Origin of the sequence: Streptomyces sp. NPDC007929 (genome assembly GCF_042959065.1) — a bacterium.
Lineage (GTDB): Bacteria > Actinomycetota > Actinomycetes > Streptomycetales > Streptomycetaceae > Streptomyces.
The window spans coordinates 1-55738 of sequence record NZ_JBIBKD010000020.1; the positions used below are offsets into that span (position 1 = coordinate 1).

The 55738-nt window shown below is 71.9% G+C and carries 54 protein-coding genes and 1 pseudogene (1 of these 55 cut by a window edge); 28 read left to right on the plus strand and 27 right to left on the minus strand.

Annotated elements, in window-relative coordinates:
* Window positions 1-221: pseudogene (locus ACFZDE_RS37875) on the minus strand (cytochrome ubiquinol oxidase subunit I); the annotation flags it as partial.
* Between the two features lie 48 nt (window positions 222-269).
* Between ACFZDE_RS37875 and ACFZDE_RS37880 the strand changes: the two are divergent.
* Both ACFZDE_RS37880 and ACFZDE_RS37885 read left to right on the plus strand, forming a co-directional pair.
* Entirely contained in the window at window positions 270-830 is a 561-nt protein-coding gene (locus ACFZDE_RS37880; RefSeq protein WP_391002906.1) for a sigma-70 family RNA polymerase sigma factor, read from the plus strand.
* A 532-nt stretch (window positions 831-1362) separates the two neighbouring features.
* Window positions 1363-2334 (plus strand): CU044_5270 family protein, encoded by a 972-nt coding sequence (locus ACFZDE_RS37885; RefSeq protein ID WP_391213842.1) that lies wholly within the window; start codon window positions 1363-1365, stop codon window positions 2332-2334.
* Between the two features lie 24 nt (window positions 2335-2358).
* Here the strand turns inward: ACFZDE_RS37885 and ACFZDE_RS37890 are convergent, their stop codons facing one another.
* On the minus strand, window positions 2359-2721 hold the full coding sequence (locus ACFZDE_RS37890) for a nuclear transport factor 2 family protein (RefSeq protein ID WP_391002904.1): 363 nt from the start codon (window positions 2719-2721) through the stop codon (window positions 2359-2361).
* Between the two features lie 172 nt (window positions 2722-2893).
* Between ACFZDE_RS37890 and ACFZDE_RS37895 the strand changes: the two genes are divergently transcribed.
* Entirely contained in the window at window positions 2894-3181 is a 288-nt protein-coding gene (locus ACFZDE_RS37895; RefSeq protein WP_391002902.1) for a hypothetical protein, read from the plus strand.
* A 58-nt stretch (window positions 3182-3239) separates the two neighbouring features.
* On the opposite strand, the gene ACFZDE_RS37900 is transcribed toward ACFZDE_RS37895, so the two are convergent.
* Window positions 3240-4994, minus strand: a complete 1755-nt coding sequence (locus ACFZDE_RS37900) for an ABC transporter transmembrane domain-containing protein (protein ID WP_391213472.1) — start codon at window positions 4992-4994, stop codon at window positions 3240-3242.
* 161 nt (window positions 4995-5155) lie between these two features.
* Between ACFZDE_RS37900 and ACFZDE_RS37905 the strand changes: the two genes are divergently transcribed.
* From ACFZDE_RS37905 to ACFZDE_RS37915, 3 genes are all read left to right on the plus strand, one after another.
* A complete protein-coding gene (locus ACFZDE_RS37905) occupies window positions 5156-6244 on the plus strand; it encodes an S-(hydroxymethyl)mycothiol dehydrogenase (protein WP_391213482.1) in 1089 nt (362 codons plus the stop codon).
* Window positions 6244-6873 carry an MBL fold metallo-hydrolase gene (locus tag ACFZDE_RS37910; protein WP_391213492.1) on the plus strand — a complete coding sequence of 210 codons (630 nt, stop codon included), beginning with the start codon at window positions 6244-6246 and terminating at the stop codon, window positions 6871-6873. Before ACFZDE_RS37905 ends, ACFZDE_RS37910 begins: the two co-directional genes overlap by 1 nt.
* Window positions 6874-6963: 90 nt before the next feature.
* Window positions 6964-7878, plus strand: a complete 915-nt coding sequence (locus ACFZDE_RS37915) for an SDR family oxidoreductase (RefSeq protein WP_391213498.1) — start codon at window positions 6964-6966, stop codon at window positions 7876-7878.
* Between the two features lie 21 nt (window positions 7879-7899).
* Here the strand turns inward: ACFZDE_RS37915 and ACFZDE_RS37920 are convergent, their stop codons facing one another.
* The 4 genes from ACFZDE_RS37920 to ACFZDE_RS37935 all read right to left on the minus strand — a co-directional run bounded on the left by ACFZDE_RS37920 (window position 7900) and on the right by ACFZDE_RS37935 (window position 10713).
* Window positions 7900-8619 carry a TetR/AcrR family transcriptional regulator C-terminal domain-containing protein gene (locus ACFZDE_RS37920; RefSeq protein WP_391213507.1) on the minus strand — a complete coding sequence of 240 codons (720 nt, stop codon included), beginning with the start codon at window positions 8617-8619 and terminating at the stop codon, window positions 7900-7902.
* Window positions 8620-8652: 33 nt separating this feature from the next.
* Window positions 8653-9276: a class E sortase gene (locus ACFZDE_RS37925; protein WP_391213515.1), complete on the minus strand. Its 624-nt coding sequence runs from the start codon at window positions 9274-9276 to the stop codon at window positions 8653-8655.
* Between the two features lie 56 nt (window positions 9277-9332).
* The gene (locus ACFZDE_RS37930; protein WP_190896304.1) at window positions 9333-9506 is read right to left on the minus strand and encodes a hypothetical protein; all 174 of its coding nucleotides are present in this window, start codon (window positions 9504-9506) and stop codon (window positions 9333-9335) included.
* A gap of 73 nt (window positions 9507-9579) precedes the next feature.
* Window positions 9580-10713: a glycosyltransferase gene (locus ACFZDE_RS37935; protein WP_391213523.1), complete on the minus strand. Its 1134-nt coding sequence runs from the start codon at window positions 10711-10713 to the stop codon at window positions 9580-9582.
* Between the two features lie 252 nt (window positions 10714-10965).
* Between ACFZDE_RS37935 and ACFZDE_RS37940 the strand changes: the two genes are divergently transcribed.
* Window positions 10966-11661 (plus strand): L,D-transpeptidase family protein, encoded by a 696-nt coding sequence (locus ACFZDE_RS37940; RefSeq protein ID WP_391213534.1) that lies wholly within the window; start codon window positions 10966-10968, stop codon window positions 11659-11661.
* 34 nt (window positions 11662-11695) lie between these two features.
* On the opposite strand, the gene ACFZDE_RS37945 is transcribed toward ACFZDE_RS37940, so the two are convergent.
* Genes ACFZDE_RS37945 through ACFZDE_RS37960 form a run of 4 tightly spaced genes read right to left on the minus strand, consistent with a single transcriptional unit; the run spans window position 11696 to window position 16178 of the window.
* Window positions 11696-12895 (minus strand): Gfo/Idh/MocA family oxidoreductase, encoded by a 1200-nt coding sequence (locus ACFZDE_RS37945; RefSeq protein WP_391213544.1) that lies wholly within the window; start codon window positions 12893-12895, stop codon window positions 11696-11698.
* Between the two features lie 14 nt (window positions 12896-12909).
* On the minus strand, window positions 12910-14259 hold the full coding sequence (locus tag ACFZDE_RS37950; RefSeq protein ID WP_391213554.1) for an extracellular solute-binding protein: 1350 nt from the start codon (window positions 14257-14259) through the stop codon (window positions 12910-12912).
* 10 nt (window positions 14260-14269) lie between these two features.
* A complete protein-coding gene (locus tag ACFZDE_RS37955) occupies window positions 14270-15196 on the minus strand; it encodes an ABC transporter permease subunit (RefSeq protein WP_391002879.1) in 927 nt (308 codons plus the stop codon).
* A 16-nt stretch (window positions 15197-15212) separates the two neighbouring features.
* Complete coding sequence (locus ACFZDE_RS37960; protein WP_391002876.1) at window positions 15213-16178, minus strand: ABC transporter permease subunit; 966 nt, start codon at window positions 16176-16178, stop codon at window positions 15213-15215.
* 171 nt (window positions 16179-16349) lie between these two features.
* On the opposite strand from ACFZDE_RS37960, the gene ACFZDE_RS37965 reads away from it, so the two are divergent.
* Both ACFZDE_RS37965 and ACFZDE_RS37970 read left to right on the plus strand, forming a co-directional pair.
* Window positions 16350-17510, plus strand: coding sequence for an ROK family protein (locus tag ACFZDE_RS37965; protein WP_391213570.1), 1161 nt, complete (start codon window positions 16350-16352; stop codon window positions 17508-17510).
* A gap of 148 nt (window positions 17511-17658) precedes the next feature.
* Window positions 17659-17844, plus strand: a complete 186-nt coding sequence (locus ACFZDE_RS37970; RefSeq protein WP_031105578.1) for a hypothetical protein — start codon at window positions 17659-17661, stop codon at window positions 17842-17844.
* Between the two features lie 251 nt (window positions 17845-18095).
* Here ACFZDE_RS37970 and ACFZDE_RS37975 read toward each other — a convergent pair whose 3' ends face one another.
* Together ACFZDE_RS37975 and ACFZDE_RS37980 are read right to left on the minus strand one after the other, a co-directional pair.
* Window positions 18096-19442: a trypsin-like serine protease gene (locus ACFZDE_RS37975; protein WP_391213585.1), complete on the minus strand. Its 1347-nt coding sequence runs from the start codon at window positions 19440-19442 to the stop codon at window positions 18096-18098.
* 122 nt (window positions 19443-19564) lie between these two features.
* Window positions 19565-20572 carry a hypothetical protein gene (locus ACFZDE_RS37980; RefSeq protein ID WP_391213590.1) on the minus strand — a complete coding sequence of 336 codons (1008 nt, stop codon included), beginning with the start codon at window positions 20570-20572 and terminating at the stop codon, window positions 19565-19567.
* 24 nt (window positions 20573-20596) lie between these two features.
* Between ACFZDE_RS37980 and ACFZDE_RS37985 the strand changes: the two genes are divergently transcribed.
* The 3 genes from ACFZDE_RS37985 (at window position 20597) to ACFZDE_RS37995 (ending at window position 23606) form a co-directional block, all read left to right on the plus strand.
* Window positions 20597-21775, plus strand: a complete 1179-nt coding sequence (locus ACFZDE_RS37985; RefSeq protein WP_391213601.1) for an aminotransferase class I/II-fold pyridoxal phosphate-dependent enzyme — start codon at window positions 20597-20599, stop codon at window positions 21773-21775.
* A gap of 30 nt (window positions 21776-21805) precedes the next feature.
* Entirely contained in the window at window positions 21806-22186 is a 381-nt protein-coding gene (locus ACFZDE_RS37990; RefSeq protein ID WP_391213609.1) for a PPOX class F420-dependent oxidoreductase, read from the plus strand.
* Window positions 22187-22268: 82 nt separating this feature from the next.
* Window positions 22269-23606: a Gfo/Idh/MocA family oxidoreductase gene (locus ACFZDE_RS37995; protein ID WP_391213616.1), complete on the plus strand. Its 1338-nt coding sequence runs from the start codon at window positions 22269-22271 to the stop codon at window positions 23604-23606.
* Window positions 23607-23613: 7 nt separating this feature from the next.
* Here ACFZDE_RS37995 and ACFZDE_RS38000 read toward each other — a convergent pair whose 3' ends face one another.
* The gene (locus ACFZDE_RS38000) at window positions 23614-24024 is read right to left on the minus strand and encodes a zinc ribbon domain-containing protein (RefSeq protein WP_391213623.1); all 411 of its coding nucleotides are present in this window, start codon (window positions 24022-24024) and stop codon (window positions 23614-23616) included.
* A gap of 151 nt (window positions 24025-24175) precedes the next feature.
* The gene (locus ACFZDE_RS38005) at window positions 24176-24886 is read right to left on the minus strand and encodes a TetR family transcriptional regulator (RefSeq protein WP_391213634.1); all 711 of its coding nucleotides are present in this window, start codon (window positions 24884-24886) and stop codon (window positions 24176-24178) included.
* Window positions 24887-25067: 181 nt separating this feature from the next.
* On the opposite strand from ACFZDE_RS38005, the gene ACFZDE_RS38010 reads away from it, so the two are divergent.
* Window positions 25068-26114 carry a peptidoglycan-binding protein gene (locus ACFZDE_RS38010; RefSeq protein WP_391213641.1) on the plus strand — a complete coding sequence of 349 codons (1047 nt, stop codon included), beginning with the start codon at window positions 25068-25070 and terminating at the stop codon, window positions 26112-26114.
* A 9-nt stretch (window positions 26115-26123) separates the two neighbouring features.
* The gene (locus tag ACFZDE_RS38015; RefSeq protein WP_391213648.1) at window positions 26124-26615 is read left to right on the plus strand and encodes a flavin reductase; all 492 of its coding nucleotides are present in this window, start codon (window positions 26124-26126) and stop codon (window positions 26613-26615) included.
* 246 nt (window positions 26616-26861) lie between these two features.
* Here the strand turns inward: ACFZDE_RS38015 and ACFZDE_RS38020 are convergent, their stop codons facing one another.
* From ACFZDE_RS38020 to ACFZDE_RS38035, 4 genes are all read right to left on the minus strand, one after another.
* Entirely contained in the window at window positions 26862-29261 is a 2400-nt protein-coding gene (locus ACFZDE_RS38020) for a SpoIIE family protein phosphatase (protein ID WP_391213659.1), read from the minus strand.
* 82 nt (window positions 29262-29343) lie between these two features.
* Window positions 29344-29910 carry an antibiotic biosynthesis monooxygenase gene (locus tag ACFZDE_RS38025; protein ID WP_391213664.1) on the minus strand — a complete coding sequence of 189 codons (567 nt, stop codon included), beginning with the start codon at window positions 29908-29910 and terminating at the stop codon, window positions 29344-29346.
* A 43-nt stretch (window positions 29911-29953) separates the two neighbouring features.
* Complete coding sequence (locus ACFZDE_RS38030; RefSeq protein ID WP_391002852.1) at window positions 29954-30328, minus strand: hypothetical protein; 375 nt, start codon at window positions 30326-30328, stop codon at window positions 29954-29956.
* 331 nt (window positions 30329-30659) lie between these two features.
* On the minus strand, window positions 30660-31577 hold the full coding sequence (locus ACFZDE_RS38035; protein ID WP_391002850.1) for an SIS domain-containing protein: 918 nt from the start codon (window positions 31575-31577) through the stop codon (window positions 30660-30662).
* Window positions 31578-31732: 155 nt separating this feature from the next.
* Between ACFZDE_RS38035 and ACFZDE_RS38040 the strand changes: the two genes are divergently transcribed.
* Complete coding sequence (locus tag ACFZDE_RS38040) at window positions 31733-31894, plus strand: hypothetical protein (protein ID WP_391213678.1); 162 nt, start codon at window positions 31733-31735, stop codon at window positions 31892-31894.
* A gap of 61 nt (window positions 31895-31955) precedes the next feature.
* On the plus strand, window positions 31956-32357 hold the full coding sequence (locus ACFZDE_RS38045; protein ID WP_391002846.1) for an FhaA domain-containing protein: 402 nt from the start codon (window positions 31956-31958) through the stop codon (window positions 32355-32357).
* Between the two features lie 49 nt (window positions 32358-32406).
* On the opposite strand, the gene ACFZDE_RS38050 is transcribed toward ACFZDE_RS38045, so the two are convergent.
* From ACFZDE_RS38050 to ACFZDE_RS38060, 3 genes are all read right to left on the minus strand, one after another.
* Entirely contained in the window at window positions 32407-34086 is a 1680-nt protein-coding gene (locus ACFZDE_RS38050) for a phospholipid carrier-dependent glycosyltransferase (protein ID WP_391213692.1), read from the minus strand.
* 36 nt (window positions 34087-34122) lie between these two features.
* The gene (locus ACFZDE_RS38055; protein WP_391213704.1) at window positions 34123-36039 is read right to left on the minus strand and encodes a phosphatase PAP2 family protein; all 1917 of its coding nucleotides are present in this window, start codon (window positions 36037-36039) and stop codon (window positions 34123-34125) included.
* A gap of 231 nt (window positions 36040-36270) precedes the next feature.
* Window positions 36271-37170, minus strand: a complete 900-nt coding sequence (locus ACFZDE_RS38060; RefSeq protein ID WP_391002842.1) for a BadF/BadG/BcrA/BcrD ATPase family protein — start codon at window positions 37168-37170, stop codon at window positions 36271-36273.
* Window positions 37171-37411: 241 nt separating this feature from the next.
* Here ACFZDE_RS38060 and ACFZDE_RS38065 point away from each other — a divergent pair, with 241 nt between their 5' ends.
* The 5 genes from ACFZDE_RS38065 to ACFZDE_RS38085 all read left to right on the plus strand — a co-directional run bounded on the left by ACFZDE_RS38065 (window position 37412) and on the right by ACFZDE_RS38085 (window position 43786).
* A complete protein-coding gene (locus tag ACFZDE_RS38065; protein WP_391213713.1) occupies window positions 37412-38533 on the plus strand; it encodes an ROK family protein in 1122 nt (373 codons plus the stop codon).
* Window positions 38534-38807: 274 nt separating this feature from the next.
* The gene (locus tag ACFZDE_RS38070) at window positions 38808-40130 is read left to right on the plus strand and encodes an extracellular solute-binding protein (RefSeq protein WP_391002838.1); all 1323 of its coding nucleotides are present in this window, start codon (window positions 38808-38810) and stop codon (window positions 40128-40130) included.
* 124 nt (window positions 40131-40254) lie between these two features.
* Entirely contained in the window at window positions 40255-41166 is a 912-nt protein-coding gene (locus ACFZDE_RS38075; RefSeq protein WP_391213734.1) for an ABC transporter permease subunit, read from the plus strand.
* Entirely contained in the window at window positions 41163-42065 is a 903-nt protein-coding gene (locus tag ACFZDE_RS38080) for an ABC transporter permease subunit (protein ID WP_391002834.1), read from the plus strand. Before ACFZDE_RS38075 ends, ACFZDE_RS38080 begins: the two co-directional genes overlap by 4 nt.
* Window positions 42066-42067: 2 nt before the next feature.
* Window positions 42068-43786, plus strand: a complete 1719-nt coding sequence (locus ACFZDE_RS38085; protein ID WP_391213751.1) for a hypothetical protein — start codon at window positions 42068-42070, stop codon at window positions 43784-43786.
* Here ACFZDE_RS38085 and ACFZDE_RS38090 read toward each other — a convergent pair.
* Window positions 43773-44447: a nucleoside/nucleotide kinase family protein gene (locus ACFZDE_RS38090; RefSeq protein WP_391213760.1), complete on the minus strand. Its 675-nt coding sequence runs from the start codon at window positions 44445-44447 to the stop codon at window positions 43773-43775. The genes ACFZDE_RS38085 and ACFZDE_RS38090 overlap by 14 nt on opposite strands.
* Window positions 44448-44549: 102 nt before the next feature.
* Here ACFZDE_RS38090 and ACFZDE_RS38095 point away from each other — a divergent pair, with 102 nt between their 5' ends.
* The 5 genes from ACFZDE_RS38095 to ACFZDE_RS38115 all read left to right on the plus strand — a co-directional run bounded on the left by ACFZDE_RS38095 (window position 44550) and on the right by ACFZDE_RS38115 (window position 51439).
* The gene (locus tag ACFZDE_RS38095; RefSeq protein WP_391213767.1) at window positions 44550-45287 is read left to right on the plus strand and encodes a beta-phosphoglucomutase family hydrolase; all 738 of its coding nucleotides are present in this window, start codon (window positions 44550-44552) and stop codon (window positions 45285-45287) included.
* Complete coding sequence (locus ACFZDE_RS38100; protein ID WP_391213777.1) at window positions 45284-47638, plus strand: glycosyl hydrolase family 65 protein; 2355 nt, start codon at window positions 45284-45286, stop codon at window positions 47636-47638. The genes ACFZDE_RS38095 and ACFZDE_RS38100 overlap by 4 nt, the downstream gene beginning before the upstream one ends.
* A gap of 99 nt (window positions 47639-47737) precedes the next feature.
* The gene (locus tag ACFZDE_RS38105) at window positions 47738-49216 is read left to right on the plus strand and encodes a hypothetical protein (RefSeq protein WP_391213783.1); all 1479 of its coding nucleotides are present in this window, start codon (window positions 47738-47740) and stop codon (window positions 49214-49216) included.
* A gap of 75 nt (window positions 49217-49291) precedes the next feature.
* Window positions 49292-50140, plus strand: coding sequence for a proteasome subunit beta (gene prcB / locus ACFZDE_RS38110; RefSeq protein WP_391002821.1), 849 nt, complete (start codon window positions 49292-49294; stop codon window positions 50138-50140).
* Between the two features lie 150 nt (window positions 50141-50290).
* Window positions 50291-51439, plus strand: coding sequence for a HoxN/HupN/NixA family nickel/cobalt transporter (locus ACFZDE_RS38115; RefSeq protein ID WP_391213795.1), 1149 nt, complete (start codon window positions 50291-50293; stop codon window positions 51437-51439).
* Here ACFZDE_RS38115 and ACFZDE_RS38120 read toward each other — a convergent pair.
* From ACFZDE_RS38120 to ACFZDE_RS38130, 3 genes are read right to left on the minus strand one after another with little or no spacing between them, the layout of a single operon-like run.
* The gene (locus ACFZDE_RS38120) at window positions 51429-51611 is read right to left on the minus strand and encodes a hypothetical protein (RefSeq protein WP_391213802.1); all 183 of its coding nucleotides are present in this window, start codon (window positions 51609-51611) and stop codon (window positions 51429-51431) included. The genes ACFZDE_RS38115 and ACFZDE_RS38120 overlap by 11 nt on opposite strands.
* A gap of 35 nt (window positions 51612-51646) precedes the next feature.
* Window positions 51647-52618, minus strand: a complete 972-nt coding sequence (locus ACFZDE_RS38125; protein WP_391213811.1) for a hypothetical protein — start codon at window positions 52616-52618, stop codon at window positions 51647-51649.
* Between the two features lie 12 nt (window positions 52619-52630).
* On the minus strand, window positions 52631-54100 hold the full coding sequence (locus tag ACFZDE_RS38130) for an amino acid permease (RefSeq protein ID WP_391213822.1): 1470 nt from the start codon (window positions 54098-54100) through the stop codon (window positions 52631-52633).
* Window positions 54101-54510: 410 nt separating this feature from the next.
* Here ACFZDE_RS38130 and ACFZDE_RS38135 point away from each other — a divergent pair, with 410 nt between their 5' ends.
* Window positions 54511-55002 carry a DUF5709 domain-containing protein gene (locus ACFZDE_RS38135; RefSeq protein WP_391213850.1) on the plus strand — a complete coding sequence of 164 codons (492 nt, stop codon included), beginning with the start codon at window positions 54511-54513 and terminating at the stop codon, window positions 55000-55002.
* 81 nt (window positions 55003-55083) lie between these two features.
* On the opposite strand, the gene ACFZDE_RS38140 is transcribed toward ACFZDE_RS38135, so the two are convergent.
* Window positions 55084-55290, minus strand: coding sequence for a hypothetical protein (locus ACFZDE_RS38140; protein WP_391002811.1), 207 nt, complete (start codon window positions 55288-55290; stop codon window positions 55084-55086).
* Between the two features lie 219 nt (window positions 55291-55509).
* Here ACFZDE_RS38140 and ACFZDE_RS38145 point away from each other — a divergent pair, with 219 nt between their 5' ends.
* Window positions 55510-55738, plus strand: partial view of a chaplin family protein gene (locus tag ACFZDE_RS38145; protein ID WP_391002809.1) — the 5' portion only. Its footprint extends 5 nt past the window's final position; 229 of the gene's 234 nt are visible here — the first part of the coding sequence; the start codon lies at window positions 55510-55512; its stop codon lies beyond the right edge, outside the window.

A 55738-nucleotide genomic window follows, 5' to 3' on the forward strand; every position in this document is an offset into this window, starting at 1 on the left:
TTGAACTGCTCGTTCGACATGATCTGCAGACCCGGACGGGCCAGCTCGGCGCGCATGAACAGCGCCATCACGCCACCGATGACGAAGAACGCGAACGCTGTCACCAGGTACAGCGTGCCGATCGTCTTGTGATCCGTGGTCGTCAGCCACTTGAGGTGCCTCATGCCCCGCCTGTGTCCGTGCCCGGCCCGGACGTCACACTTCACCGACGCGACGAGCATCACGAAAACGGCTGTGACGATCGAGAAGGTGCCGGACAAGAACGGAACATGAGCAACGACGAGATCTTCGCCGCTGCCTACCGCGAGCACTACTGGGCGGTCAGCCGTTATGTCGCCCGGCGACTGGACGGGCGGGCCGACGACGTGGAGGAAGTGGTGGCGGAGGTGTTCACGGTCGCCTGGCGGCGCCGGGCCGACCTCCCGCCCGCCGCGCTGCCCTGGCTGTACGGCGTGGCGCGCAACTGCCTGGCCAACGCGGTACGCGGCCACGGCCGCCGCCGTCGTCTCGTCCACCGGCTCGGCAACGACGACACCGCGCACGGACGGCACATCGCGGCGGGCCCCGACGCCGACACGCCCGGCGGCTGGGTGCACGAGGCACTGGCCCGGCTCTCCGCAGCCGACCAGGAGGTGCTCCGGCTGACGGCCTGGGAGCAACTCGGCATCGACGAGGTCGCCGTCGCCCTCGGCTGCGGCCACCGGGCCGCGTCCATGCGGCTGCACCGGGCCCGGCGCCGACTCAGAGCCGAGATCGACCGCATGCGCCCCGAGCCCCCGATCACCGAGCACTCCCGCATGACCGCCCCGAAGGAACACGGCCATGGCTGACGAACTCGAACTGCTGCGCAGCGCCGATCCCGTGCCTCCCAACGGCCCCCACTTCGGCGACGGCCCCCTGGACCACAACGCCGAGCGCCGACTCGCCCGACTGCTGCGCGACCCGGGGGACGGGCAGCCCGGCCACCTGGTGAGCCGGCCGGGCCGCTCACGGCTCCGATGGGGCCTGCTCCCGACTCGTCAACGCCACCGCCGAAACGGCCGTCCGGACCCCGAGGGCCAACTCCCCGGCCGTCCGGACCCCGAGGACCAGCTCCCTGGCCGTCCGGGCCCCGGGGACCGGCTTCCCGGTCGTCCGGACCCGGAGGGTCAGCTCCCTGGCCGTCCGGACCTCGGGGACCGGCTTCCCGGCCGTCCGGGTCCCGAGGGGCGGTTGCCTGGCCGTCCGGACCCGCAGGGCCAGCTCCCTGGCCGTCCGGGCCCCGGCGACCGGTTGCCTGGCCGTCCGGACCTGGAGGGTCAGCTTCCCGGCCGTCCGGACCCTGGGGACCGGCTTCCCGGCCGCCCGACTCCCGAGGGGCGGCTGCCCGGCCGTCCGGGTCCCGGGGACCGGCTCTCCGACCGTCCGACCCCCGAGGGCCGGCTTCCCGGCCGTCCGTGGGGCCGACGGGATCTGCTGCCCGGTCATCCACGCGGCCTGGTGCGCCCGGGGCCTGGTCGGCTCCGGCTGGCCTGGGGGCTGGTCGGCACCGCCGTCGTCGGCGCCCTGACCCTCACCCTCGTGCTGAGCGGCCCGAGCACCCCGCCCGCGGTCGCCGCGCCCCGCCCCCTGGCGGTCGAGACCGACTCCACCCCCGTCCCCCTGCACCGCATGGCCGAGCTGGCGACCGCCCTGGCCGGGGCCGACGACGCGCCCCGTCTGCGCAAGGGCACGCACGTGCGGTCATGGAGTCTTGGCATGTCCGACGACAAGCCTCCGATCACCCTGCCCGAAGAGCGCATCGTGCGCTGGCGGGCCGACGACAGTCACACCGAACTCGTCGTGGCCACCGATCCCAGGTACCCGGGCCGCCCGGTCCTCTCGGACGAGGGCGGCGATCCGCACCTCGTCGACGACGGCCACGTCCTCCTCGACCGGATCTATCCGCCCAGCTGGAGCGACGCCCCGCCCATGTCGCCCCCGCCCCGCGACCCCGCCCGGCTGCGCGCCTACCTGACGGAGGCTCAGTACACCGACACCCCGCTGACCACGCCCGAGCTGCTCGACGCCACGGCGACACTGCTCGACAACTGGACCCTCGGCGCACGCGAGAGCGCGGCGCTCGCCCGGCTCCTGGCCGGCGCCGAGGACCTGCGGCCGGTCGGCCGGGTGACCGACCGGCTGGGCCGGAGCGGCCAGGCCTATGTGAACGACAGCCGCGGCGTCCGCCGCATGCTGATCATGGACCCGGCCACCGGCGCCGTACTCGGACTGGAGAGCACCCTCACGCGCCCGGAGCCCGAGTTCGGCGTCGAGAAGGGCGACGTCATGTCGTACAGCGCCTGGATGCGCTGAGCATCCCGAGCCCCGACGCTCCCGCTACTCGTCCCAGGCCTGGACCAGGGTCTGCTCGGCGATCTTCCCGTCGCGCAACCCGATCATGGACTCGGACAGCACGCGCACCCCGTCCGCGTACTGGCAGCTCTCGCTGAAGGCGGCCTCGTCGCCCTGGATGACACAGTGCTCCAGCTTGTGCGACATGTCGCGGCTGTAGACGTCCTCCAGCATCCGGCCGATCTCCTCCCGGCCGTGCAGGACCTTGGGATGGCTGGGCTGTGTCGTGCGGTCGACGATGCGCAGCTCCGCATCCTCGGTGTACAGGGAGAGCAGGATGTCCGGATCCCCTTCCACGCCTTGGCGCAGGATGTCCCGGTCGAAGGCGGGGTCTGCCGCGGTTCCCATGATGACCTCCTTCGAAGGGCCGCGGCCGGCGGACGCGGGCCGCGAAAGGCCTCTCCTGTCGAGCGTCCTCCCGCCGGGCGGGCTCGGCAAGCGCAACCGCGACACTGGGCCTGACGGGTGAGCGGCGCCGCCCGCCCGTGTCCGCCGGGGACCCGTGCGCGTTGCGCCAGGCATGATCTCAACACGACGTATCGTCGCCGCCGTTGGTCTCGCCGCTGGGGTCACCGGCCTCGCCGCGCCGATGGCGAACGCGGCCGACGCGGAAGCGAAGAGCCCGCTCAGCCCGATGGCCACGCTCGACTCGCTGGCCGTGAGCGACATCCCCGCCGCGCACAAGGACGCGATGCCGCGGCCCTCCTCGCAGCTGGCCGGGCTAAACCGCCTCAACGACCTCGACCAGCTGAACCAGGTCGTCGGTCTGGTCTCCCCGCTCTTCGGCTTCGTTCCGAACGTCCGCTGACCGCGGCGCACGTGTGAGGGCCGCCCGGAGCCGGGCGGCCCTCACACGTGCGCGCACGTCAGTCCGCGGTGGCCAGGAACTGCGTCGCCGCCAGCTCCGCGTAGAGCGGATCGGCCGTCACGAGCTCACGGTGCGTGCCGACCGCCCGGACCCGGCCCGCGTCCATCACCACGATCCGGTCGGCCATCGTCACCGTCGACAGTCGGTGCGCCACGACCAGGACCGTGGTCGTGCGGGCCACGTCCGCGACGGTGTCGCGCAGCGCCGCCTCGTTCACCGCGTCCAGCTGCGAGGTCGCCTCGTCGAGCAGCAGCAGCCGGGGGCGGCGCAGCAGCGCGCGGGCGATGGCGACGCGCTGGCGCTCACCGCCGGACAGCTTGGTGCCGCGGTGCCCCACGAGGGTGTCCAGGCCGCCGGGCAGCCGGGAGACCAGACCGTCGAGCCGGGTCGTCTTGAGCACCCGCGCGAGGGCGTCCTCGTCCGCCTCCGGATTGCCCAGCAGCAGGTTGTCCCGCAGGGAGCCCGACAGGACCGGCGCGTCCTGCTCCACATAGCCGATCGCGGCGCGCAGCCTGGGCAGCTCCCAGTCGTTCAGGTCCCGCCCGTCCAGGGTGATCACTCCGGACTCGGGGTCGTAGAACCGCTCGATCAGCGAGAAGACGGTGGTCTTGCCGGCGCCGGACGGGCCGACGAACGCCGTCATGCCCCGCGCGGGCACGGTGAAGGTCACTCCGTGGTGGACGGGCGGCAGATCGTCGGCGTAGCGGAAGCGGACGTCGTCGAAGGCGAGGGCCGCGGGCTCGGCGCCCGGGGAGGGCAGCGGGGCGGCTCCGGCGGCCGGTTCGGCGGGCAGGCGCAGGGCCTCCTCGATGCGGGTGAGGGCCGCGGCGCCGGTCTGGTACTGGGTGATGGCGCCGACGACCTGCTGTATCGGCGACATCAGATAGAAGACGTACAGCAGGAACGCCACCAGTGTGCCCACGTCCACCGCGCCGGTCGCGACGCGTGCGCCGCCCACGGCGAGCACCGTGATGAAGGCGATCTGCATGGCGAGCCCCGCCGTGTTGCCCGCGGCGGCCGACCACTTGGCGGCCCGCACGCTCTGCCGCCACGACTCCTGCGCCGCCTCGTGCAGCGTCCGCTCCTCCCGGTGCTCCGCGCCGGACGCCTTCACCGTGCGCAGGGCGCCGAGGATCCGCTCCAGCGAGGCCCCCATGACCCCGACCGCGTCCTGCGCCTGCCGGCTCGCCTGGTTGATGCGCGGCACGATCACCCCGAGGACCACGCCCGCGCCCAGGATCACGGCCAGGGTGACGCCCAGCAGCACGGCGTCCACCAGGCCCATCATCGCCACCGTCGCCAGGAGCGTGAGCCCGCCCGTGCCCAGCCCCACCAGAGAATCGGTGGTGACCGCGCGCAGCAGGGTGGTGTCGGAGGTGATGCGGGCCATCAGATCCCCCGGTTCACTGCGGTCCACCGCCGTGATCCGCAGCCGCAGCAGATACGACGACAGGGCCCGCCGCGCGCCGAGCACCACCGACTCGGCGGTGCGGGTCAGCACGTACGAACCCAGCGCGCCCACCGCCGCGTTGGCCACGACCAGGGCCGACATCGCCAGCAGCGCGCCGGTGATGGCCCGGTCGTGCGAGAGGTCGTCGATCAGGCCCCGCGCCACCAGCGGCAGCAGCAGCCCGGTCGCCCCGGTGACCAGCGAGAGCAGCGCACCAACCAACAGGGACCAGCGGTGCGGCCGTACGTATCCGAGGAGCTGTCGCCACGCGGGTGCGGCGGTCTCGGTCTCTGCGATGCTCACGGCGCTCCCTAGGCGTCGGCGGAGCGTTCAGGCTACGTCGCCGCCGAGCCGCGCGGCCTGCCCTTTTCACACGAAACGGGACGGCCGATCCGGCCCCTTACCGATCAGTCGCGCGTAGGGTCGGAAGGGAAGAGACCCCGGCCGACGAAGGAGTCAGCAGCATGGCCCAGGAAGTACGCGGCGTGATCGCCCCCGGCAAGGACGAGCCGGTGCGGATCGAGACGGTCGTGGTGCCCGACCCCGGCCCGGGCGAGGCCGTGGTGCAGGTGCAGGCCTGCGGGGTGTGCCACACCGACCTGCACTACAAGCAGGGCGGCATCAACGACGAGTTCCCGTTCCTGCTCGGCCACGAGGCAGCCGGCGTGGTCGAGGCGGTCGGCCCCGGCGTCACCGACGTCGAGCCCGGTGACTTCGTGATCCTCAACTGGCGCGCGGTGTGCGGGAAGTGCCGGGCCTGTCTGCGCGGGCGGCCCTGGTACTGCTTCGACACCCACAACGCACAGCAGAAGATGACCCTCGCCGCCACCGGCCAGGAGCTGTCCCCGGCCCTCGGCATCGGCGCCTTCGCGGAGAAGACCCTGGTCGCGGCCGGGCAGTGCACCAAGGTCGACCCGCGCGTGGCCCCGCAGGTGGCCGGGCTGCTGGGCTGCGGTGTGATGGCCGGCATCGGCGCCGCGATCAACACCGGGCACGTCGGCCGGGGTGACTCGGTCGCGGTCATCGGCTGCGGCGGGGTCGGCGACGCGGCCATCGCCGGATCGCGGCTGGCCGGAGCGGCGACGATCATCGCCGTCGACATCGACGACCGCAAACTGGAGACCGCCCGCTCCATGGGCGCCACCCACACCGTGAATTCGCGCGAGAACGACCCGGTCGAGGCGATCCGCGAACTCACCGGCGGCTTCGGCGCCGACGTCGTCATCGAGGCCGTCGGCCGCCCCGAGACCTACCAGCAGGCCTTCTACGCCCGTGACCTCGCGGGCACGGTCGTCCTCGTCGGCGTTCCCACGCCCGAGATGAAGCTCGAACTGCCGCTGCTCGACGTCTTCGGCCGCGGCGGCTCCCTGAAGTCGTCCTGGTACGGCGACTGCCTGCCCTCCCGTGACTTCCCCATGCTGATCGACCTGCATCTGCAGGGGCGCCTGGACCTCGGCGCGTTCGTCACCGAGACGATCCAGCTGGACGAGGTGGAGAAGGCGTTCGAGCGGATGCACCACGGTGACGTGCTGCGCTCGGTGGTGGTGCTGTGATGACGACGCGCATCGAACACCTCGTCACCTCGGGGCAGTTCAGCCTCGACGGCGGCACCTGGGACGTCGACAACAACGTGTGGATCGTCGGCGACGACCACGAGGCGATCGTCATCGACGCCGCCCACGACGCCGACGCCATCGCCGAGGCCGTCGGCGACCGGCGGCTCACCGCCATCGTGTGCACGCACGCCCACAACGACCACATCGACGCCGCCCCCGCGCTCGCCGAGCGCACCGGCGCCACCATCTGGCTGCACCGTGACGACCTGCCGCTGTGGAAGCAGACCCACCCCGACCGCGAGCCGGACGCCTGGCTGGTCGACGGCCAGACGATCGAGGCCGGCGGCGCCGACCTCAGGGTCCTGCACACCCCGGGGCACGCGCCCGGCGCGGTCTGCCTCTACGACCCGGGACTTGGCACCGTCTTCACCGGCGACACCCTCTTCCAGGGCGGCCCCGGCGCCACCGGCCGGTCCTTCTCGCACTTCCCGACGATCATCGACTCGATCCGCGACCGGCTGCTGACCCTGCCGCCCGAGACGACGGTCCGCACCGGCCACGGCGACTCCACGACCATCGGCGCGGAGGCCCCGCAGCTCCAGGAATGGATCGCCCGGGGGCACTGATCGCGTGTCGCCGGTAAAAGGCGACAGAAGATGTCCGGCTTACCCGCGACGCTGGAGGCGACAAGCAGCCACGGTCACGGGAGGTCGGACATGTCAGCTCCGTTGCAGGACAAGGTCGCACTGGTCGCCGGGGCGCCCCGGGGCGCCGGGCGGGGGATCGCCGTGGAACTCGGCGCGGCCGGCGCCACCGTCTACGTCACCGGCCGCAGCACCCGCGCCCGCCGCTCGGAGTACGACCGGCCCGAGACCATCGAGGACACCGCCGACCTGGTCACCGCCGCCGGCGGCAAGGGCATCGCCGTCCCCACCGACCACCTCGACCGGGCGCAGGTCAAGGCGCTCGTGGACCGGATCGCGGACGAGCAGGGCCGCCTCGACGTCCTCGTCAACGACATCTGGGGCGGCGAGAAGCTCTTCGAGTGGGACTCCACGCTCTGGGAGCACGACCTCGACAACGGCCTGCGCCTGCTCCGGCTCGCCGTCGAGACGCACGCCGTCACCAGCCACCACGCCCTGCCCCTGTTGCTGCGCAACCCCGGCGGCCTGGTCGTCGAGGTCACCGACGGCACGGCCGACTACAACGCCGACAACTACCGCGTCAACTTCTTCTACGACCTCGCCAAGGCCTCCGTGCTGCGCATGGCCTTCGCCCTCGGCCACGAACTCGGCCCGCGCGGCGCCACCGCCGTCGCCCTCACCCCCGGCTGGCTCCGCTCGGAGCTGATGCTGGACACCTACGGAGTACGGGAGGAGAACTGGCGCGACGCCCTGGAACGCGTCCCGCACTTCGCCATCTCGGAGACCCCGCACTACGTGGGCCGGGCCGTGGCCGCACTCGCCGCCGACCCGGACGTGGCGCGCTGGAACGGACAGTCGCTGTCCAGCGGCGGACTCGCCCAGGTGTACGGCTTCACCGACCTCGACGGCAGCCGTCCCGACGCCTGGCGCTACCTCGTCGAGGTGCAGGACGCGGGGAAGCCCGCGGACGTCACCGGCTACCGGTGACGCGAACGGGCCCGGTCTGCCTCACAGACCCCTCTCGACGAAGCGGTCCAGCAGCGCGTCGAGACCCGCCGCCAGCCCTTCCGGACCGCCCCGCCCGGCCAGGGCGGGTGCGGTCGCCCGCAGCCTCGGCAGCTCCTCCGCCGGCATGCGGTACAGCCCGAGCCGGAACGCGGGGTCCGGCTCCCTGGGGTTGTCGACCACGGCCCGCAACTCCACGGACACATAGCCCAGGACCCACGCGGTGAAGGCGCGCAGCGCCGGGGCGGAACGCCGCTCGTCGAAACCGGCGTCCCACAGGACGCCGAGTACCCGCTCATGATCGCGGAGGACCGCCGGCGCCCTGCGCGCCAGCGGTACCTCGGTGAAGCGAGTGAAGATCAACGGGGCTCCCTCCGGATGGTCGAGACAGACCTGGTAGGTGATCCGGGCGATGCGGTGCAGTGCGGCCCGCCACTCGGCGCTCCCGGCGGCGGCCGCCTCCGGGGCGGGTGCCAGGGCCAGCCGCTCCTCCAGTTGCAGGAACAGGGCCTCCACCACGCCGTCCAGCAACGCGGTCTTGCCCGGCGCGTAGCGGTACAGGGACATGGCCTCCACACCGAGCTCGGCGCCCAGCCGGCGCATGGTCAGGGCGGCGAGGCCTTCGCGATCGACCAGGTCCAGGGCCGCGGCGAGGACCCGCTCGCGACTGAGCCTGCCGTGGCGTCCGTCCTCGTCGGCGCCCGGCCCCGCGCCGTTCACCATCACCCGCCTCCTCCGCGCAGATGTCCGTGGCCGTCATGGCCTGTCGAGCTCGCCCCACACCACGAACCGGTGCACGTAGGTGCCGTCCCAGCCGCGGTCCGTGCAGGTGATGAGGGTGATCCGGGCCTTGTCGGGCCGGGCCCCCGGTTTGCCGGGGACGGGAAGGAGGACACCGACGTCGGAGGGCTCCACGACCTTGCTGTGGGTGACCCGGTAGGTGTAGGTGGTCCGCTTCCACTCGATGTCGATCGTGTCGCCCTTCCTCAGCTCCGGAAGCCTGTGGAAGGGCTGTCCCCACCCCGTGCGATGACCGGCCACCGCGAAGTTGCCAGGCTCGCCCGGCAGCGCCGTCCCGGGGAAGTGCCCGGGGCCCTTCGCGAGGGCCGCCTGCGACACGCCCTCGACGATCACCGGGGCGAAGTCCCGGCCGAACCGCGGAACGCGCAGTACGGCGAAGGCGTCTTCGGTGCGTGGACCGGGCTTCTCCTGGCGCGCGTTCTGCGGTGGTGCGGCCGACTGCCGCAGCTCATCACGCAGCGACCGCTGTGACTGCGCGTAGGCGTCGTCCGCCTGCCGGTCGTTGAGGATTCTCAGGCCGCCCAGGGTCAGGCCGGTGAGGATCAGGCCGACGCCCAGAAGGATCATCACCCTGCGCATTCCGACCTCCCGCGGTGCGGTGGGGCCACGTCAGTGGCCCCGCCTCGGCGACCTCGTCAGGCGTCGTCCTCGATCTTGCGCGGGATCAGCCGCAGTGCGGCGCAGCCCGCCGAGACCAGAACGAAGACGACGATCCAGAACCAGACACTTCCCGGGCCTCCGGTGACAGGCAGCAGGCCTGCCCCGGTGGTTCCACCGGCGGTGGTGCCGGCACCTACATAGTTCGCCATGATCCATTCCTTTCTCCGCGTGAATGTCGTCGGTCGAGTTCTCGTGCGCCTCCTCGGGCGCGTCGTTCGGATGTCACCAGGTGCGATCCCTTCGCAGGGCCGTGTCCGCGAGCGCGCGGAGGTGGACGCCCTGGAGGAACAGGTCGTAGAACCACTCCGGAAGGACCAGCATCGAGGCGACCGACACACGCCAGCCACGCGCTTTCACGGTGATCGCCCGCTCGATGGCGTAGAACGCCGTGAACGCGATCCAGAACGGGGCGATCCGCAGCCCCGCGCCGACGGCGAGGAACCAGATGACGGACGCGACGTAGGCCGTCGACACGGACGCCCCGAGGAAGGCCACGAGCTGGCGGGCCCAGCCCTCCGTCGTGTAGCGGGTGAGGCCGTAGTCGATCAGGTTCTCCAGCGCTCCGCGCTTCCAGCGCAGCCGCTGCTTGGCCAGGGCGCGCCAGGTCTCCATGACCTCCGTGGTCATGGTGGCGCGGGTCGGGGCGACGATGCGGTGTCCGAGATGCTTCAGGGCGAGCGTGAGTTCGTTGTCCTCGGTCAGCGCCTTCGTGTCGTAGACGCCGTCGGCCGCGGGCAGCCGCCCCGAGGCCCGCGCCCTAAGGACGTCCCTGAGGGCTTCGGCCCGGAAGAGGCACGCGGTGCCGGTCAGGCACAGCACCTTGCCCCGCTTGCGCGCGGTGTCCCGGGCGTACCGGGCGAACTCGTTGCGCTGGAACGCCCCGCACAGTCTGCCGCCGGAGCGCCCGCGGAAGTTGCCGCCCACGGCGCCGTACCCCTGGCCCATCTTCCTGAGGGTGACCTCGATGAAGTGGGGGTCCAGATAGGTGTCGGCGTCCTGGACGAGGATCGCGTCCTGGTCGGAGACCTCCGGCAGCAGTGCGTCCAGTGCCCCGTTCAGATTGCCGGCCTTCTTGTACCGGTTGCCGACCGAGTGCCGGACCTCGGCCCCGGCCGCGTGGGCGATCCGCTCCAGCTCCGCCGTGCGGGCGCTGTCCGGGTGCGGATCGAGCGTCACGACGACCCGGTCCGCGGGACGCTTCTGCCCCCGCAGGGCTTCCAGCACGTGAGGGAGCGAGTCCACCTCCCGGTAGGCGGGCACGAGCACGATCACCCGGGGCGCCGCCGGGGCGGCCACGGCCGCCGGGTCACACAGCGGACGGAGATCCGCTGCTGTCGGTGAGAGCGTCTCGATCATCACGTGCTCCGTGCGACTGGATGAACGACTGGATGAATTGCTACCGCATGTCTGTAATCTTACGTTGTAAACCTATATGTGCAACTTACGGCATAGGTTTCACCTGTCCACTGCTTCGCACGGTCCTGCGCCGCTCCATGAGGAATGTCACTGTTCCGTCCCGGCGCGGCCGATCGCACAACCGGAACCGGTCCCCGTCCGTCTAGCTGGCAGACATCACCGAACCGCTTTCGCGAAAGGGCAGGACCAGCCATGGGGGACGTACGCAGACGGAGCGCCGTCGCACTGGGGATCACCGGTCTGGTGGCACCGCTCACGCTCGCGCTCGGGGCCGCCCCGGCCCAGGCGGCGAGCTGCAGCACGCAGGCCGGCCCGTACCAGAAGAAGGTGGAGAAGTTCCTCGGCCGTCCGGTCGACGGCAAGCAGTCCGCCGCCGACTGCAAGGCCATCAAGGCCTTCCAGACCAAGCACGGCATCTCCCCGAACATCGGCTACGCCGGACCCGTCACCTGGGGCGTGATGGATCTGATGCAGAAGCAGAAGGCCGTCGGGAAGACCCCGAACAAGGACGGCAAGTGCCCGGTGAACAAGGGCCGGATCGCCTGTGTGAACCTGACGCTCCAGCTCAGCTGGATCCAGGACGGCAAGAAGCTGGTCTACGGCCCCGTCCCGGTCCGCACCGGCCGCAACGGGTACGAGACCCGCACCGGCCTGAAGAAGATCTACTGGCGCAACATCGACCACGTCTCGTCCATCTACGACGTGCCGATGCCCTACGCCCAGTTCTTCGACGGCGGCCAGGCCTTCCACTCGGTCGGCGTCAGCATGTGGAACCCGCCGGGCTCGCACGGCTGCGTCAACATGACCAAGACCGACGCCAAGAAGTACTGGTCGCTGCTGAAGAAGAACGACGACGTCTACGTCTACGGCCGCAAGCCGGGCACCTGAGACCAGGCACCCGGCTCGCGTCCGGCGGTGACCCCTACCGGGGCGCGTCCCCGAAGTCCGGGATCTCCAGCCTGACCCCGCCCTGCCGCGCCGACTCGTGCGCGACGATGCCCGGCAGGGTGTAGCGGGCGGCCACCCACGCGTTCACCGACGGCAGTGTGCGGGAGTTGACGGCGGTCACGAAGTCGTCCACCAGGAAGTGGTGGCTGCCCTCGTGGCCGTTGTGCAGATGGTCGAACTCCCTCGGCAGTCGCGCGCGGTCGTGCACGGGCGCCGACCCGGAGGTGAAGGCGGCGCGCAGCTCCGGCGCGATGTGCTGGAGCGAGGGGTCGTCGGGCGCCATGGTGGGCTTGGGCTCCAGCAGTTCGCTGATGTCCCGCACCCCCTTCTTGTCCTGCCAGAGGGCGACCGTGGCGAGCTGCTCCATGCTCGCCTCGGTGCCGAAGAAGCGGAACCGCGACTCCCGTATGTGCGAGGGGTAGCCGACCCGCCGGAACTCGTTCGTACGGAACGAGCCGCCGCCCGCCACCTCGAACAGTGCGGTGGCGTTGGAGACGTCGTTGCCGAACTGGCTGACGTCCTGGTCGAAGACGCCGTCGCCCCGGTCGTCGACGACACCGATCGCCGACACGCTCACCGCGTGGGTCCGCCAGGCGCCCAGCACCCCGCCGATCGCGTGCGTCGGGTACAGCAGCGGGGGATAGCTGGCGGTGGCCTTCCAGTTCTCACCGCCGCTGTACTGGTAGGCCTCGTAGAACCCCAGGTCCATGTCGTGGACGTAGTCGCCCTCGGCGTAGAACAGCCGCCCGAAGGCGCCCTCGGCGATCTGGTTGCGGGCGTGGACCGTGGCCGGGTTGTACTCGCTGGTCTCGCCCATCATGTAGGTCAGTCCGGTGGCCTTGACCGCGTCGATGATCGCCGCGATCTCCTCCGTGCTGATGGCCATGGGGACGGCGGAGTACACGTGCTTGCCGGCGTTCAGGCCCTGGAGCACCAGCGGCCCGTGCGTCCAGCGCTGGGTGAAGATCGCGACGGCGTCGACCTCCTCCGACTCCAGCATGGCCTGGTAGGACGGGAAGGTGCCCGCGAGACCCTGGGTGGTGGCGAGCTGCTCGGCCCGCTCGGGCAGCAGGTCGGTGACGTAGACGTCGCCGACGCCGGGGTGGGCCTGGAACAGGGTGGCGAACTGGCCCGAGAACTGCCCGGCGCCGACGATGCCGATGGAGAAGGTCATGGAGCGCGTGTCCTTCACTGGGAGAGGATGAGGTTGATCTGGTCGTTGGTCTCGTTGAGGCTGCTCACCGGCTTGCCGTTGCCGTAGATGTCCTCCATCGCGGGCGCCATCAGGGCCGTCATGTCCGCCGAGTAGCTGGCGATCGGAAAGGAGAAGGTCCGGAAGCGCTTCTTGTCGGCCACGGGCTCGGTGAATGCCGAGACGTCGATGCCCTTCTTCCGGTACGCGGCGACGGCCGCCTCGGTCCCGGCGGGGGTGGCGGGGAAGACGACCCCGGACCGGCCGACGACGGTCTGGCAGCGGTCGGAGGCCAGGTAGGCGACCCATTTGCGGGCCCCCTCCTTGTTCTTGGAGGTCTTGGTGATGGAGTCGGCGAGGCCGTTCATCATCGTGGCGCGCCGGCCGGTCGGGCCGGTGGGCGTCACGGCGGTCCTGATGTCCCTGCCCTTGAAGCCCGCGTAGGTGGAGATCATCCAGGCCCCGTCGAAGGCGGTGGCCGCCTTGCCCGCGGCGACCTGCGTGTTCGCCTGGTTGGACTGGACGTTGTAGTCGGACAGCGGAGGCATGTAGCCCTTCTTCGCCAGGCCGAAGTACCACTGGATGACCGACTGGAAGGTCTTGCTGTCGTACTGGTACTTCGTGCCCCAGCGCGGCTTGTCGAGGTAGTTCCACCCGGCGGAGACGGCGAAGTTGCTCCACTGGGTCTGGCCGTCGCCGAACCCGCCGCCGCCCGAGGCCATGCCGTAGACCTTGACGTCGTTCTTGTCGAAGCCCGGCTCGTCGCCCCGCTTGCCGTTGCGGTCGACGGTGAGGTGGGCGATGGCCTTCTCGAAGGTGCCGCCGTCCTTCGGGTTCCAGGAGAGGTCGTTCAGCTGCTCGGCGGTGAGACCGGCGGCGTCGGTCAGCTTCCGGTTGTAGAACAGCGCGACGGTGTCCCAGTCCTTCGGGGCGCCGTAGCGGTGGCCGTCCTTGCCCACCCAGTTGGCGGCGAGGCCCGGCTGGTAGTCGGAGTCCTCGATGCCGAGGTCGTCCAGCGGTTCGAGGACCTTCAGGTCGGCGAACTGGCCGAAGTTCTGGATGTGGTCGGTGAAGACGTCGGGCGCGGTGCCCGCGATGAACCCGGCGGTGAGTTTGGTCCAGTAGTCGCTCCAGCCGAGCTGGGTGATTTTCACCTTCAGCCCCGGGTTCTCCTTCTCGAACCCCTTCGCGCAGGCCTGGTAGGCGGGCAGCTGGTTGGCGTCCCACAGCCAGTAGGTGACCGTGTTCGCGGACGATCCGGCGGCACCTGACTGCGCGCACCCGCTGACCAGGGACAGCGCCAGGGCTCCGGTCGCCGCGACGAGCGGACGAAGTCGAATTCGCATCACATGCCCCTTACTTGATGCCGGTGAAGCCGATGGAGCTGACGATGCGGCGGGCGAAGCAGGCGAACAGCACCAGCATCGGCAGCGCGGCGATCAGCGTCGCGGCCATGAGCCCGGACCAGTCGACGCCGGTCTGCGGGGTCTGCGCCCGGAAGACCGCCAGCGCCACGGTCAGCACCCGCGAGCTGTCGCTGTAGGAGACCATCAGGGGCCAGAAGTAGTCGTTCCAGGAGGTGATGTACGTCAGCACGCCGAGGGTGATGACCGGCGTGGACGCCATCGGCAGGACCACCCGGAAGAAGATCTTGATCTTCCCGGCGCCGTCGAGCAGCGCGGCCTCCTCGACCTCCTTGGGGATGTTCATGAAGAACTGGCGCAGGAAGAACACCGCGAACGGCGTCATGAACATGGTGGGCAGGGCGATGCCGAGGAGCGTGTCGATCAGGTGCAGTTGCTTGATGAGCACGAAGTTCGGCAGCAGTGTGAAGATGGCCGGCACCATCATCCCGGCCAGGAACAGTCCGAAGACCTTGTCCCGGCCCCGCCAGCGCAGCCGCGAGAAGGCGTAGGCGGCCATCGCGGAGAAGAAGATCTGACAGCCCGTGATCAGGGTGGAGACGAGCACCGAGTTCAGCAGGTAGCGCCAGAAGTCCAGTCCGCCGCCCGCGCCGCCCTGTGCGACGGCCTCCTCGGTGGACTGCAGCCCCAGGGCTCGTGCGAATCCGCTGGTGGTCAGGCCGACCGGCAGCGGATCGGCCGGGTCGGCGCTCAGACCCGCGTTGGTGGACAGCGCGGTGCGCAGGATCCAGTAGAACGGCAGCAGGGTGATGAGGACGATCAGTCCCATCACGGTCCAGGCGGCGGCTTTCCCGAAGGGGAATCCGCGCCGTACGGGTCGTACCGGTCGTACGGTCGTCGTGGTCGTCACGGCAGCCATGGCGGTGTCTCCCTTCTCAGCCGAGGTCGGTCCGGCCGGCCCGGGTGAGCCGGTACTGGAGGACGGTGATCGCGCTCAGCACGACCAGCAGGGCGACGGACATGGCCGAGGCGTAGCCGAACTGGAAGCGCCCGAAGGCGGAGCCGTAGATGTAGTACTGCAGGACGTTGGTCGCGTTCGCCGGGCCGCCCGCCGTGGTCACGGCGACGGTGTCGAAGACCTGGAACGACCCGATCACCGTCATGATCAGCACGACCGCGAGCACCGGCCGCAGCAGCGGCATGGTGATCCGCCAGAACATCCGCCACTCGCTCGCGCCGTCCACCCGGGCCGCCTCGTACATCTCGTTCGGGATGGCCTGCAGACCGGCGAAGAGCAGCAGGGCGGTGTACCCCACGTGCCGCCACACATTGATGAGCGCGATCGTGGGAATCGCCCAGGTCTCGTCGGCGAGGAACGGGATGCGGTCCACGCCGAGGCCGCTGACGATCTCGTTGCCGATGCCGAGCTGGGTGTCGAGGATCCACAGCCAGACCAGACCGGCGACGACGTTCGACATCAGATACGGCGTCAGCACGATCCCGCGCAGCAGCGCCGACTGGGTCAGCCGCTGGAGCAGGACGGCGATGGCGAGCGCCGCGACCGTCTGGACGCCGATGTTGATGAAGACGTACTCGACGGTGACCCACAGCGAGTCCCAGAAGATGGGGTCGTTGACCATGCGGACGTAGTTGTCCAGGCCCACCCACTGGGCCGGTGTCAGCAGGTTGAAGCGGGTGAAGCTGAGGTAGATGCCCCGGAGCGTCGGCCAGAGCAGGAAGACCAGGAAGCCGATCATGGCCGGCGCGATGAAGAGCGCGGCCAGCCGGCCGTCACCCCGGTCCTCGCCGGACACCCCCCGCGCGGTCCCGGTCCTGCTGCGGGCCTCCGCCGCGCCGCCCGTGGGCAGACGTGAAGGAGGACTGCTGGAGGCGATGGTCATCGGGAGACTCCCTCGCTGCGGCGGCTCGTCCTCTGGCGGGGCTTACTTTTGGGGCGAAACAATTGCCGCGTCAAGAGGGGAGCAAACATCTTTTCGCACGCACCTTCATTGACCTAGAGTGGTCGTGTTGATTTCAGAGCGAAAAAAATGGGCGAGGGGAGTCGGTCCGCCATGATCGACGGCACCGCAGGCTGGCTGCCGCTGAGCGCGGGAGAGCGCTCCGTGGCGATCGAAGTGCTCGTCCACGGCCCGCTGTCGCGCACGGAACTCGCCCGCAGGCTGGGTCTGTCGGCCGGCAGCCTCACCCGGCTGACCAAGCCCCTGATCGAGTCGGGCCTGCTGGTCGAGGTGCCCGAGGCGGGAGCGCCGGCGGAGACCCGCCAGGGCCGCCCCTCCCAGCCGCTGGACGTCGTCGCCGACTCGGGCTTCTTCCTCGGCTTCAAGATCACCGAGGACACCGTCTACGGCGTCGTCACCACCCTGCGCAGCCGTATCGTCGCCCGCCACGACCGTCCGCTCACCACCCACGACCCCGCCCAAGTCGCGGACGTACTGGCCGAGATGACCGCCGAGATGGCCGAGGGGCACCCCCGCCTCGCCGGGATCGGCATCGGGGTCGGCGGGTTCGTCCAGGACCGCGCCGTGGTCGGCGAGTCCCCCTTTCTGCTGTGGCGGGACGTCCCCCTGGCCGACCTGGTCGAGGAGCGCACCGGGCTGCCGGTGGTCGTCGAGAACGACGTCGCCGCGCTGGTGGAGGCCGAGACCTGGTTCGGGGCGGGACGGGGCCTGGACCGCTTCGTCGTCCTCACCATCGGCGCCGGCGTCGGCTACGGGCTCGTCCTCGGTGGCAAGCGGGTGCCCTTCGCGGAGGAGGACCGCGGTTTCGGCAGACACTGGATCGTCGACCCCAACGGTCCGCTCACCCCGGACGGCAGGCGGGGCAGCGCCGTCTCGCTGCTGACCATCCCCAGCATCCGCTGCCAGATCCGGGCGGCGACCGGCATCGACCGCGGTTACGAGGAGATCCTCGCCCTGGCCGCCGCGGGGGACCCGATGGCCGCCCGGGTCGTCGACGAGGCCGCGCGCGCCCTGGGGACGCTCGTCGCGCAGATCTCCAACTTCGTGATGCCGCAGAAGATCCTGCTCGCGGGGGAGGGGGTGGGGCTGATGGACGTGGCGGGCAAGACGGTCGAGGAGACGGTGCGTGAGCTGCGGCACCCACTGGCCGCCCCGGTCGGCCTGGAGACGAAGGTGTCCGACTTTCACGACTGGGCCCGCGGCGCGGCCGTGCTGGCCATCAAGGTGCTGGTGCTGGGATCGGCCGAAGCGTGATCGGCGAACTTCCGGGTGGCGAAAGGTACTCACAGGTGGCTGATGTGAACAGCCTCACGTTTACCGGGAGATGGACGTGATCAGTAACACTGTCCGAAATGACCGCTTAGGCCGTCATTACTCACATCGCCTTCACCTGCGGCGACGTATGCTTCACAGCATGTCCACCACTGTTGAATCATCATCCGAGCGATCGGCTGACGAGGTCAACGAGGAGATCCGCGCGCTGTGGCGCCGGTCGGGCGGGACACTGAGCGTCGAGCAGCGTGAGGTATACCAGCGGCTCGTGCTGGAGTGGGCCGCCGCGGCCCCGCAATCGGCGCCCGCGGCCTGACCTTCGTCCCGGCCCGTCATCGAAGGGCACCCCTGATCCCTGATCCCATGGGTGCCCTTCTCGCGCTTTCCTCGGCCGACTCGGCGGCCTGCTGCCCTGGCCTCCCTCCACCCGGCCCTGCCGGTGGTGCCGGGCCTCGCCCTGCTGGCGCGAGCGGATCAGCTGCCGCCGGGCGGTGGGACTGCTGAGGGACCGGCATCGCGACCGTGCTTCTCACCGGGGCTGACGCGAACGCCCCGCGTCGGCGCCGGTCATCCCCAAGTGGCCGAGTAGTACTGCCGGTACGCCTTGCGGTCCTGCTCCGCGCGGATCCACCGGGTCGCCACCAGCGCCACGAGGCTGCCCCCGATGACGAGCATCCCGGGGCCGACGTTGCGCGGGTCGGTGAGACGGCTCAGCAGCGTCGACACGTCCGTGCCCGTGATCGGCGCCGACGCACCCGGCGACGCCGCGCCCTGCGACGCCGACGGCGCGGGAGCGGCACCCGTGCCACCGGAGGACTTCGCCACGATCAGCTTGACCCCCAGCTCGGTCAGCGCCTTCGTCACCGGCTGGAAGAACGTCGTACCGCCCGCCGTGCAGTCCCCGCTGCCGCCCGATGTCACGCCGAGCGCGACACCGTCGGCGAACATCGGGCCTCCGCTGTCGCCCGGTTCGGCGCACACGTTCGTCTCGATGAGGCCGGTGACCGTGCCCTCGGGGTAGTTGACCGTGGCGTTGAGCGCGGTCACCTCGCCCTCGCGCAGCCCGCTGGTGCTGCCGCTGCGGAAGATCTTCTGCCCGACCTCCGCGTCGGCGACGCCCGTGATCCGCACGCCCTTGCCGTCACCGACCGCGACGACGTCCGCGCCCTTGCCGGCCCGGCCGCCGTCGTACTTCACCAGCGAGTAGTCGTCGCCGGGGAAACTCCCCCTGAGCGATGTGCCGACCTGTTGCCGGCCGCGGTCGTCGGCGAACCAGACGGAACCGTCCGGGCCGCAGTGCCCGGCCGTGAGGATGAAGTCGCTCTTGCCGTCGGTCACGTTGAACCCCGCCGAACAGCGCCCGGCGGTCGACAGGATGGGCTGCGCGCCGTTGACCCGCGTCGTGAACGTGCCCTCCATGCGCTCCATGCGCACGAATGCCCCGATGTCCTCGGCGACCTTCGTCATCCGGGACCAGTCGGAGGAGGTGACGGTGCTGTCGCCCCGCACCACCACCTGGTTGTTCCTGTAGTCCAGGGCCCACGAGGTACCGGAGACCCGGCGCGCCGAACGCAGCGTGGCGGCAGCGGACTTGAGGTCGCTCATGCTGTGCTCGACCATCCTGGCCCGCGCGCCGGCCCGCTTCACCTCGGCCGCCGCCTTGTCGTCGGTGACCGCGACGACCGGCCGCCCGGCCTTGTCGACCCAGCTCCCGGCGGTGCGGGAGTCGCCCAGCCGGGACACGAGGTCGGTGCCCTCACCGGTCGCCGGGGGCGCGGTGAACGGGACGCCGATGGACGGGGCTTGAGGCTCGCTCGCCACGGCTGTGGTGACCATCGCTCCTCCGAGGAGGAGTCCGCCGACGGCCGCCAGCCGTGTCACTCGCCGGACGACCCGTCGTCGTGCGTGCCTCATGCATGGCTCCCGAACCCGAACATCACGATGCGAACACCGCAGGGCCCTCCTTGAGTTGAGTGCCCTTCATCCATACGGAGCGGAGCCGGGCCGCGTTCAGCGCACCGGTGATCTCTTCGCCCTCACCCGGCGACCGGGGCCGCGAGCAGGGCCCCGCTGCGCGCGTCGCCCCACACCGAGCCGGGATCGACGTAGGGCCGCAGCAGGGCGGTGAGCGCCGGGTCACCGCGGCCGTTCAGCTCGTCGGAGGCGATCTTGCGGGCGATCCCGGCGAGGAAGTCCGCCACCTGCACCCGCTCGTCGTCCCGCGCGACGACGAGCCGCACCCCCACCAGGCCGGCCCCGGCCCGCCGGGCCGCCCCCTCGATCCACGCGATGCGGTCCGGCGTGAGCATGTTCTGCCGGTCGTGCACGAGGTGGACCGGCCGGCCGTCGCTGCTCCAGAGCGCCGCCGTCCGCACGATCGCCGGAAGCAGCGGATTGAGCAACGGGATCAGCGGCGGCCCGGCCAGGAGCCCGCTGCGGTAGGACTCCGCGCGGGACCGGGTCCCGGCGAGCCGTTCCAGGATCCGGGCCGCGTCCGTCGGCGGGTGCGTCCTGCGCAGGGCGTCGACCGTGGCGTAGAAGGCGTCCACGGGGTTCCCGTCGTGGCGGACCCGCAGCAGCTGGTTGGCCGCCTCCAGGAACGCCCGCCAGCCGTCCTCCCCGAACGCCGTCGGCCCCGCGCGGAACAGGGCGGCCGCCTCCGCCGCGTCGTCCAGGAGCAGGCCGAGGGTCCGGTCCACCACGAAGTACGTCTTCTCCATGAGGTGCACCCGGGCCTGCCCGTGGATCGGCCCGCGCGGCGCGAGCAGCCATTCCAGCACTGCCCGGTGCTTCTCCCGCAGCAGGTGGTTCGCCTTGTACTCCTCGGCGGGCGACCGGATCCGGTCGCGGATCTCCCGTACGGTCGCCGCGGCCGACGCCACGGACAGCGAGACACCGGCGTGCGCGAACACGTCCGTGTTGCCGCCGGTGAGGTTCTCGCCGTCCGACCCCGACTCGTCGCAGGCGATCTCCCGGCACCCGCCCGCCGCCCCGCCCCGCTCCCCGTCCCCGACCACATGCCCGTCCACAAGATTCCCGCTCACCGCGCAGCCCCCTATCGTGTGCACATGACCAGGATCCCGCACGAGACGTCCGGTGAACCGAATCCCCTGCAAGCCCTCACCCTCGACCGGCTCCGGCAGCGCACCAGCATGAAGTGGCGCACCTACCCGCAGGACGTGCTGCCGCTGTGGGTGGCCGAGATGGACGTGCCGCTCGCCGAGCCCGTCGTGCGGGCCGTCACCGACGCACTCCACCTCGGCGACACCGGCTACCCGGCCGGAACCGCCTACGCGCAGGCCCTGGCCGCCTTCGCCGGGAAGCGCTGGAACTGGGACGGGCTCGCCGTGGAGCGCACCGCGATCGTGCCCGACGTGATGCTGGGCGTCGTCGAGATGATCAAGCTGGTCACGGGCCCCGGCGACACGGTGGTCGTGAACCCGCCCGTCTACCCGCCGTTCTACATGTTCCTCGATCACATGGACCGGCGGGTCGCCGAGGCCCCACTCGGGGCGGACGGGCGCCTCGACCTCGACGTCCTGGAGGAGGCCTTCCGGCAGGCCGTGGCGGGCGGGCGGCGCGCCGCCCACCTGCTGTGCAGCCCCCACAACCCGACCGGGACCGTGCACACCGCCGAGGAGCTGTCCGCCGTCGCCGGGCTCGCCGAGCGGTACGGCGTGCGCGTCGTCGCCGACGAGATCCACGCCCCGCTGGTGCTCGGGGACGCCGCTTTTGTGCCGTATCTGAGCGTGCCGGGCGCCGAGCGCGGCCTGTCGCTGATGTCGGCCTCCAAGGGCTGGAACCTGCCCGGGCTCAAGGCCGCCCTCGCGGTCGCCGGGCCGGAGTCCGCCGCCGACCTGGAGCGGATGCCCGAGGAGGTCGGGCACGGCCCCAGCCATGTCGCCGTCATCGCCCACACCGCCGCCCTGCGCGACGGCGTCACCTGGCTCGACGCCCTGCTGACCGGCCTGGACGGCAACCGGCGGCTGCTCGCGGACCTGCTGGCCGAACACCTGCCCGCGATCCGCTACCGGTCGGGCGACGCCACCTACCTGGCCTGGCTCGACTGCCGCGCCCTCGACCTCGGTGACGACCCGGCCGAGGTCTTCTTGGAACGCGGCCGGGTCGCCCTCAGCTCCGGCCTGCCGTTCGGCACCGGCGGCACCGGCCACGTCCGCCTCAACCTGGGGACCTCGCGGGAGGTGCTCACGGAGGGCGTACGGAGGATGGCGGCCGCGCTGCGCTGAACCGCGCGGCCCGCTCGTACACTTCCCGCCATGGACGACACGACGCTGGACGAGCTCGGCGCGGGCAAGTACCTGCTGGTCACCAGCCACCGCAAGAACGGCACACCGGTCGCCACCCCGGTGTGGGTGGTACGCGACGGGGACGCCCTCGGCGTGTGGACAGCGGCCGACTCCTGGAAGGTGAAGCGGATCCGCAACCGCGCCGACGTGCTGGTCGGCCCCTGTGACCTGCGTGGCAACCCCACCGGCGACCAGGTGCCCGCGACGGCGGAGATCTGCGACCCGGCCACCACCGCCCGCTACCGGCAGCTGATCGGCCGCAAGTACGGCCTGATGGGCCGGCTGACCCTGCTCGGCAGCCGGCTGCGCCGGGGTGCGGACGGCACGGTGGGCATCCGCATCACCTTCTGAGAGCGGGAGCGACGGGGGGTGTTGGCAAGCGCTTTCGGTCGTGGGGGAGTGGGGGCCCCGGTCACGGGAAAGGGCATCTGCCATGAGCCGAACTCCCGTCCTGCGCGCAGCCGTCGTCGGCACCGGCCACCGGGCCCAGCTGTTCACCCGCGGCCTCGCCGTACGCCCCGGCCATGTCGTGGCCGCGCTGTGCGACCCGAACCCGACCCGGATGGCCTTCCACAACCGGCTGCTGGCGGAATCCGGCGCACCGCCCGCCGCCCCGTGGGAGCCCGACCGCTTCACCGACCTGCTCGCCGCGGAGGGCATCGACGAGGTCGTCGTCACCACCGTCGACGCCGAGCACGACCGCTACATCGTCCCGGCCCTGAAGGCGGGCTGCCGGGTCGTCACCGAGAAGCCCATGACGGTCGACGCCGGGCGCTGTGCCCGGATCCTCGACACCGTCCGCGAGACCGGCAACTCCCTGACCGTCGCCTTCAACTACCGCTTCAACCCCGTGCACGAGAAGGTCCGCGCCCTGCTCGCCGACGGCGCGATCGGCGAGGTGCTGTCGGTCCACTTCGAGTGGCTGCTCGACGTACGGCACGGCGCCGACTACTTCCGCCGCTGGCACCGCGAGAAGCGGCACAGCGGCGGCCTGATGGTGCACAAGTCCTCCCACCACTTCGACCTGGTGAACTGGTGGCTCGCCGACGAGCCCCGGGAGGCCTTCGGCTACGGGCGGCTCGGGTTCTACGGCCGTGAGGCGGGACAGCGGCACGGGCTGCGCCGGGAGTACGACCGCGCCCACGGCGCCGAGCGGGCCGCCGACGACCCCTTCGCCCTGGACCTCGCGGCCGACGACACCCTGCGCGCCCTCTACCTGGACGCCGAACGCGACGACGGCTACCTGCGCGACCGCAACGTCTTCGACGGGCCGGTGACGATCGAGGACGACATGTCCGTCCTGGTGCGCTACGCGCGCGGCGCGACGATGACGTACCACCTGACCGCGTACTCCCCCTGGGAGGGCTACCGGGTGATGTTCAACGGCAGCGGGGGACGGCTCGAACTGGAGGTGGAGGAGAGCCGCTGGCAGCCGCCGCTCAGCCGGATCGCCTCGGCGGTGGGCGCGGTGCACGGCGACACGGCGGCCGAGCACGCGGGCGGCGCCCGTCTCACCCTGCGCCCGCTGTGGCGGCCCCCGGTGGACGTACCGCTCGCGGTCGCCCACGAGGCCCACGGCGGCGGCGATCCCCGCATGCTCGACGTGCTGTTCGGGCCCGTCGACCCCACCGCCCCGGCGGACACCGGCGCCGCGACCCGAGCCACGGCCACCGAACGCGACGGGGCGCTCGCCCTCGTGGTGGGGCTGGCGGCGAACCGGAGCTTCGAGACCGGGCGGCCCGTGCGCACCGAGGAGCTGATCGCCGGCTGAGGGCGGGTCAGCTCCAGGCCCGGTACGGCTCGTCCACCAGCTGGAAGACCGGCTCGCCCCGTACCGGGTCCTTGGCCGTGGACAGCCGTACCCGGTCCCCGCTGTGGATGCCCATCGGCGGGCCCATCACCCGGCCGCGCACCACGAAGCCCTCGGACATCTCTATCTGCGACACGTTGCGCGCCGCGGGGGTGTTGCGGTGCACGACGGTGGAGTGGCGCACCGTGCCCGTGCCCTCGGCGCGCTCCGTGCGCAGCTCGCTGCCCCGGCAGACGGGACACAGCAGCCGGTGGTACATGGCGGTGCCGCACCACGTGCAGCGCTGGAAGAGGATGGCCTCCGAGCTCTGGCCCCTCGGGTCCAGCAGACCCGTCGCGGAGCCGGCTGCCTGCTGAGTGACGCTTCCTGAGTGGTACACGCTGGTCAACTCCCTGCACTCGGCCGGAATCCGGGCACGCGATCACCCGCGCACACGTGTGCGCGGCTCGCCGTGCCACCGTGCACGCAGCACAGCGTATGGCACTCAGTGCCACTCGTAAAGGCACTCCGTACCCTCAATGTGAGGGGTCTCAGTCCCGCCCCAGCGTCGTCTCGATCTCCTGCACGACCCGCCACAGCGGCGCTCCGCGCCGTGACACGACGACCACCACGTCCTCCGGCTGCTCCACTGCGGGCGGCACCGGCACCCCGCCGAACGCCGACTGCACGTAGTCCAGTGCGTGGCCCACCGTCGCGCTCGCATCGCCCCGTCCGTCCGAACGCAGCCAGGAGCGCAGCGCGTTGTTGTGCGCCGCGACCACCGCCGCCGCGATCACATCGGCCTGCAGCGTGCCGTCCCGGCGGGCGGCGAAGCGCCTTCGCAGGTACTCGGCCAGGGCCCGCTCGTAGCGCCACACCACCGACAGTTCATAGGCCCGCAGCCCCGGTACCCGCTTGGTGAGACGGTAGCGCTGCACCGAGAACGCCGGGTTCTCGGCGTACATGCGCAGCACGAGCCGGGCCGCGTCGCAGACCCGCCGCACGGGTTCGTCGTCGTCGGAGGCGTCCGCCAGGAAGGCGGTCATATCGGCGAGGCAGCGCTCGTGGTCCGGGAAGACCACGTCCTCCTTGGACGGGAAGTAGCGGAAGAACGAGCGTCGTCCGACACCGGCGAGCGACACGATGTCGTCGACGGTGGTCTGCTCGTACCCCCGCTCCGGGAACAGCTGGAAGGCCGCCGCGACCAGGGCGTCCCGGATGGGCGGTTTCCCGGTGCCCGCCTCGGCTTTCTCGGAGCTCATGAGCGCGAACGTAGCACCCCGTGGGTTCACCCGTGGCACTCAGTGCACTCGTCGGGAGGTACTGAGTGCTCTGTCCGCCGGACCGGCCGGGCTCTGAACCCCGGGCGCACCGGCCGCGTATCTAGCGGCAGGACGATCCTCGAAGGACGGGCGCCCCCGGGCCCGGACGAAGGAGAGCAGCGTGTCGACACCGTCCGAGCCCCGGCCGCCGCACGACGGCCAGGCCCTCGAACCCATCCGCGTCCTGCGCCCCCGCCGCACGGACGCGCTCGCGGAACTGATGCGGGAGTTCCAGGAACAGACGTCCCGCGACGCGGCGGCCCGTCAGGAAACCGCCGCCGACCTGGCCACCCACGGCCCCGACCACGAGCCGGGCAGTCAGGAACCCGACCACGGTCCCGGCGCCCACAGTCCTGACCACGAGCCGGGCAGTCAGGAGCCCGACCACGAGCCGGGCGGCCACGGGTCCGTCCGTGCCCGGGGTCGGCGGGAGTCCGGCGGTGCCTCCGGCGGGTACGGGGCCGTCCGCGAGCCCCTCGACGCCGGGGGCTACAGGTCCGGGCGTGAGCCCGGTCGGCGGTCGGCCGGTCGTGGGCTCGGCGGCTTCGGCTCCGGTCGCGGCCCCCGCGGCGACGAGGCGGGTCGCGACTCGGGAGGGCAGGCGGCCGGTCACGACCGCGGTGGCCATGGGGCCGCCCGCCTCCCCGACGGATACGAATCCGTCGCGCCGGCAGGGGCGGTGGCCCGGTCGGAGGCTGCGACGGAGGAGTTGCCTTCCGTCGGCCGTGAGAGCGGTCGCCGGGCCGTCCGGGCCGCCCCTGCGGGTGCCGGGCTGCGGCGCGCGGCCGTCGCCGTGGCCGTGCTGGCCGCCGCGGTGGTCGGCTTCGGTGGGGCGCTCCTGCTGCGCGGCGAGCACCAAGGTGACCGTGCCGCACCCGCGCCCGCCCCGCCCCGGGCCACCCCCTCCACCCCTGCCCCCACCGCACCCGAGGACCCCGACGGGGCCGGCACGCTGCGCGAAGGGGCCACCGGACCCGAGGTGACCGAGCTCCAGCAACGGCTGCTGGACATCCCGGACGTCTACCGGGACGGCTCCACCAGCGGCAGCTACGACCCCACCCTCACGGCCGCCGTCGCCCGCTTCCAGCTCTGGTACGGCATCCGCGGCGACGAGACCGGTGTCTACGGCAACGACACCCGCGCCGCCCTGGAGTCCCGCACGAGCTGATGTGTGACCATGGCCGGCATGGACGAGTTCGTGGACCGGCTGAACCCCGAGATGTACGTGGTCACGGCCGCCGCGGGCGGTGAACGGGCGGGCTGTCTGGTCGGATTCGCCTCGCAGTGCTCGCTGCGGCCCGTGCGGTTCGTGGTGTGGCTGTCCGAGCTCAACCACACCTTCCGGGTGGCCCGGAGAGCGGACGTCCTCGCCGTGCACCTGCTCGGCCGCGAACAGCACGCCCTGGCCGAGCTGTTCGGCGGGCGGACCGGTGACCGGACCGACAAGTTCAGGGACATCCGGCCACGGGAGGCGTACGGCGGGGCCCTCGTCCTGGACGACGTGCCGGCCTGGTTCGTCGGCCGGATCGTCACGCGCGTGGGCGGCGGCGACCACATCGGTTTCGTCCTCGACCCGGTCGAGTGGGGCGGCCACCGGGCGGCGCACGGCGGGCCGTTGCTGCGCAGGTCCGACACCACCGCCATCCACCCGGGCCACCCGGTCGACTGACACCCGGCCCTCCCGCGTCGAACGCCGGGCAACGGCTGGGAAAAGCGGGCTTCACGGCGGGCCCGGCCGGCGTCACCCTGGGCGTGGGCGACGTACGAGGCGCCCGAACCGCCACGAACCGAAGGCCACGCCCATGAACGGCTCCCGCATCCCCGGCCTGGTGCTGCCCACCCTGTTCCTGCTGGCCTCGCTCGTGGGCCTGTGGTGGTACTGGCGTCACCGCGGCGACTCGTGAGCGACCGCCCCCTACCGTTCCTGAACCCCGGGGACCCGGACGTCGACCACGCACACGTCGTCCCGCCGCACGTCCGGCAGCATCCGCGCGAGCAACGGCCCCAGCGACCCCGGCCCGTCGCCGTGCGGGGCGGTCACCGCCTCACCGAGCTGCTCCAGACCCCGGTCGATGCTGTCCGGGGGGTGCTCCACCAGTCCGTCGGTGTACAGGATGAGCCGGTCGCCGGGGTCCAGACGGCACTCCGCCTCCTGGTAGACCGGCGTGCCGGACGCCCCGAGCAGCATCCCCCGGGGGCGGGGCAGATACCGCACCTCACCGTCGCGCAGCAGCAACGGCGGGGGATGACCGGCCTGGGCCCAGACCAGGCGCCGGCGGCGGGGGTCGTAGCGGGCCAGCACCATCGTGGCGGTCGCATGGGAGTCGCGCGAGTGCAGCAACAGCGTGTTCAGCCGGGCGAGCGCCCCGGTCAGCGACGAGCCCGTGATGACCATGCCCTTGGCGGTGAACCGGAGCTGGGCCATCGTGGCCACCGCGTCGACCCCGTGCCCGGCGACATCGCCGACCACCAGCAGCGCGTCACCGTCGGGCAGTTCGATGGCACTGAACCAGTCGCCGCCGACGTTCACACCCGACTGGGCCGGCAGATAGGCGACCTCGACGCGCAGCCCGGCCAGGTGCACCGGCCGGTTGGCCAGCGGCAGCAGCGCGTGCTGGAGCCGGGAGGCCAGGGTCCGCTCGGCCTGGAGCACGTCGTGCTGTGTCAGGATCGCCCGCTCGCTCTCGACCAGGGCCAGCTCCGCGCGCCGCCGGGCGGTCATGTCCTGCACGAAGCCGTGCACCTCGACGGGCGTGCCGTGCCGGTCGGCCACCGCCTCGGCCACCAGCCGCAGATGCCGTGTCCCGGCGCTCGTCCGGATGCGGAACGGCATGTCGAACCGTCGCCCGTCGTGGACGAGTTCACCGATGGCGCGGGTCAGCGCGGGAGCGTCCTCGGGGAGTGCGAGCTCCGGGACCTCGGGCAGGCGCACCGGGCCGTGCGCCGGGTCCCGGCCGAGCAGGGAGAACACCTGGGTCGACCAGGAGGCCTCCTGTGTGGCCAGGTTCCAGTTGGCCCAGCCCAGACTGCCCAGCCGCTGCAGGTCGGCCAGCCGCTGCTCCTGCCGGTCGGAGGAGCCGTGCCGGATCCACGAGACGACGAGGGCGTCGCCCAGCGGAGCCACCCGTGCCGTGTAGAGGGACAGTTCGGCGACGCCCGCCACGACCTCCTCGTGCGCGAACGGTTCGCCCTCGTAGGCCTTGCCGGTGGCCAGCACCCGCAGACAGCCCTGCCACAGCGGTTCGAGGGCCAGGGCGGGGTGCAGCTCCAGCAGCCGCCGTCCGGCCGGTTCCTCACCGGTGCGGCCCAGCAGGTCGCTCACCTGCGCGGTCGCCGCCTCCACCCGGAAGTCCTCGGTCTCACCGGTCGCGGCGCGCAGCGGCGTCAGCAGCATCGCCGCTATCGGCAGTGCCTCGAACAGCGCCTGCACCGCGTCCGTGGTGGCGTCGGAGTCCCGCTCGGGCGGCGGGGCGTCGAAGGAACGCAGCCGCCCGGCGCACAGCCCGATGGCGCCCCGCAGGTGGGCGCGGTCGCGCGGGGTGAACGCACCGGCACGGCCGCGCAGCACGCCGACGCAGATGTCGGCCGAGCCCGCGGTCAGGACCGGCAGCCAGGCACGCGAGAGCCACCGCTGCGGAGGATCGCCGATGAGCAGGTACCGCAGTTCGTCCGCTGCGAAGTCCTCCAGCCAGCGCGGTTCGCCCGCCCGCAGCGCGTCCAGCGCCGCCATTCCGCTCAGCGGCGGCACCTGGGACCACTGGGCCGCCAGCCGGTCGTCGACACCAGCGTGCCCGATCAGTTCGAGGCCGCCGTCGGGCCTGCGGGCGTAGATCAGGACCGCGTCCGCCGACAGGGCGGGGCCGAGATGCTCCAGCAGACACCGGGCGAGATCGAGGGGAGTCATCACCCGAACGAGGGCCTGCCCCAGGCGGGCCAGGGCGGCCGTGACGTCGTCCGGCGCGGCCGATCCTTCAGAGGTCTGCGCCTCGGCACCGGGCGCGTCGACGCCGGGAGCCTCACTCGCCCCGCCGGGGCCGGGCGGCGTGGGCGCGAGACCGCCCAGGGTGATCCAGCACTCCTCCAGCAGGGTCCGACGTGCGGCTCTGGCCTGCCGGACCAGCCGCTCGCCCGCCGCGTCGGCGGTACATCCGCTCAGCGCCATCACCGCGCCCTTGGCCCGTTCCACGACAGCCGAGGTGGCCGCCTGGTCGCGCAGCCGGTCCAACTCGGCGCGCTGCCGGGCGACGATCTTGGCCAGTTCGACCAGGTCCGGTGCGGCACCGGGCTGCGCCGGCGTCACGGGCTCGCTCGTCACGCGTCGAGCATTGCACAAACGGACCGGTTCGAAGAGCGCCTTGTGCGCACGAACCGATCACCCAGCTCGTGTGTGGGACCGCTCAGCCGCCGTCGCGCGGATACAGCCATAGCCGTAGCAGCCGGCTCAGCCGCGGCATCACCAGATACGTCAGCACCGGCAGCAGGACCAGCGGGAAGACGGCGGCCCGCAGAGGCAGCGGCCAGCCGGTGGTGTGCGGCGTCACCAGCCACTGGATGAGCAGGGTGAAGGGGTAGGCCCCGAGGAAGGTGGTGAGGACCATCTTCCACCGGACCGGGGCCCGCACGGTGGTACCGGGCAGGCTGAACCAGGTCTCCAGGCCGGTCGTCGACTGGCGATCGCTGCTGACCTCGGCGGCGATGTCCTCGATCTGCCGGTGCCAGTGCGCGCGCTCCTCGGACTCCAGCCACGCGGCGAGCCGGTGCCGGTCGGACCAGCGCAGTACCGCGTGGTAGCGGTGGCCGTCCTCGGGCGTCAGCCAGGAGACGCCCTCGTTGCCGGGGAACTGCCGGGCGCAGCGGGTGATGCCGTGCGTCCACTCCTCGAACCGCTCCTCGCGGCCGGGGCGCACCTGCCAGGTCAGGACCGTGGTCACGGGCTCGCCGCGCCGGGCTTCGGTGGTGCTCATCGCCTCACGTGTGCCACGCGCGGCGCGAGTCATGCCCGTCGGCTCAGGGCTGCCGGTTCGACTCGACCAGGGCCTGGGTGACCGCCCGGACGCTGCGGGCGATGTGCTGGAGCTGCATGACCTCGGCGGCGTACAGCTTGATCGTGTGCTCGATGACGCCCTCGTGCAGGCCGAGTCCGGGCAGGTCGGCGCGGGCGGTCTGCAGGGCGGTGCGGGCGACCCGGATCTCGTTCTGGACCTGGATCTGGGCGTGCCGGGCGAGCAGGACGGGGTGGCGGATGAACACGGGGTATCCGGCGTAGCGCGTGGGCACCAGCTCGCGCAGCCACTTGGCCGCCGAGCGTTCCCAGTCGTAGCTCCCGGGAGTCTTGACCTGGCAGGGCCAGTCCGGGCTGAGGCGCGTGGTCGTCAGGGGCATGATCATCGCTTCCGGGTGTGCGGCGTCGCGTGGGTGGACGACGGGTCGGGGCGGCCCCGGCCTAGGGGATGGCCGGGGCCGCCACGAACACCCGGGAACCGGAGTGGGTAGGACCCGGCTCCACGGGTGCGGAACGGATCCGGAACTACCGGGTCGCGATCCGTGAGCAGTATTTATATATGCCAACCGGTTTGCAAGGAGCATGAAAACATTCATGCGTGCTTTGTTGCGGATGCTCCCCATGTGGCCCGCATGTGGCCCCCAGGTGGTCCGCATGTGGTCCTTGTGCCGGGTCCGCCCAGGTGCTCCCCAGGCCGGGAACGAACGCCGCTCAGTCCCGCAGGAAGAACTGGTGCTGGTCGGCGACCTGCTCGTACTCCTCCAGCCGCGCCTGCGTCCGCTCCGGATCCGCGTCCGTCATGGCCTGGAGCAGCGCCGAGCACATCACGCCCGGGGCCGCGTAGGAGTCGAAGACCAGGCGCGACCCGGTCCCGAGGGCGAAGACGACATCGGCCTCGTCCGCGAGCGGACCGAGGGCCAGGTCGGTGATCAGGGCGACCTTGAGCCCGGCGCCCCGCGCGACCCGCACGGCCGTCAGGGTCTCCTGGGCGTGCCGCGGCATGGAGAACGCCAGCACCCACGTACCTCCCGCCTCCCGCGACTGCAGCAGCGCGTCGTAGGCGACGCTGCCACCCCGGGTCACCAGCCGTACGTCCGGGTGGATCCGGCGAGCGGCGTAGGCGAAGTACTCGGCCAGCGACACGGAGATGCGCAGCCCGAGGACCGTCAGCGGCGCGGACGAGGAGAACTTGCGGCCGACCTCGATGACCACGTTCGGGTCGGCCAGGTCCCGCCGCAGGTTCTCCAGGTTCTCGATCTCGGCGTCGACCGCCGCCTGCAGTTCGTTGCCGTGCGTCTCCTCGGCCGGGCCGACGGCGAGGGTGCCCAGCGCGATCGACTGGAGCTTCTCCCGCAGCGCCGGGTAGCCGCTGAAGCCGACCGCCGAGGCGAACCGCGTCACCGAGGGCTGGCTCACCCCGACCCGGTCCGCGAGATCCGTGATCGACAGGAAGGCCGCCTCGGTGATGTGCTCGATCAGGTACTGCGCGATGCGCCGCTGCCCGGGGGACAGCCGGGGCCGGTCGAAGAGCGACCTGAGCTGGGCGGAGGGGGAGACCTCCGCTTCGGGGGCGGCTTTCCCCGAGGTGATCGCGGATGCCTGTGCGCGTGCCTGCTGCGGCGATGGCACCGGTGCGCCTCCTTCGTCTCCCACGGACGTTCAACATAGCTCACGCACCGTAGTGACCAGGGCTTCTTCGAGCAGCATGAGCCGCACCGCACGGGGATACCCGTACGCCGGGCGGGAACCCGCCGCCGCACACGACCCCCGAGAGGAGCCATGTCATGACCGTCCCGGAGGAGAACCGGCCCAAGACGAAGACCACCGACGACGTGCTGGAGCACCAGGACGACAACCACCCCCGCACACCGGGCGGTACCGGCCGCACCATGCGCGAGGCGCTGGAGGAGGCCGAGGTCCGCCCCGGCGACTACGACGACCGGTAGCGCACCCCGGCACCCCCCGCACCCCGAGCGAACCGACGACGCTTCCGGCAGGAGAGACGGCATGAGCGCGCTGAGTGCGCTGGAACAGACCCTGGAGAACCGATGGGACGCGCTGTGGGCGCGGTTGCGCGACAAGGAACCGGTCGAGGTCCTCGACGCCCTGCAACGCGAGTGCGACGACAACGCCGTCGTGTGCCGTGAGGGACGCGTCATGGTCCCCAACGCCTACGACGTGGAACTGCCCGACGACGTGCACGAGCATCTGACCCGCACCGGCACCGACGTGGGCCAGGCCCTCACCGACAGCCTCTCCCGCCACGCGGACCGCCGCGGCTACGAGTTCGCCGGCCCCCTGGCGGTCCATGTGGCGCGGTGCCCCGACGTGCCCAACGGCCGCTACCGGGTGGCCTCCAGGGTCATGCGGCACGTGAGCGCGGACGGGTTCTTCCACGCGACCCACTGACATCCGCGCACCGCCGGAGCCGGCGCCGGAGCGGAGTCCCCGCCCGCACTCACCGGCGGTAGACCGTGATCGAGTGCCCGATGTCATCGACGGGGCGGCTGCCGCCGATCAGTTCGGCCAGCCGCCCCGAGGCCTTCGCCGCCGCCGAGTCCGACACGACCAGCAGCCCCCGTACCGCGCGGACCGGCACACGTCGGGGATCCGAGGCCTCGATGCCGTAGAAGGCCGGCACCCCGCTGCCCTTGTACACGAGCCACACCCGCTCACCCGGGTACCGGTCGCGGAGCCGGTCCGCGAGCCGCCCGAGGTCCTGCCCCCAGTCCACGTTCGAGTCGTGCAGCCACTGCCGGGTCCTGCCCGGTCCGCCGAACACCTCGTTGGAGTAGGGCAGATAGTAGGGATGAGCCCGTACCGCACTGACAGCGGTGAGGACCACGAGCGCGGCCACCCCCACGGGTACCCACCGGCGCCGCACCAGCAGCGCGCACCCGGCCGCGACCGCGAGGAACAGCGGCAGGAACACGGCGTACCGGGTTCCGAGGTCGCGCGCCCCCTGCATGGCGGCCGCCAGCAGCACCAGCGGAGCGGCCAGCACATACGGTGCGGCGGGCCGCAGCCGCCGCACCGCGACGACGGCGCCCGCGCCCGCGGCCCACAGCGCGAGCGCCCCCAGCGGGGTCTTCACCAGCAGCGCGGCCGGCAGGTAGTACCAGAGCGATCCCTCGTACCGCCGCCCGAACAGAAAGCCCTGCCAGGGCCGGTTCTCCAGCCCGAACTGCACGCGCATCCCGTCCCGGTAGGCCTCCGGGAAGGGCAACAGCCGTACCAGCAGCCCCCGCAATCCGTGCACCACGGGCACGTGCTGTTCCGGAGTCCAGCGCAGCAGCGGATCGACCACCAGATACGTGCCCCACACGACGGCGGCCGCGGCCATGGCCACACCTCCGGCCGCCGCCCAGGCCCAGAACCGCTTGCCCCCACAGGCCTTCCACACCGACACCGCGGCCAGCGCCATCAGCACCGGCACGGCCGGCAACATGCTCATCTTCGTGGCCACCGCGGCACCCAGCGCCAGCCCCGCGAGCGGGACGTACAGCCGCGGTCCGCGGCGCGCCCGCCACACCAGCCACACCGAGGTCAGCACGAAACCGGCGGCCGGCACATCGAGCGTCGCGAGCGAGCCATGGGCGATGACGTCGGGGGAGAAGCAGTACAGCGCGAGCGCGGCCGACCCGGCGACGGGCCCGGCCAGTTCACGGGTGAAGGCGAACACCACCAGCCCGAACGACAGGGTCAGCGCGATCACCGGCAGCCGTGCCCAGAGCATCAGCCGCCAGGGGTCGTTGCCCGACTCGTACAGCAGATGCCGGCCCAACCGCCCCTGGCCACCGGCGAAGCCGGGGGCGACGTGCGGATCCGCGAGGGCGAGCCCGGCGCCGATGACCAGCTTGCCCAGCGGCGGATGCTCGGGGTTGTGCCGCAGCCGGTGCTCGTGCACGTACTCCACGGCCGCGCCCACGTACACCGGTTCGTCGATCGTCGGGGTCTGCTGCACGGCGGTCGTGACCATCGCGAAGGCCATCCGGGCGAGCAGGGCGGCCACCAGGAGCCGCACCGGCCACCGACCGCCCGGCCACCGACGGCCCGGCCGCCGTGCCGGGCCGGCCGGTGCCGGGGGCGGGAGCGGCACCGGCCGGGGCGGGGCGGGAGCCGTCCAGAGGTCCCTCATGGACCCACTCTGCATCAGCTCCCGCCGTGAAAGGCGCTACCGCCGCACGAGTCGTACCGACAGACCGTCAGCCGTGTGGACCGGCACCGCCCGCAGCGTCCCGGAGTCCAGCTCGACGCGGTCGAACCGGCCGCGCAGCTGCCCGGCGGACAGCACGGGAACCGTCGTCCCCGCGACCGGCGGCCGCTCGGCGTCCAGCCGCAGCGACAGCACACTGCCCCGGCCCAGCAGCACACGACGGCCCACCGTGAGGACCGGGCCGTGGTTCCTGCGCAGCGTCAGCTCCAGCGCCGACTCGCCCTCCTGGACGTAGGAGCCGCACACCCGCAGGACCCGGCTCGCGCGCAGCGTGCCGCCCGTGACCCGGACGTCGCCCTCGCCCAGGGCGTTCGGCGACGCGGCGACCAGCGTGCCGGCCTCCAGGACGGTTCCGCCGCGGTAGCGGTTGTGGCCCGTCAGGGTGAGTGTGCCCGAACCGCGCTTGGTGAGAGAGCCGTCGCCCTCGATGTCGTTGCGCCAGCTGTCGGCCGCGTGGAAGCCCCGGGCCGCCGCGTCCAGCGTTACGGTGACGTTCCGGTCGAAGGCGCCGTAGCCGTCCGCGGCGGCGAACAGGTTCAGCCGGCCCCACTGCTCGAAGCCGTCCAGCAGGACGTACCCGGAGGGCAGCGCGGTCGTGCGCAGCACCTCGCGGCGCTGGGCCGCGCTCAGATACGGCAGCCGCGTCTCCAGCAGCACCTCGGCGCCCTTCGGCACGGTCAGCGGGTCCTTGCGGCCGCGCCGCGGCAGGACGTACGTCAACCGGGGTCCGACCGCACGGGAGTTGGTCTCGCGGTCGGCGTAGGCGTCCCCGGCGCCCGGGTGGGCGTAGTCGTACAGGGTGTCGGCGGTCGTGCCGGTCCGCTGGGTGAAGTAGGAGAGGGCCTGGGCGCGGGCCGCTGCCTTGAGTTCGGCGTTCGCCGGGTCGGCCAGCGTCGCGGCGGTCAGGGCGGTGGCCATGATCCGGCCGCCGATGACGTCGACGGTGGAGTGCATGCCCGACATGATCCGGGTGTGGCTGAGCTCGAACGCCCGCGTCACCAGCTCCTGGAACCGCTCCGGCACCGCGTACGCGAAGGCCAGCCCGGCGAGGTGGAAGGCGTTGGTGTGGCCGCTGGGGAAGCCGCCGTCGTCCTGCGCGTTCTCGGAGCGCTGGCGCAGCAGCTGCGGGGCCACGACCACGTCGGAGTCGTAGACCGGGTAGCCGAGCGCGTCCGTCGTGCCGGTGTCGACGACCTCGCTGTCCTCGTTCATCCGCCACGGGCGCGGGTACTGGAAGGCGAACTTGCCCGGGTTGCCCGAGGCGAACGGCCCGCGCACGGTGTCGACCAGCTTGGCCACCTGGCCGAGCTCGGAGTCGTACGAGCCCGCTCCGAGGGCGGATCCGGCCGGGGCGTCGGCGGGCAGGGTGTCGCTGATCTTCCCGGGGGGCGTGCCGTCGGGGGCGGTGGTGATCGAGGTGACCGCCTTGGCGCCCGTCTTGTACAGGTCCGCGAGCGGGCCGAGCGCGGCGATCATGGCGTAGCTCTGGTGCTGGCGGTCGTAGAGGAAGGCCTCCTTCGCCTGCGCATCGGTGCGGGCCCGGGTGAGGCGGGCGCAGTAGCGCATGTTGGCGCGCAGCACCTCGCGGTCCAGAACCAGGCCGGTGTTCCAGGCGTCGCCGGTCTTCCAGACCTTGGCCATGCCGCCCAGGATCCGGACGACGGCGTTGGTCTCCGGGGTGAGGTTCGCGACGACGTTCGACTTGTAGTCGTCGACGAACGCGGCGAAGCCCGTGGCGGCCTGAGCGTCCGCGGCACCGAGCCAGGACGCGAAGGTCGGTGCGGCGAGCAGGCCCGCCGAGGCACCGAGGGAGGTCTTGAGGAAGCCCCGTCTGTCGACGGTGGCGGGGGAGCGGTGCCCGGCTGATGACGGCATGGGTGCGCCTCTCTGGAGTTCCTGCGAAGAAGGGGTCGTGGCGTTGCGCGACGGTGCGCCGGCCGAGCGGCCGGGTGATGCGGGTGATGCGGGCGGTGCGGCTTCCGGTGCCTGTGCGACTTGTGTGGCACCTGGTGCGTACAGCGAAGATCTACGGCCGTGCCGTGACCCTTCGAGGAGGGGTCGGTCACCGGCCGGTGGCCGGGGGGTGAACGGCGTCCGCCGCCCGGCTCACAGCAGCGAACGGGCCAGGGCCAGTGCGCCCTCGACCGGCGGCACCCGCAGCGGCTGCGTCCGGACCCCCGGCAGGGACTCGGCGAGCGCGGCGGTGAACGCCTCGTACAGCGCGGGCTGGGCGAGCACGGTGCCGCCCGCCACCACCACGTCGTCCACCGGGACCCCGCGTGCGGCCAGCCGTACGACGAGCCCGGCGAGCGCCCGGCCGCCCTCGGCGATCACCGCCCGGGCCAGCGGTGAGCCCGCCTCGGCGGCGGCGAACACGGCCGGGGAGTGGCGGCCCCACTGCGCCGAGACGTCCGTGGCGGACTCCAGGGCGGCGCCGAGCGCGGGCACCTCGGCCACCCCGAAGGCGGCGACGAGCCCGGCCGCCAGCGCGTCGGGTTCCTCGCCCCGGTCGTGCGCGGCCCAGACGGCCCGCGCCGCCTCCCGGACGAGACCGGCCGCGCCGCCCTCGTCGCCGAGCACCGCGCCCCAGCCGCCGACCTGGACCGCCTCGCCGCCGGGCAGCCGCCCCACCGCGACCGAACCGGTGCCGGCGACCAGACCCACCCCCTTGTCCAGCCCCGCGGCGGGAACGAGCAGCTCGGCATCGCCCACGACGAGCGCGGGCACCCCCAGCCGCTCCTGGAGGGCGGCGCGGATGCCCGCGCACTGGCGTGGCGTCTCGCAGGCGTGACCGCCCACGGCGACAGCGGACGGCCGGGGTGAGGAAGGCAGCGCGACGGCGATGAGGCCGGCCAGCCACTCGGCGGCGGCCCCGGCGTCGTGCGGGCGCCAGCCCGTACTGGTGCGGACATGATCGACGACGCTCGCGCCGTCCGCGAAAGCCCGCAGATGCGTCTTGGTGCCGCCCACGTCGATCCCGACCGCGTAAGGCGTGGAGTCCTGCACGGGTCCTCTTTCGTCGTTGCGCGGCACGGCGAGGGCAGGCGAACCACCCGTCGTACCACGGCAGTTGAAGAGGTAAGAAAGCCCCGGGACGGGCTTTATGCGGAACACGGCAGGCGAGTACCGTGCAGTTCGTTAGGAAGTTAACTAACGAAGTAGGGTGCGCGTCAAGAGGCACGGAATTCCCGATGCCGCGCGACCCTCGCGGCCGTCCTGCCCGGCCGCCGCACGACCTGGGGAGACCATGCACCTGAGTGAGAGTGCCCGTGTGGTGTTCGACGTACTGGCCGGAGCGGGAACGGCCACCCGTCCCCAGCTGGCGGCCGGTGCGGGCCTTTCCAAGCCGACCGTCTCCACCGCCGTCGCCGAACTGGAGGCCGTGGAACTGGCGGCCCACTCCGGGCGGGCCTCCGGCGGCACCGGCCGCAGCGCCGCCGTCTACCGGCTCGGCCCGGCCGCCGGTGCCGTGCTCGCCGTCGACCTGGGGCCCGCCGAGACACGGGTGCGCGCCTGCGCCCTGGACGGGACGCTGCTCGCCGAGGGCACCGGCTCCCGGCCGGAGGCCGCAGGCACCGTCCGCAAGGTGCTGGACCAGCTGCCCGCCGGAGCCCCGCTGCGGGCCGTCGTCGTCGCCGTCGGCGATGTCACCACCCGGGACGGCGAAGGCGCGGGCGAACGCCCGGCGACCGCCAAGGCCGGGCCCGTCTTCGACGCCATGGCCGTCGCACTGCCCGAGGGCGTGCCCGTCCACCTGGAGAACAACGTCAACTGCGCCGCGCTCGCGGAACTGCACGAAGGCGCCGCCGTCGGCCGCGAGACCTTCGGCTACCTGCGCATCGGCGTCGGCATCGGTCTCGCCGTCGTGATCGGCGGCCGGGTGCTGCGCGGCGCGAACGGCGCCGCCGGTGAGGTGGCCCGGCTGCCCTACCCCTGGGACGACGGCAGCGCCCCGCGGTACGAGGGACTGGAGCAGCGCATGGGCTCGCGCACGCTGCTGAGCCGGGCGGCCGAGGCCTGGCAGGAGACCGACGGCCCCCGGCCGCGCACCGCCGAGCGGCTCCTCGCCCTGGCCGGGCAGGGGCATGCCACCGCCCGGTCCGTGATCGACGCCCACGCCGCCGACGTCGGCCGGCTCGCCGCCGCCGTGGCCGCCGTGCTGGACCCCGGCCTGATCGTCCTCGGCGGCGGTACCGGCGCCGACCCGCAGCTGCTGCCCGGGGTGCGGGCCGAGCTGGACCGGCTGAGCTGGCCCACCGAGGTGGTCAGCAGCGTGGTGGGGGACACCGGCACGGTGGCGGGCGCCAGCAGACTCGCCGTGGCCCATGGAATTCAAACCGTGACCGGAGCTGTGCGGGCGAAGCATTGACGGCTGCGCCATCGGTCTGCCAATGTCCGGACAAGCGCTTTCTGAGTCGGCCGGGACGCCGACTCCGGGTGAACCTCCCGCCCGTACGCGACGTACGGGAGCCGCACGAGGGCGAGCTTGTGCGACGACGGCCGTCATGGCCGGGGACCCCACCCGTCAGGGCGACGCGGCCGGGCGAGGCCGTGCCCCCGGAAAGCGAAATCTCCTGCAAAATGCACCCGTGCCGCCTCGGCTGGCGCCGTGCTTCTTCCGCTACGACGAAAAGGGATTGAAGATGACCAGTCTGGGTGTGCGGCGCTCCCGCCGTCTCGGCCGCGGTGGCATACGCCGCGTAGTTCCCCTCGCTGCCGTGGCCACGGCAGGTGCCCTGCTGCTCTCCGCCTGCGGGTCCGACTCCGACTCCGGCGGCAACGCCAAGTCGCTGACGTTCTGGATCTCCACGGTCCCGGGTCAGGACGCGGGCTGGAAGAAGATGGTGGCGCAGTACAAGAAGGAAACCGGCGTCACGGTCAAGCTCGTCAACATCCCCTACGACGGCTACCCGGCCAAGCTGCACAACGCCGCACAGGCGAACTCCCTGCCCGACGTGGCGGCCGTGCCCGCGCTGGACCCGATCTGGGCGAACAAGCTGATCGACCTCAAGTCCATCGCCGACAAGAAGAGCAACAGGATCAACCCCAACTTCCTGGCCAAGGACTCGTCCGGGAAGGTGCTGTCCATCCCCTCGGACGTCACCGCCTCCGGGATGTTCATCAACAAGACCCTGTTCGAGAAGGCCGGCGTTTCCTTCCCGACCTCGCCCCAGAAGACCTGGACCTGGGACGACTTCATCAAGGCGGCGGACAAGGTCCGAGAGAAGACCGGCGCCAAGTACTCCCTCACCTTCGACCAGTCGCCGTCCCGGCTGCGCGCCATGGTGTACGAGAAGGGCGGCAAGTACGTCCACGCGGACTCCTCCGGCAAGTTCTCGGTCGACGCGGCGACCAAGAAGGCCGTGAAGACCTTCGTCGGATGGAACGACGACAAGACCATGCCGAAGTCGGTGTGGACCAGCGGCGCCGACCCGTCGGCCATGTTCCAGAGCGGTGACGTCGTCGCCTACTGGTCCGGCGTGTGGCAGGTGCCCGCCTTCGCGGAGAGCATCAAGAAGTTCGAGTGGGCCAGCGTCCCGACCCCCGCCCAGCCGGTGCAGGCCAGCGACGTCAACAGCGGCGGCATGACGGTGGGCTTCAACAACAACGCCGCCGCGGCCGACGCCGCGACGAAGTTCCTGACCTGGCTGTACGAGCCGGCCCACTACCAGGTGCTGTGCGAGACGTCCGGCTTCCTGCCGGTCGAGAGCGGCCTGAACCCGAAGTACCCCTTCAAGTCCGAGGCGGCGCAGGCGGCGTTCAAGCTCTACAACGAGTCGATCCCGCTCTACGCGCCCATCTCCGGCTACTTCAACACCGCGCAGACCAAGTGGGTGCTCAAGGGCAAGAGCCTCCCCGAGGACCCGACCAAGACGGAGCTCGGCAAGGCGATCAACGGACAGCAGTCGTCCGACAAGGCCCTGCAGAACATCGTGGACGTCTACAACCAGCAGGTCGGCGGCTGAGCCCAGGCCGGTCAGACCGGGCGGCGGATCGATGCGCCGCCGCCCGGCCCCGGCCCCCATGTGAACGCCGGCCCATGGGCCCAAGCCCACCGGAACCCATTTCCACCAGCACGGAGTCAGGAAGATGACCAAACGCGCCTCGGACGTGTCCGTGAGCCCGCCCAGGAGACGCAGTAAGTACACCCTTGCGCCGCTCGTCCTCATCGCGGCCAACGTCGTGCTCTTCGCGCTGTTCTTCGTCTGGCCGGCGGTGATCGGGCTCGTCTACTCCTTCACGAACTACACGGGCGTGGGAGTCTTCCAGTTCGTCGGGCTGGACAACTACCAGAACCTGTTCGGGGACTCCACCTTCTACGACGCGCTGAGCCGGACCCTGCTGTACACCGTGCTCTTCGTCCCGCTGAACTTCGTGTTCTCGCTGCTGATCGCCAACGTCGTGGTGAGCAGGCACGCCAAGGGCGCCTCGATCGCCCGCGTCATCTTCTTCATCCCGTGGCTGCTGTCGCCCATCGTGGTGGGCGTCCTGTGGCGGTGGCTGTTCGGTGAGAACTTCGGGCTCGTCAACTACATCATCCACGAGTTCGGCGGCAGCGCCGTTCCGTGGCAGTCGAACGCGGACCTGTCGCTGCTCGTGGTGGTCATGGCGGCGTCCTGGGCCTGGACGGGCTTCTCGATGCTGCTGTTCATCGCCGCGATCAAGAACGTACCGGTGTCGTACTACGAGGCGGCCTCGCTCGACGGCGCCGGCCCGTGGCGCCAGTTCTTCCACATCACACTGCCGAGCATCGCGCCCACCTCGTTCATCGTCATCCTGCTCAACACGATCAACGCGATGAAGGAGTACCCGGTGTTCGTCGCCCTCAACAACGGCGGGCCCGGAACCTCCAACAACCTGCTCGTCCAGTACATCTACGAGACCGGCTTCAAGCGGGGCCAGATCGGCTACGCCAGCGCCGCCTCGTTCGTGCTCATGCTCATCCTGATGGCCGTCGCGATCATCCAGCTGATCGTCAACCGACGGGTGGAGAACCGATGACAACCACAGACATGCCACGCCCGGTCGACGCCGGTTCCGGACGGGCCGTCTCCAAGAAGCGGCCCCGCGGAGCGGCCACCGGCGGGCTCCGGCGGGCGGTGTCCGCGACGACCCTGCTGTGGCTGCTGGCCTGCCTCTACGGGCTGCCGGTGCTGTGGTTCGTCCTCAGCTCCTTCAAGCCGGCCAGCGACCTGTTCTCCTATCCGCTGACGCTGGTCCCGCGCGACCCCACCCTGTCGGGCTTCAAGGCGGCGTGGGAGAGCGCCAACTTCTCCCAGTACTTCATCAACACGGCCATCGTGTGCGTGATCACGACGATCCTCACGGTGGGCGTCAGCTGCTGCACCGGCTACGCGCTGGCCAAGTACGACAACAAGTGGCTGAAGGTCTTCTTCGTCTGCATCCTGGCCACCACCATGCTGCCGTCCGAGGTCATGCTCGCCCCGGAGTTCCTGGTCGTCCGCGACCTCGGCCTCTACAACTCCTTCGCCGGCATCATCCTCCCGGCCGTGCTCACCGCGACCGGATGCTTCATGTTCCGCCAGTTCTTCCTGACGGTCCCCGACGAACTCGTGGAAGCCGCGCGCATCGACGGCGCCCGCGAACTGTCGATCTTCCTGCGGATCATGGTGCCGCTCTCCCGGCCCATCATGCTGACCCTCGCCATCCTGTCCTTCCAGTGGCGCTGGAACGACTACATCTGGCCGCTGCTGATGCTCAACGACCCCGACAAGTTCACCGTGCAGATCGGCATCCAGAGCATCGTCGGCGCGCAGAACATCAACTGGTCGGTCCTGCTCGGCGCGTCGGTCATCTCCATGATCCCGCTGATCGCCGTCTTCCTGGTCTTCCAGCGCTACGTCATGGGCGCCGACATCAACGCCGGACTGAAGGACTGACCGTGTCCCCTGCGCTCGACCACGAGTTCCTCCGCGCGGTGGCCGGCGCCGCCGACCGGACGGCCGCCCCGCTGGTGACCTGCCCCGGCGAGGAACCCACCGGGGTGCCCCACCGCGCGCTGGCACACCGGGTGAAGACCCTCGTCGCGGCGTACCGGTCCCCGGACTCGGCACTGCACGGTAGCGAGCGGGCCGTCGCCGCCGCGACGACCCACCTGCGTGCCCTGCGCGCCGCGCAGACCACCACCGGCCTGTTCGCCGGCGGCGACAACGTGCAGTCCCCGCCGGACTCCGGGTTCACCGTCAACGACGTGTGCGACGCGCACGTCCTCGCCGCCGGCGCCGGGCCGGAACTGCGTGACGTCACGGCCGCGCTCGCCGATATCGCCGACGCCGCCACCGGCAGTCTTCTGACCGGTGGGGTGCACACCCCCAACCACCGGTGGGAGCTGGCCGCGGCGCTGGCCCGCCTGCACCGGTCCTTCCCCGACGACCGGCTCCTCGACCGGATCGGGGAGTGGCTCGCCGAGGGCGTCGACATCGACGCGGAGGGCCTGTACTCGGAACGCAGCGCCAACTACGCGGCCCACGTGTCCAACCCGTCGCTGCTGCTGCTGGCCGACGTCCTCGGCCGCGCCGACCTGCTGGACGCCGTTGAACGCAACCTCACCACCACCCTGGACCTCATCAGGCCGGACGGCACGGTGGAGACGGTCCTCTCACGACGGCAGGACCAGCACCAGCCGTTCCCGCTGGCGCCCTACCTGCCGCACTACCGGCTGCTCGCGATCCGCACCGGCCGGGGCGACTTCAGCCGGGCGGCGCGGCTGGCGGCCTCCGGCGGCATCGACGACCCCGGCCTGCTCGCTGAGACCCTGCTCACCCCCGACCTGTGCCGCGTCCTGCCCGAACCGGCCGCCGAGCCCCTTCCACGCGACCGGTACATCACCACGGCACGCCTGGCCGCACACGCGTCGGCCACCGCGCACACGGTGGTGTACGGCGGCTCCGACGTGCCCGGGCACCGGCGCATCCGCTCCGGCCTCGCCTGCAACCCCACCTTCCTGCGCCTGTTCGCCGGGGAAGCGGTCCTCGACGCGGTCCGGCTCTCCCGGGGGTTCTTCGACCTGGGCCCGTTCCGCGCCGCCGAGGTGCACCGGCCCGCCGACAGCCGCTACCGGCTCACCGAGACCCTCACGGCCTCCTACTACCAGCCGCTGTCGCCGGACGAGCGCCGGACGGACGGCGCCTACCGCATGGCGGACGAGGCCCGCTTCTCGGCCGCCATGGCCTTCGCCGACCGGCCGCGGGACGAGGTCTCCCACACCACCGCCGTCGAGGTGGACCTGCGGGAGGACGGCGCCGACCTGCGGATCGACATCAGCGGACCGCGCGTGCCGTGGTCCCTCGAACTGACCTTCCGGCCCGGCGGCGTGCTGGAGGGCGCCGTACCGCTGGGCGACGGGCGCTGGTGCCTGCCGGGCGGGCCGATGACCTACCGGGCCGGTGACGACGTGATCCGCGTCGAGGCCGACGTGGTGTCGGGCGAACCGCCGGCCGGGCCGGACCGCGGCGACGTCCTGCGGTACGACCCGGGGCAGGACTACAGCGTGGTCGGCGGCACGGACGCGACGACCGGGAACCGCGTCTACATCGGCGGCCTCGGCCCGCACACCCTGACCCTCACGCTGCGCGCCGGCCGGCGGGTCACGGACGCCTGAGGGGGTTCGCCCGCGCGCGCGGCAGGGCCTGCTCCGGTACCACCAGGTCGGCCCGCCCGCGCGTCGCCGCGACCAGCTCGGCGTTGCGCTCGTCCGAGCGTGACACCCACGCCACCGCCTCCTCGTGGGTCTTGCCGAACCGCTCGTGGCGGGCGACCAGCCGGCGGACCCGCTCGGCCTCGGGCGGCGCGCAGAACCACACCTCGTCCAGAAGGGGACGGACGCGGGGCCAGGCACCGGTGGCAAGGAGCAGGTAGTTGCCCTCGGTGATGACCAGACGGGCCGTCGGCGGCACCGGGATCGCACCGGCGAGCGGCTGCTCCAGGACGCGTTCGAAACCGGGCGCGTAGACGGTCTCGTCGGCCGGATCGTCGCGCAGCCGCCGCAGCAGCGCCGCGTACCCGGCCGCGTCGAACGTGTCGGGCGCGCCCTTGCGGTCCCGGCGGCCCAGACGTTCCAGTTCGGCGTCGGCCAGGTGGAAGCCGTCCATGGGGACGTACGCGACCCAGGGCTCACCGGTGCCGTTCAGCTCCCGCACCAGGTGCTCGGCGAGCGTCGACTTGCCCGCGCCGGGGCTGCCCGTGATGCCGAGGAGCGCACGCCGGCCGCCCCGTGGGAGGGCCCGGGCACGGTGGACGAGGTCGTCGAAGGTGATCGGCACGCAGAGAGTCTGCCCCCTCGGCCGGGCCCGGCACATCCTCGCGCCCCGGCATGTGGCGTGCGCCACTCACTGGAACATCTCCGGGCGGGGAACCGGTCCTGTATGACGCAGCTCGGTCTCCCCGACAACATCCACGCCTGCCTGTTCGACCTCGACGGAGTCGTCACCCGCACGGCCGTCGTGCACGCCGCCGCCTGGAAGGAGATGTTCGACGCCTTCCTGCGCGAGCGGGACGGTGCGGAGTACCGGCCGTTCGAGGCGGCGGACTACGACGAGTACGTCGACGGCCGGCCACGCGCCGACGGGGTGCGCACCTTCCTCGCCTCCCGCGGCATCGACCTGCCGGACGGCGACCCGGACGACCCACCGGGCGCCGGGACCGTGCACGGACTGGGCAGCCGCAAGAACGAGCTGGTCCTGGAGAAGATCCGCACCGACGGCGTCGAGGCCTACGACGGCACCCTGCGCTATCTGGAGGCCGTCCGGGCCCGCGGACTGGCCACCGCGATCGTCTCCTCCAGCGCCAACTGCCGTGATGTGCTCCGCTCGATCGGCGCCGAGCACTTCTTCGACGTCCGCGTCGACGGCGTCGTCGCCGCCGAGCGCAAGCTGCCCGGCAAGCCGCACCCGGACACGTTCCTGGCCGCCGCCGAGGACCTCGGCGTGGCCCCGTCCGAGGCGGCTGTCTTCGAGGACGCCCTGGCCGGTATGGACGCGGGCCGCGCGGGCCGTTTCGGCTATGTCGTCGGCGTCGACCGGGTCGGGCAGAGCGAGGCGCTGTACCGCCACGGCGCCGACATCGTGGTGAAGGACCTGGCCGAACTGGGGGACTCCGAGTGATCACACAGCGGGCGTACAACGTCGAGCCCTGGTCCGTACGGGAGACGGAACTCAACCTGGGCGTCCTGGCACAGAGCGAGTCCGTGTTCGCCCTGTCCAACGGGCACATCGGCTGGCGCGGCAACCTCGACGAGGGCGAACCGCACGGCCTGCCAGGCTCCTACCTCAACGGCGTCCACGAACTGCACCCGCTGCCCTACGCCGAGGCCGGCTACGGCTACCCGGAGTCCGGCCAGACCTCCATCAACGTCACCAACGGCAAGGTGCTGCGGCTCCTGGTCGACGACGAGCCGTTCGACCTGCGCTACGGGCGGCTCGTCAGCCACGAGCGGACCCTCGACCTGCGGCGGGGCGTCCTGGAGCGGGTCTGCGAATGGACCTCACCGGCCGGCTCGACCGTCCGGGTGCGCTCCACCCGGCTGGTGTCCCTCACCCAGCGCGCGATAGCCGCCGTCGCCTACGAGGTGGAACCCGTCGACAGCCGGACCCGCGTGGTCGTCCAGTCGGAACTCGTCACCAACGAGTCCCTGCCCGAGCCGGACGGCGACCCGCGCGCCGCCAAGGCGCTGAAGTCGCCGCTGGAACCGGAGGAGGACCTCGCCGAGGGCAGCCGGCTGCGTCTGGTCCACCGCACCCGGCGCAGCGGCCTGCGGGTCGCCGTGGCCGCCGACCACGCCGTCACCGGCCCCGAACGGACCACCACCAGCAGCGAGTCCAACGTGGACGTGGCCCGGCTGACCGTCACCGCCGTCCTGGAGCCGGGGGAGCGGCTGCGCGTGGAGAAGCTGGTCGCGCACGGCTGGTCCGGCGTCCGCTCCCGGCCCGCCATGAGCGACCAGGTCGAGGCGGCCCTGGCGGCGGCCGCGCACAGCGGCTGGCAGGGTCTCCTGGAGGAGCAGCGGGACTACCTCGACGACTTCTGGGCGCGCGCCGACGTCGAGGTCGACGGCGACGAGGAGATCCAGCAGGCCGTCCGCTTCGCCCTCTTCCACGTCCTCCAGGCCGGGGCCCGCGCCGAACAGCGCGCCATCCCCGCCAAGGGGCTCACCGGCTCCGGCTACGACGGCCACGCCTTCTGGGACACCGAGGCGTTCGTGCTGCCGTTGCTGACGTACACCGCGCCGAAGTCCGCCGCCGAGGCCCTGCGCTGGCGCCTGGACACCCTGCCCGCCGCCCGGGAGCGCGCCGCGCAGCTGGGGCTGCGGGGCGCCGCGTTCCCCTGGCGCACCATCGAGGGCTCGGAGGGCTCCGCGTACTGGCCGGCCGGCACGGCGGCCTTCCACGTGGGCGCCGACATCGCCGACGCCGTCGTACGGTACGTGGCCGTCACCGGCGACGAGACCTTCGAACGCGAGGTCGGCGTGGAGCTGCTGGTGGAGACCGCCCGCCTGTGGCGCTCCCTGGGCCACCACGACGACCGGGGCACCTTCCACATCGACGGCGTCACCGGACCGGACGAGTACAGCGCCGTCGCCGACGACAACACGTACACCAACCTCATGGCCCGGGCGAACCTGCTGGCCGCCGCCGACGCCTGCAAACGCCACCCCGACGAGGCCGCGCGGCTCGGCGCCGACGAGGAGGAGACGGCCGCCTGGCGGGACGCCGCCGAGGCCATGAACGTGCCCTACAACGACGAACTCGGCGTGCACGAGCAGCACGCCGGCTTCACCCGCTACCAGCGCTGGGACTTCGAGGGCACCCGCCCCGACCAGTACCCGCTGATGCTGCACTTCCCCTACTTCGACCTGTACCGCAAGCAGGTCATCAAGCAGGCTGACCTGGTGCTGGCGATGTACACCTGCGGCGCCTTCTTCGAGGAGTTCTTCGACGAGGAGCAGATCGCCCGCAACTTCGCCTACTACGAGCCGCTGACCGTCCGCGACTCCTCCCTGTCCGCCTGCGTCCAGGCCGTCATGGCCGCCCGGTCCGGCCATCTCGACCTGGCCGCCGACTACACCGCCGAGGCCGCGCTGATGGACCTCGGAGACCTGGAGCACAACACCCGCGACGGGCTGCACATCGCCTCGCTGGCCGGTACCTGGATGGCGCTGGTCGCCGGATTCGGCGGCATGCGGTGCAGCGACGGCAGCCTGCGGTTCGCGCCCCGCCTGCCCGAGCGCTACAGCCGGCTCGCCTTCACCGTCGGCTTCCTCGACCGGTGCCTGCGCGTCGAACTGACCGCCGACCGGGCCACCTACACCCTGAACTCCGGCCTGCCCCTGACCATCCGGCACCACGGCACCGAGTTCACGGTGAGCGAGGACGCCCCCGTCTCCCGGCCCATCCCCGACCTGCCCCACCGTCCGGCCCCAGGCCACCCCCGCCATCGCGCGCCGCACACCCGCTGACCTCCCCGGGTCAGGCGGTTGGCCCAGCTCCGCCCTGCACGCCCGCGACCCCCGGGTTAGCTTGATCATGGTTTCGATCAACGGGGTCAGGGGTGGCACATGGCCGATGGCACGAACGCCGTCCTGGTACGGCGGCGAAGACGCGAACAGAGCGCCGGGCCGCGCACCACCCGCTGGACGCGCGGCAACCGGCCGCTCGCCCTGACGGCCGCCGTCTTCGCACTCGCGCAGCTCGCCCTGGTCCGGCCCGTCCTGGGCCTGGGCTGGGACGAGATCGTCTACGTCAGCCAGGTCACCTCCCACCACCCCGCGGCCTTCTTCAGCGCGCCCCGCTCCCGTGGGGTCTCGCTGCTGGTCGCGCCCGTCGCGTCCTGGTCGCCGTCCGTGCCCCTGCTGCGGGTCTACCTGGCCGTGCTGTCCGCAGTCGCCCTCTACCTGGCCGTGCGTGCCTGGCGCGGCCTGTCCCCGACCCGCGTCCTGGTCACCGGCGGGGCCCTCTTCGCCTCCCTGTGGGTGACCCTCTTCTACGGTCCGCAGGCCATGCCCAACTACTGGGTCGCGATCGGTGCCCTGATCAGCGTCGGCTGCTTCCTGAAAATCCAGGCGGAACGTTTCTCCCTTAAGACCCTGTGGGGCCTCGCGGCGGGCGGCGCGCTGATGGCCTGGATGCGCCCCACCGACGCGGTCTACGTGGCCGTGCCGCTGCTCGTCCTCGCCCTGGTGCGCAGGCACCGGCGCCTGCTGCTCGTGTTCGCGGCGGGGCTCGCGGCGGGCGCCGTGCCCTGGGTGGTCGAGGCGTATCTGAGCCACGGCGGCCTGGGGGCGCGGCTGGCGGAGGCCTCCCGGATCCAGGGCGGGCTGGGCTGGCAGATCGCCGTCGACGACCAGCTGCGCAGCCTGGGCGGACGGGCGCTGTGCCGGCCGTGCACCGGGCCGATGCCCACCCCGCTGGTCACCTGGTGGTGGTTCACCCTGCCCGTCCTGGCCGGTCTGGCGCTTCTCGTCGCGGCCCGGGCCCGGCGCCTGGAACGGACCCTCGTCCCCCTGGCCTGCGCCACCACGGCCGCCCTGCCGTACCTGTTCATGATCGGCTACGCGGCCCCGCGCTTCCTCCAGCCGGCCTACGCGCTGCTCGCCATCCCGGTCGCCGACGCCCTGTGGCACCTGGCCACGGGCCCGGGCCGGGCATGGCGCCCGGTGGCCGCCCCTCTGGTGGCGCTCGCCCTGGCCGGGCACCTCGCGGCGCAACTCGCCGTTCTGGACGGCGCCGTGGCGCGCAACACCGACAGCCGCCGCGACTGGGGCCGCACCGCCGGCGCCCTGCACCGACTCGGCGTCCGCCCGCCCTGCCTGCTCACCGGCCACGAATCCATCCCGATCGGCTACTACACCGGCTGCTCCTCGGCGGCGACGTCCGGGAACAACGAGAACATCACCGTGGGCGGCGTACTGCGCACCGCGGACCGCCTCCCGGTCGCGCACCTGGCACCGGCCGGCGCCACCCCGCCCCGCTACGCCCGCCGCTGGCCCGTCCACCGCATCTCCGACCTGGACGTCCGTGTCGCGCCGCGCTCCTGACGCGGCGTGGGGCGTTTGTCGTCCGCCGGGCTCAGGTAGGAGTCGGTCGAGGGGCACGATCGAAGGGGGAGCGGCATGACGGTGAGCGACCACGAGGGCAGGCTGGGGGAGGAGTTCTTCACGCCGGGCTCCTCCTCGTTCACGGAGTTCCTGGCGGCCCACCGCCCCGAGCTGCTGAGCACCCGGCGCGTCCTGCCGGACGGCGTCCGCGCCGAGGGCGCCCCGCACGGCACGACCGTGCTGGCCCTCACCTACCGCGACGGCGTGCTCCTCGCGGGCGACCGGCGGGCGACGATGGGCAACCTCATCGCCCAGCGCGACCTGGAGAAGGTGCACCCCGGCGACGACCACTGCGCGGTCGCCTTCGCCGGCACCGTCGGGCTCGCGGTGGACATGGTGCGGCTGTACCAGGTCGAGCTGGCGCACTTCGAGAAGATCGAGGGCGTCCCCATGACCCTCGCCGGGAAGGCGACCCGGCTGGCCACCATGATCCGCAACAACCTGGGCCAGGCCATGCAGGGTCTCGCCGTCGTCCCGCTGTTCGCCGGCTACGACCCCGCGGCCCCCGAGGGCGCCTGCGGCCGCATCTTCTCCTTCGACCTCACCGGCGGCCGCTACGAGAAGTTCGGTTTCCACGCCGAGGGCTCCGGATCGCCGTACGCCCGGGGCGCGCTGAAGAAGCTGTACCGCCCGGGCATGAACCGGCGCGAGGCGGCCCTGGCCGCGTTGCAGGCGCTGTACGACGCGGCGGACGACGACTCCGCGACCGGCGGCCCCGACCTCACCCGCCGTATCTACCCGATCGTCTCGGTCATCACCGAGGACGGCTTCGAGCGACTGGCGCAGACGGAGACGGAGGAGCTCAGCCGGGCGATGGTCGAACAGCGTCACACCCGGCCGGACGGGCCGAACGCCGAGGTCTGACACCGGATCGCGCCACCGCCGCCCGGCGGAGTTTTCGGTTCCGTGGACAAGACCTGTCACGGGCTTTACTGCACATCACTTGCAGGTGCTGGAGGATGGCGCGAGGCTGTTCACCGCAGCCGTCCGTCCGACAGAAAGACCTTCCCCCCGATGACGGCCGCCCCTGAGTCCACTCCGCGCCTCCCCGCCCAGGCCCCCGCCCGGCGCCGCGTCCGCGCCTCCATGACGCGGCGGGAGTGGACCAGGGCCGGGGGGATGGCGGCCTTCATCCTGGCCCTGCACGTCGTCGGCTGGTTCACGCTCGTCGCCGTCGTCGCCCCCCAGCACCACGCCATCGGCGCCCAGACCTTCGGCGTCGGCATCGGCGTCACCGCCTACACGCTGGGCATGCGGCACGCCTTCGACGCCGACCACATCGCCGCCATCGACAACACCACCCGCAAGCTGATGGGGGAGGGGCAGCGGCCGCTGTCGGTCGGCTTCTGGTTCTCCCTCGGCCACTCCAGCGTCGTCTTCGCGCTGGCGTTCCTGCTCGCCCTGGGCGTGAAGACCCTGGCCGGACCGGTCGGCGACGACGGCTCCGCCCTGCACGACGTCACCGGGCTGATCGGCACGATCGTCTCGGGGACGTTCCTCTACCTCATCGCGGGCGTCAACCTCGTCATCCTGGGCGGCATCTGGAAGGTGTTCCGCGCGATGCGCTCCGGCCACTACGACGAGGCCGCCCTGGAGAAGCAGCTGAACAACCGCGGCTTTCTGAACCGGCTGCTGGGCCGTGTCATGGCGTCGGTGTCCAAGCCCTGGCACATGTACCCGCTGGGCCTGCTGTTCGGGCTCGGCTTCGACACCGCCACCGAGATCGCCCTGCTGGTCCTGGCGGGCTCCGGCGCTGCCTCCGGACTGCCCTGGTACGCGATCCTGTGCCTGCCGGTCCTGTTCGCCGCGGGCATGTGCCTGCTGGACACCGTCGACGGCTCGTTCATGAACTTCGCCTACGGCTGGGCCTTCTCCGAGCCGGTCCGCAAGGTCTACTACAACCTCACCATCACCGGCCTGTCCGTCGCCGTGGCCCTCCTCATCGGCACCGCCGAACTGCTCGGCCTCCTCGCCGAACGGCTCGGCCTGCACGGCCCGTTCTGGGACCGGATCTCCGGCCTGGACCTCAACGTCCTCGGCTACGCGGTCGTCGCCCTGTTCTTCGTGACCTGGGTGGTGGCCATGGTGGTGTGGCGGGCAGGTCGCATCGAGGAGAAGTGGTCGCGGGACCTGGCCGGGCCGCGGCGCGGCGTCAGTCCATGACGGCCAGGGCGCAGGCGAGCGCCAGGTCTACCGCGAGGCCGATGGCGACCGCCGCGAGCACCATGGCGCCGAACAGGCACGTCACCACGGACATCCCCGCCCAGGCGACCCGGCGCGCGCGTGCGGCCTCCTGGACCACGTCACCGTCGTCGTACCAGCCGTCATCAGCCATGACACCCGCCCCGCGGGGACGTTACCGCCAGGCGCTCACGCGCCCGGCCGCAGCTCCTTGCGCCACTTGGTGATCTGCTTCTCCGCGTCGCCCGTGTACGACCAGGGCGTGCGGGTCGCGCGGGGGCCCAGCATGCCCAGCAGGATGCCCGCGATGTCCCTGGCGCCCGCCGAGCAGGCCGCGTGGGCCAGGTAGTTGAAGTCGCGGAGTTCCGCGGGCGTGATCCAGGTCTGCGTCCGGCCCATCACCCAGCGCTGCCAGGTCCGCCGCAGGTCGCTCACCGCGCCGTCATGGCTCCAGTGCTGCGACAGGCCCACGGCGGAGTGTCTGCCCTGTGCCGCGTCCAGGGCGAAGCGGTACTCCTCGACCCGGGCGTACTGCACCAGCACCGGCAGCGGGCAGCCGGGCGGAGCCACCCCGGCCGCGTCCCGGGCGAAGTCGTACATCAGGCCGTGCGTGCCGTGCCAGCGCGCGGAGTAGTAGTGCAGCACCTGGAGGTGCCCCTCGACGTTGTACGGGTCACGCCCGTGCAACTCGTCCCACCAGCGCCCCAGTTCCTGCCGCCGGACCCCCGAGGGGTACAGCCGCGACACCGAGATCAGCGACACCCAGGGCGTCGGATCCTCCGGGTACGCCTCCGCCGCCGTCAGGCAGGCCAGCACCGCGGTGTCCACCCGGTGCTGGTCGATCGGCACACCCCGGCCCGCGGCGATGGCGATGTTGAAGGTCCGGGCCGTCTCCGTCGCCGCCCGCAGCACCAGCGCGTCGGCGCTGTGGGCATCGGCGGAGAGCCAGGACTCCACCGTGGAACTGCCCGCGCACACCTGCGCGAGCTGCCGTGTCCGGTGCCCCCGGGCCGCCCAGTCGCGGCCGGTCGCGCCGAGCAGGTCCCGCAGGCCCTGCCAGCGGCCGATCACGACGTCCTGGCGGGCGGAGGTGAGGTCGGTGTCCCCGCAGTCGGGGTCGAAGTCGGGGGTGTAACCACGTCGGAGACTGCCTCGTGCCATCGCCGATCCTCCTCAGAAGTCGGTGGACAGACCCTCGTGGACACGGGCGTGGCCGTCCTGTTCGCCGGGCACGTAGTCCGTCTCGACGGCCCGGGAGGCGTCCAGTTTCGCGGGCCGGTAGTAGTCGCTGCCCTGCCGCCAGTACCAGAGCATCGGGATCAGTCCGGCCGCCAGCCCCCCGATGCCGATCGCGATCGCGGCGCTGCTCAGCTCACCCAGCGACTCCACGAACACCCAGAACATGAACAGGGCGCCGCACAGCGGCCACAGCCCGACGAAGAGGAAGTTCGCCGGGGACGTCAGCAGCGTCCTGCGGTACGCGACGACCACCGCGAGCCCCGCCAGACCGTAGTAGACCGCGATCTGCAGGCCGATCGCCGAGATGGCGTCGGAGAGGATCTCGCCCACCGAGCCCAGCGCGTTGGAGGCGATGAACATCACCAGCGCCACCGAGCCGACCACCACGATCGCCACCCAGGGCGTGTTCCACCGGCGGTGCACCCGGCCCAGCGCCGACGGCATCGTACGGTCCCGGCCCATCGCGAACAGCGAGCGCGTGACCTGGATCAGCGTCGTCTCCAGCGTGGCGATGGTGGACAGCATCACGGCCACGATCAGCAGCTTGCCGCCCCAGCCCGGCCAGACCTCCTCGCCCAGCACCGCCAGCACGTTCGCCTCGTTCTCCGCGATCTGCCGCGAGGACAGGATCACGTTCACCGCGACGGTGAACACCTCGAACAGCAGGAAGACGATGCCCAGCCCGATCAGCCCCGCGAGTCCCGTCGTACGGCGGCTGTTGCGGGTCTCCTCGCTGAGGTTGCTGGTGACGTCCCAGCCCCAGTAGTAGAACGCGGCGATCAGCGCGCCCGACGCGAATCCCGCCATGCCGTCGAAGTGCGAGAAGCCGAACCAGGACCAGTCGAAGGCGCGGGCGTTGCCGGTGTGGAGGAAGGCGAGCACCGCGAACAGCGCCAGGATGGCCAGCTCGACACCGGACATGATCAGCTGGGCCCGCACCGTGAGCCGGGCGCCGCCCAGCACCACGCACAGCATGAGGACGAACCAGGCCGCGCCGACCACCGTGGACAGCGCGGTGTTCTCCGCGAGCCTGTCGTCGAAGAGCGCGAGCGTCATCGACCCCGCGGGCAGCGAACCGGCCACCATGAAGATCGTCGCCGAGATCACCAGCGCCCAGCCGCTGATGAACCCCAGGAACGGATGGAGCGTGCGCCCCACCCACGAATAGCTGGCACCCGCGTTGACGTCGATCCGGCCGAGGTGGCTGAACGCCAGCGCGATGCCCAGCATGGGTATCGCGCAGTACAGCAGGGCGGCCGGACTGGCCAGCCCCACCGCGCCCACCAGGACGGCGGTGGTCGCGGCCAGCGAGTACGCCGGTGCGCTGCCGGCGACCGCCATCACCACGGTGTCGAACGTGCTGAGGACATTGGCCTGCAGCCCTCTGCCCCTGCTGTAACTCATGGATGCGCCGCTTTCACTTGTGCACGACCGGAGGCGGGCAGACCGTCCCGGAGGCGTAGGGGGTGGGGGGTGGAGCTCGCCGCCGGGCGGAAAAGGGTGGCGTCCGGCCGGGGGCGATGAAAAGGAGGGTGGCGGATACCGTGCTGCCGCCGCGTCGGCAGCCGGTCACACCGTGTGTGCGAGTGATGATAGCCCCACTCCTTGAGCTTTCAAGCTTGACCGGTGGGTAACGTACGGCCCGGACCAGGGTTTCCAACTCCCGTCGGCCCGCGAGACGTTCGGTGCGCCGACCCGGCCAAGGATCATCCGCCGAGGTTAGAGACCGCGTAACGGGAAACGCGGAACGCACAGCACGCACGAACGAGTCGACGCAGCGCGACAGGGAGGCAGGAGTGATGGGCACGGAACCGATGCGCCCCGAACCGATGGCGGACGACGCGTACCAGCCCACCGGGACCAACGAGGAGCAGGAGGACGCCGCGCCGCTGGACCTTCAGGACGCCGTCGACGAGCGGACCTACGACGACACCCTCGACGAGGGCTACTCCCCACCGGAGAAGCCCCTCGGCGTCACCAAGCGCGGAACCACCGCCGCCGAGCAGCACGAGGGCGAGACTCTCGACGAGCGGCTGGCCCAGGAGGTCCCCGACGTGTCCGCGGAGCCGGACGGGGACGGCGTGGGGGACACGCCGGACAGCGACGGCGAACCGGTGGACCCGGAAGCGGGCAGCGCTCGCGCCGGACGCCTGGTCGCCCCGGACGAGGGCGCCCACGAGGACACCACGAAGGAGACCGTCGCCTCCGACGTCGGCATCGACGGCGGAGCGGCCGGCGCGGAGGAGGCCGCCGTGCACGTGGTGGCGGACGAGACCGTCCTGCCCGAGGACGACGGCGGAGTGTGACGCGCCCGCCTGCCGCACGAGAAGGCCACCGGACCCGACACGCCGGGTCCGGTGGCCTTCTCGTGCGGCAGGGACGTGCGGCTAGGGCAGCAGCTTCTCCAGGGCGGCGGGTCCCTCCGCGGCCAGCTTGCGCTTGGCCCACTCGATGGTGTGCGGGGTGAGGTCCTTGCCCGAGGCGAGGACGAGGTCCTCCGGCGACACATCGGTGCCGGTGCGGGCGTGGAGCAGGCGGTCCGGGGTGGCGCGGTCCTCGGACGGCCGGGATGCGGCGGGCTCTGACGTCGACATGTTCTCTGCTCCTAGGGTCCGGAACGCTGGTGCGGCCCCGGTGCTGAAAAACGGGTCCGATATCACCATTCCCCGCGGGAGCGCGGCGTGCATCCGGAGAGCGCGAAGGCGGCCCCGCCGGACCCCGCGCACCCCGTTCGGACGCTCACCGATGTCGCGACGGCTCACGCCGGGTGACGGTGGAGATACGTGTCCCTGCGACTGACAGGAGCTTTACCCATGCGCACACGTGTGACTGCCGCGGCCGGCCTGGCCTGCGCCGCCCTGCTGGCCTTCGCCGGCACGGCGAGCGCGGACGACACCATCGGTGTCGCCACCGACAGCCCCGGCCTCCTCTCCGGCAACGTCATCCAGATCCCGATCGACATCAACGCCAACGTCTGCGGCAACTCGATCAACGTGATCGGGCTGCTCAACCCGGCGTTCGGCAACGAGTGCACGATCAAGG

Coding starts and splice junctions, on each gene's coding strand:
- ACFZDE_RS37880 (WP_391002906.1), top strand. CDS start 270: ATGAGCAACGACGAGATCTTCGCCGCTGCCTACCGCGAGCACTACTGG.
- ACFZDE_RS37890 (WP_391002904.1), bottom strand. CDS start 2,721: ATGGGAACCGCGGCAGACCCCGCCTTCGACCGGGACATCCTGCGCCAA.
- ACFZDE_RS37895 (WP_391002902.1), top strand. CDS start 2,894: ATGATCTCAACACGACGTATCGTCGCCGCCGTTGGTCTCGCCGCTGGG.
- ACFZDE_RS37905 (WP_391213482.1), top strand. CDS start 5,156: ATGGCCCAGGAAGTACGCGGCGTGATCGCCCCCGGCAAGGACGAGCCG.
- ACFZDE_RS37910 (WP_391213492.1), top strand. CDS start 6,244: ATGACGACGCGCATCGAACACCTCGTCACCTCGGGGCAGTTCAGCCTC.
- ACFZDE_RS37915 (WP_391213498.1), top strand. CDS start 6,964: ATGTCAGCTCCGTTGCAGGACAAGGTCGCACTGGTCGCCGGGGCGCCC.
- ACFZDE_RS37920 (WP_391213507.1), bottom strand. CDS start 8,619: ATGGTGAACGGCGCGGGGCCGGGCGCCGACGAGGACGGACGCCACGGC.
- ACFZDE_RS37925 (WP_391213515.1), bottom strand. CDS start 9,276: ATGCGCAGGGTGATGATCCTTCTGGGCGTCGGCCTGATCCTCACCGGC.
- ACFZDE_RS37930 (WP_190896304.1), bottom strand. CDS start 9,506: ATGGCGAACTATGTAGGTGCCGGCACCACCGCCGGTGGAACCACCGGG.
- ACFZDE_RS37935 (WP_391213523.1), bottom strand. CDS start 10,713: ATGATCGAGACGCTCTCACCGACAGCAGCGGATCTCCGTCCGCTGTGT.
- ACFZDE_RS37940 (WP_391213534.1), top strand. CDS start 10,966: ATGGGGGACGTACGCAGACGGAGCGCCGTCGCACTGGGGATCACCGGT.
- ACFZDE_RS37945 (WP_391213544.1), bottom strand. CDS start 12,895: ATGACCTTCTCCATCGGCATCGTCGGCGCCGGGCAGTTCTCGGGCCAG.
- ACFZDE_RS37950 (WP_391213554.1), bottom strand. CDS start 14,259: ATGCGAATTCGACTTCGTCCGCTCGTCGCGGCGACCGGAGCCCTGGCG.
- ACFZDE_RS37955 (WP_391002879.1), bottom strand. CDS start 15,196: ATGGCTGCCGTGACGACCACGACGACCGTACGACCGGTACGACCCGTA.
- ACFZDE_RS37960 (WP_391002876.1), bottom strand. CDS start 16,178: ATGACCATCGCCTCCAGCAGTCCTCCTTCACGTCTGCCCACGGGCGGC.
- ACFZDE_RS37965 (WP_391213570.1), top strand. CDS start 16,350: ATGATCGACGGCACCGCAGGCTGGCTGCCGCTGAGCGCGGGAGAGCGC.
- ACFZDE_RS37970 (WP_031105578.1), top strand. CDS start 17,659: ATGCTTCACAGCATGTCCACCACTGTTGAATCATCATCCGAGCGATCG.
- ACFZDE_RS37975 (WP_391213585.1), bottom strand. CDS start 19,442: ATGAGGCACGCACGACGACGGGTCGTCCGGCGAGTGACACGGCTGGCG.
- ACFZDE_RS37985 (WP_391213601.1), top strand. CDS start 20,597: ATGACCAGGATCCCGCACGAGACGTCCGGTGAACCGAATCCCCTGCAA.
- ACFZDE_RS37990 (WP_391213609.1), top strand. CDS start 21,806: ATGGACGACACGACGCTGGACGAGCTCGGCGCGGGCAAGTACCTGCTG.
- ACFZDE_RS37995 (WP_391213616.1), top strand. CDS start 22,269: ATGAGCCGAACTCCCGTCCTGCGCGCAGCCGTCGTCGGCACCGGCCAC.
- ACFZDE_RS38005 (WP_391213634.1), bottom strand. CDS start 24,886: ATGAGCTCCGAGAAAGCCGAGGCGGGCACCGGGAAACCGCCCATCCGG.
- ACFZDE_RS38015 (WP_391213648.1), top strand. CDS start 26,124: ATGGCCGGCATGGACGAGTTCGTGGACCGGCTGAACCCCGAGATGTAC.
- ACFZDE_RS38025 (WP_391213664.1), bottom strand. CDS start 29,910: ATGAGCACCACCGAAGCCCGGCGCGGCGAGCCCGTGACCACGGTCCTG.
- ACFZDE_RS38030 (WP_391002852.1), bottom strand. CDS start 30,328: ATGCCCCTGACGACCACGCGCCTCAGCCCGGACTGGCCCTGCCAGGTC.
- ACFZDE_RS38040 (WP_391213678.1), top strand. CDS start 31,733: ATGACCGTCCCGGAGGAGAACCGGCCCAAGACGAAGACCACCGACGAC.
- ACFZDE_RS38045 (WP_391002846.1), top strand. CDS start 31,956: ATGAGCGCGCTGAGTGCGCTGGAACAGACCCTGGAGAACCGATGGGAC.
- ACFZDE_RS38050 (WP_391213692.1), bottom strand. CDS start 34,086: ATGAGGGACCTCTGGACGGCTCCCGCCCCGCCCCGGCCGGTGCCGCTC.
- ACFZDE_RS38055 (WP_391213704.1), bottom strand. CDS start 36,039: ATGCCGTCATCAGCCGGGCACCGCTCCCCCGCCACCGTCGACAGACGG.
- ACFZDE_RS38065 (WP_391213713.1), top strand. CDS start 37,412: ATGCACCTGAGTGAGAGTGCCCGTGTGGTGTTCGACGTACTGGCCGGA.
- ACFZDE_RS38070 (WP_391002838.1), top strand. CDS start 38,808: ATGACCAGTCTGGGTGTGCGGCGCTCCCGCCGTCTCGGCCGCGGTGGC.
- ACFZDE_RS38075 (WP_391213734.1), top strand. CDS start 40,255: ATGACCAAACGCGCCTCGGACGTGTCCGTGAGCCCGCCCAGGAGACGC.
- ACFZDE_RS38080 (WP_391002834.1), top strand. CDS start 41,163: ATGACAACCACAGACATGCCACGCCCGGTCGACGCCGGTTCCGGACGG.
- ACFZDE_RS38095 (WP_391213767.1), top strand. CDS start 44,550: ATGACGCAGCTCGGTCTCCCCGACAACATCCACGCCTGCCTGTTCGAC.
- ACFZDE_RS38105 (WP_391213783.1), top strand. CDS start 47,738: ATGGCCGATGGCACGAACGCCGTCCTGGTACGGCGGCGAAGACGCGAA.
- prcB (WP_391002821.1), top strand. CDS start 49,292: ATGACGGTGAGCGACCACGAGGGCAGGCTGGGGGAGGAGTTCTTCACG.
- ACFZDE_RS38115 (WP_391213795.1), top strand. CDS start 50,291: ATGACGGCCGCCCCTGAGTCCACTCCGCGCCTCCCCGCCCAGGCCCCC.
- ACFZDE_RS38120 (WP_391213802.1), bottom strand. CDS start 51,611: ATGGCTGATGACGGCTGGTACGACGACGGTGACGTGGTCCAGGAGGCC.
- ACFZDE_RS38125 (WP_391213811.1), bottom strand. CDS start 52,618: ATGGCACGAGGCAGTCTCCGACGTGGTTACACCCCCGACTTCGACCCC.
- ACFZDE_RS38130 (WP_391213822.1), bottom strand. CDS start 54,100: ATGAGTTACAGCAGGGGCAGAGGGCTGCAGGCCAATGTCCTCAGCACG.
- ACFZDE_RS38135 (WP_391213850.1), top strand. CDS start 54,511: ATGCGCCCCGAACCGATGGCGGACGACGCGTACCAGCCCACCGGGACC.
- ACFZDE_RS38140 (WP_391002811.1), bottom strand. CDS start 55,290: ATGTCGACGTCAGAGCCCGCCGCATCCCGGCCGTCCGAGGACCGCGCC.